The sequence below is a fragment of the Kitasatospora arboriphila genome, from assembly GCF_039528095.1.
Taxonomy (GTDB): Bacteria; Actinomycetota; Actinomycetes; order Streptomycetales; family Streptomycetaceae; genus Kitasatospora; species Kitasatospora arboriphila.
Genome location: NZ_BAAALD010000009.1, coordinates 1 through 56,919, shown reverse-complemented (window position 1 = coordinate 56,919; position 56,919 = coordinate 1). Strand labels below are relative to the sequence as shown.

Below are 56,919 nucleotides of genomic sequence, written 5' to 3'. Positions count from 1 at the left end.
GCGGTCGGCACCGGTACCGCCGGCGTCTTCTTCCAGACCGCGTACACCGCCTACCTGCCCGGCCTGCTCGACCCGGCGGACCAGGCCGAGGGCAACGCCAAACTGCACGGCAGCGCCTCCGCCGCCGGCATCGCCGGACTCGGCTCGGGCGGCCTGATCTCCCAACTCGCCGGACCGGTCGGCGGCCTGGTCGCCAACGCCGCCACCTTCGTCCTCTCGCTGTGGTGCACCGCCCGGATCCGTCACCGGGAGGTCCTGCCACCGGCCCGCGAGCGCTCGCTGCGCCGCGAGGTCCGCGACGGACTCGGCCTGGTCTTCGGCGACGTCTGGTTCCGGACCCTGGCCCTGTGGGGCGCCGCGGGCAACCTCGCCCTCACCGGCTTCCAGTCGATCCTGGTGGTCTTCCTCGTCCGCGAGGTGCACCTGCCGCCCGGCGCCGTCGGCAGCCTGGTCGCGGTCGGCTCGGTGGGCGGGATCGCCGGCGCGGCCGTCGCCCGGCGGGTGGCCGCCGCGATCGGCACCGCCCGGGCCATGCTGGTGTTCGAGATCGGCCTGCCGCTGCTCACCCTGCTCGTGCCGCTCACCACGCCCGGCGCCGGGCTGGCGTTCTACCTGGTCGGCGCGTTCGCGGTGTCCGCCGGAGTCGTCGCCGGAAATGTCGTCAAGTCGACCTTCCAGCAGCAGTACTGCCCGCCGGAGCTGCTCGGGCGGCTCAGCGCGAGCAGCTCGGTGCTCAACTTCGGCGCGATCCCGGTCGGCGCGGTGCTCGCCGGCCTGCTCGGCACCGAGATCGGTCTGCGGCCCGCGATGTGGGTGCTGACCGCGGGGGTGCCGCTGGCCGGACTGATCCTCTGGTGGTCGCCGGTGCGGCGCTGCCGGGACCTGCCGGTGCGGGTGCGGGGTGCGGTGGCGGCGGGCAGCCCGGGGCAGGAGCGGTGCGCGGCCCGCTGACGCGGGGAGGGCCCGCCGCACCGGGCCGGAGGCCGCGGGTGGTGGGGGTCGGAGCCGGGCGGACTGCGCCGGGGTGGCTGGTCGCGCAGTTCCCCGCGCCCCTGGCGCGGCGCCCTATCGGTCGGGAGGGACGGCGGGGTGGTGAGGGTGAGAGATGACGGTTCGCCTCGCGGGTGGTCGGTCGCGCGGTTCCCGGCGCCCCTGGCGCGGCGCCCGATCAGGCGGCAAGGGTGGAAGGTGACTGGTTGCCTCGCGGGTGGGCAACCGCGCAGTTTCCCGGGCCCCCGGTGGGTGGCCCTTGCAGGCGGGGGCTCCGGTCAGGCGGCGGTGGGGAGCAGGGCGGGGACGCCGGCGCGGTAGCGGTCCAGGACGAGGCGGACCACGGCGTCGTGGGCGCCCAGCGGGGCGGCGGCGAGGGGGGCGCCGGCGGCGGCCGCGAGGCGGGCGAAGTCGCCCGGGGCGGTGAAGTAGCCGGCCACGGCGGGGCGGCGGCCCTCGGCGGCGAGGCGGGCGACGGTCTCGGCGACGCTGGGGCCGCCGGCGGCGACGTAGCCGGGGTGGACGGGCACGCCCAGGCGCAGTGCCAGGAGCCGGGCCTGTTCGGTGGTGTCGAGGGCGGCGGCCGGGTCGCGGGAGCCGGAGGCGGCGAGCACCACGGCGTCCCGGCTGTCGGCGCCGCGGCGCCAGCCGGCCTCGGCGAGCCGGGCGGCGAGTGCCTCGGCGAGCAGCGGGTGCGGGCCGAGCGGGGCGGCGACCGTGCCGGTGACCTGCGGGGCTGCGGCGAGCGCGGCGGGGATGTCGACCCTGGCGTGGTAGCCGCGGCTGAGCAGCAGCGGGACGAGGACGGCCGGGCCGCTCAGGCCGTCGAGGACCTCGGGGAGCAGCGGCGCGTTGAGGCCGAGGTGGCCGAGCCGGACGTCGAGTTCGGGTCTGGCGGCGCGCAGCCGGTCCACCAGGCGGGCGATCTCCGCTCCGGCGGCGGGATCCCGGGAGCCGTGCGCGACCAGCACCAGGGCCGGGCGGCGGGCCGCGTGCAGGACCCGTACCGGCCGCGGCGGGGCGGTGGCCCCGGCGGCCGTGACGGTGGTGACGGTGGTGGTGGCGGCGGCGGCGGTGGGGGCGGCGGCGAGCGTGGGGATCGGCGTCATGCCGTCCAGCGTCGTCCACCGCTGTTTCCCCGCCGTTGCCCGGTGGTCACGACTGGTTTCCCTGGCCTCACAGCCGCCGCGGGCCCTGGTGAGGGCGGTGTGCGGGGGCCGTAACCTGCGGGCCGCGGCGGCGAAACAGCGCGGTAGCACCGTGGGGGCATGAACGATGCCGCGACCGACACCCACTGCCCGTACTGCGCGCTGCAGTGCGGGATGGGGCTGCGCCGCACGGACGGGCCCGTCCCGGTCGCCGTGGTGGAGCGGCCCGGCTTCCCGGTGAACCGGGGGGCGCTCTGCGGCAAGGGCGCGAACGCCGCCGCGGTGCTCGCCCCCGGCGCCCGGCTGACCACCCCGCTGGTGCGCACCGGCGGGGAGCTGCGCCCGGCCTCCTGGGACGAGGCGCTGGACCGGATCGCGGGGGCGGTGACGGCCACCGCCGCCGCGCACGGCCGGGACGCCGTCGGGGTGTTCGGCGGCGGCGGGCTGACCAACGAGAAGGCGTACCTGCTGGGCAAGTTCGCGCGGGTGGTGCTGGGCACCTCGGCGATCGACTACAACGGCCGGTTCTGCATGTCCTCCGCGGCGGCCGGCGGCATCCGGGCGTTCGGGCTGGACCGGGGGCTGCCGTTCCCGGTCGAGGACATCCCGCGGGCGGGCTGCGTGATCCTGGTCGGCGGCAACCCGGCGGAGACCATGCCGCCGTTCGTCCGCTACCTGCGCGAGCTGCAGGAGAACGGCGGCAAGCTGGTCGTCGTCGACCCGCGGCGCACCCGGACGGCCGAACTCGCCGACCTGCACCTCGCCCCGCGGCCCGGCACCGACCTGGCGCTGGCGCTCGGCATGCTGCACCTGGTGGTCGCCGAGGGCCGCACCGACGAGGCGTTCATCGCCGGGCGGACCACCGGCTGGGCGGAGACCCGCGCGGCCGCGATGGCGCACTGGCCCGAGCACGTCGAGTCGGTGACGGGGGTGCCGCTGCCGCACCTGCGCGAGGCGGTGCGGCTGTTCTGCGAGGCGGGGACGGGCATGGTGCTGACCGCCCGCGGCCCCGAGCAGCAGGCCAAGGGCACCGACACGGTGAGCGCCTGGATCAACCTCTGCCTGGCCACCGGCAACGCCGGCCGGCTCCACGCCGGGTACGGCTGCCTCACCGGGCAGGGCAACGGCCAGGGCGGCCGCGAGCACGGCCAGAAGGCCGACCAGCTGCCCGGCTACCGCAAGCTGGACGACCCGGCGGCACGCGCCCACGTCGCCGCGGTGTGGGGCGTCGACCCTGACGCGCTGCCGGCTCCGGGGCGCAGCGCGTACGAGCTGCTGGACTCGCTCGGCACGGACGTGCGGACGCTGCTGCTGGCGGGCTCCAACCCGGTGGTGTCGGCGCCGCGTTCGGCGCACGTGACGGAGCGGCTGCGGTCGCTGGACTTCCTGGCCGTCAGCGACGTGGTGCTCTCCGAGACGGCGGCGCTCGCGGACGTGGTGCTGCCGGTCACCCAGTGGGCGGAGGAGACCGGCACCATGACCAACCTGGAGGGCCGGGTGATCCTGCGCCGCAAGGCGGCCGAGGCCCCCGCGGGGGTGCGCAGCGACCTGGAGGTGCTGCACGCGCTGGCCGGGCGGCTCGGCCACGGCGAGGGCTTCCCGACCGAGCCGGAGAAGGCGTTCGACGAGCTGCGCCGGGCGTCGGCGGGCGGTGCCGCGGACTACGCGGGGATCAGCTACGAGCGGATCGAGGCCGAGGAGGGGGTGTTCTGGCCGTGCCCGTCGGCGGACCACCCGGGCACCCCGCGGCTGTTCCTCGACCGGTTCGCGACGCCGGACGGGCGGGCCAGGTTCACCGCGGTGCACCACCGTCCGGCGGGTGAGGAGCCGGACGAGGAGTACCCGGTGCGCCTGACCACCGGCCGGGTGCTGGCGCAGTACCAGTCCGGTGCGCAGACCCGCCGGGTGGCCGAGCTGAACGCGGCCGCGCCCGGTGCGTTCGTCGAACTGCACCCGAGGCTCGCCGAGCGGCTCGGGGTGCGCGACGGCGAGCAGGTGGCCGTGGTGAGCCGGCGCGGACGGACCGTCACCCCCGCGCGGCTCACCACGGCGATCCGGCCGGACACGGTGTTCATGCCGTTCCACTGGCCGGGCGCGGCCAACGCGAACGTGCACACCAACCCGGCACTCGACCCGGTGTCCCGGATGCCGGAGTTCAAGGCGTGCGCGGTGCGGCTGGAGCGGTGCGAGGGCGGCGGCTGACCGCCGGCTGTCCGGTTCCGGCCAGCCGCAGTGCGGCACCGGGCTGCCAGGATGGTGCCGCCCCCGCACCGAACTCCTCCCCCAGGAACCGTCCATGGCGCTGCCCCAGGGACCGCTCAGCCACCGCTACCGGGGCGAGCACCCCGTCCGCACCCTCCTCTACCTCTTCCGGCCCGACCGGGGGCGCGTCGCCCTGGCCGTCGCCGTGTTCCTCGCCAAGCACGCCCCGGTCTGGCTGCTGCCGCTGATCACCGCGAACATCGTGGACGTGGTCGTCCGGCACCGGCCGGTCTCCGTGCTGTGGTGGAACTCCGCGGTGCTGCTGGTGATCCTGCTGCTCAACCTGCCGCTGCACCTGCTGTACGTGCACTGGATGCACGGCTCGATCCGGCGGATGGGCACCCGGCTGCGCTCGGCGCTCTGCCACCGGATGCAGCAGCTGTCCATCGGCTACCACTCGCGGGTCAGCGCCGGCGTGCTGCAGGCCAAGGTGATCCGCGACGTCGAGGGCATCGAGAACGCCTCGCAGCAGACCGCCGACAACGGCCTCGCCGCGATCGCCACCCTCAGCGGCGGCCTGGTCGTCATCGGGGTGCAGACCCCGGCCTTCCTGCCGGTGTTCGTGGTGGTCGTGCCGGCCGCGGCACTGCTGGTCGTCCGGCTGCGGGAGCGGCTGCGCAGCCAGAACGAGTCCTTCCGGCAGGAGGTCGAGCAACTGTCGTCGCGGGTCGGCGAGATGACCACGCTGATCCCGATCACCCGGGCGCACGGCCTGGAGCGGACCGCGCTGCGCCGGATGGACCGCACCCTCGGCCGGGTGCTGGACGCCGGGCTCCGCCTCGACCTGCTCAACGGCCGGTTCGGCTCGCTCGCCTGGATCCTGCTCAACGCGATCGGGGTGGGCTGCCTGGCCGGCTCGGCGCTGGTCGCCTACTACGGCTGGCTGGACGTCACCCCGGGCGCGGTGGTGATGCTCAGCGCGTACTTCTCCAGCCTGACCGGCTCGGTCACCACCCTGCTGACGCTGACCCCGCAGCTCGGCAGGGGGCTGGAGTCCGTCCGCTCGGTCGGCGAGGTGCTGCAGGCCCCCGACCTGGAGGAGAACTCCGGCAAGGCGGAGGTCGCGCAGGTCACCGGCCGGATCGAGTTCCGCGGCGTCGGGCACACCTACCCGGGCGGCGAGGAGCCCTCGGTGAGCGGCTTCGACCTGACCGTGCGGCCGGGCGAGACGATCGCGCTGGTCGGCGGCTCCGGCGCGGGCAAGTCGACGGTGCTCAACCTGCTGATCGGCTTCCTGCGGCCGGGCGAGGGCCGGATCCTGCTCGACGGCACCGACATGGAGCAGCTCGACCTGCGCAGCTACCGCAAGTTCCTGTCCGTGGTGCCGCAGGAGTCCATCCTGTTCGAGGGCAGCGTCCGGGAGAACGTCACCTACGGCCTGAAGGACGTGCCGGAGGAGACCGTGCGGGCCGCGCTGCGGGACGCCAACGCACTGGAGTTCATCGACCGGCTGCCGCAGGGCCTGGACACCGTCGTCGGCGAGCGCGGCGCCCGGCTGTCCGGCGGGCAGAAGCAGCGCCTGGCGATCGCCCGGGCGCTGATCCGCGACCCTCGGGTGCTGATCCTCGACGAGGCGACCTCCGCCCTGGACTCCCGCTCCGAGGCGCTGGTGCAACAGGCGCTCGCCCGGCTGGTCGAGGGCCGGACGGTGTTCGTGGTCGCCCACCGGCTCTCCACGATCAGGAACGCCGACCGGATCGTGGTGATGGACCGCGGCCGGATCGCCGAGATCGGCTCGCACGCCGAACTCCTGCGCAGCGGCGGGGCGTACGCCGGACTGCAGGCCGCCCAGCTCGCCTGACCCGGGGGCTCACAGCGCGCCCCGCGCGCCGCTGAGGTCGACTTTCCGCTCGCGAAACAGAGCGGCCCCGGCCGGGAAACGTCCGGCAACCATGCTCAAGGGCATGACAGCGACGGACAGCACAGCGGAGCCGCGGATCGTGGTGATCGGCGGCGGCATGGCCGGCCACCGGCTCGCCCAGCAGCTCACCGCCCACGGCGCCGGCCGGGTGACGCTGCTCGCCGAGGAGGAGCACGCCCCCTACAACCGGGTCCTGCTCGCCGACGTGCTGGCCGGCCGCTACGCGCCGGACACCGCGGCCCTGGCGGCGCTCCCCCCGCAGGTGGAGTGCCGCCGGGCCCGGGCCGTCCGGATCGACCGCGAGCACCGCCTGGTGCAGTGCGACGACGGCGCCGCCGTCGCGTACGACCACCTGGTCCTCGCCACCGGTTCCAACCCCGTCCTGCCGCCGCTGCGCGGCCTGTTCGACGACGCGCTGACCGGCCGCGAGCGGCACGAGCTGCCCACCGGGGTGTTCGCCTTCCGCACCATGGCCGACTGCGAGCTGATCGACCGGCACCTGCCGGGCGTCCGGCAGGCCGTGGTGGTCGGCGGCGGACTCCTCGGGGTGAGCGCCGCCCGGGCGCTCGCCGCCCGCGGCGTCCAGGTGGTGCTGGCCCACCAGGGCGAGCACCTGATGGAGCGCCACCTCGACGAGGAGGCCGCCGGGCTGCTCCGCGCCCACCTCGCCGAACTCGGCGTCGAGGTGCACACCGAGTGCCGGGTGCGCTCCGCGCTCACCGAGGACCGCCGGATCACCGGCGTCGAACTCGCCGACGGCTTCCGGCTGGACGCCGAACTCCTCGTCATCGCCACCGGCGTTCGGCCGCGCACCGGCCTCGCCGCCGCGGCCGGACTGGAGGTGCGGCGCGGCATCGTCGTCGACGACCGGCTGCGCACCTCCGACCCGGCGGTCCACGCCGTCGGCGACTGCGCCGAACACCGCGGCACCGTCTACGGCCTGGCCGGGCCCGCCCTCGCGCAGGCCGACCGGCTGGCCCGGCTGCTGTGCGGCCAGGACGCCCCGTACCGGGGCAGCCGGCTGCTCACCCGGCTCACCCTGGCCGGCCCCGACTCGGCGCCGCTGGACCTCGCCGCCTTCGGCGAGACCTCGCCCGCCGGCCCCGGCGACCGGGTCGTCCGGCTCGCCGACGCCAGCCGCGGCACCTACCGCAAGGTCATCGTCCGCCGCGACGACCTGGGCGGCGACCGCCTGGTCGGCGGCGTCCTGCTCGGCGACCTCGGCACCGTCGGCGACCTCGCCGGCACCTGGGAGGGCGACGAGGCCCTGTCAGCACACCCGCTGCACCTGCTCACCACCCAGAGCACGACCCCCGGAGGGCCCTCGCGATGACCACCAGCCCGATGACCACCAGCAAGCCGACCGTCGTCCTGGTCGGGTACGGCATGGTCGGCCACCGCTTCCTGGAAGCCCTGGCCGACACCGGCGCCGCCGACCGCTACCGGGTCGTCGTCCTCGCCGAGGAGCCCCGGCACGCCTACGACCGCGTCGCCCTCACCTCGTACTTCTCCGGCAAGTCCGCCGACGACCTGCTGCTCGCCGAGGAGGGCTTCGCCGACAAGCACGGCTTCGAGGTGCACCTCTCCTCCCCCGTCGCCTCGATCGACCGGACGGCGAAGACCGTCACCACCGCGGCCGGGAACACGATCGGCTACGACACCCTGGTGCTGGCCACCGGCTCCTACCCGTTCGTCCCGCCGGTCAACGGCAAGGACGCCGAGGGCTGCTTCGTCTACCGGACCATCGAGGACCTGGAGGCCATCGAGGCGTACGCGGCGACCGCCAACGTCGGTGCGGTGGTCGGCGGCGGCCTGCTCGGCCTGGAGGCGGCCGGCGCGCTCAAGGGCCTCGGCCTGGAGACCCACGTGGTCGAGTTCGCGCCGCGGCTGATGCCCGTCCAGGTGGACGAGGGCGGCGGCGAGGCGCTGCGCCGCACCATCGAGGAGATGGGCGTCGTCGTGCACACCGGGGTCGGCACCAAGACCGTGGTGGTCGAGAACGGCAGGGCCCGCGGCATGACCTTCACCGACGGCTCCGACCTGGAGACCGACCTGGTGATCTTCTCGGCCGGCGTCCGCCCCCGCGACCAGCTGGCCCGCGACTGCGGCCTGGACGTCGGCGAGCGCGGCGGCATCGCCGTCGACGACTTCTGCAAGACCTCCGACGAGAACGTCTTCGCCATCGGCGAGTGCGCCCTCGCCGTCGACGGCCGGGTCTACGGCCTGGTCGCCCCCGGCTACGAGATGGCCCAGGCCGTCGCCCAGCAGCTCGCCGGCGAGGCCTGCAAGCCGTTCACCGGCGCCGACCTCTCCACCAAGCTCAAGCTCCTCGGCGTCGACGTCGCCAGCTTCGGCGACGCCTTCGGCACCACCGAGGGCTCGCTGGACGTCGTCTACTCCGACTCCCGCTCCGGCATCTACAAGAAGCTCGTCGTCACCGCCGACGGCGCGCTGCTCGGCGGCATCCTGGTCGGCGACGCCGAGGCGTACTCCTCGCTGCGGCCGCTGGCCGGGACGGGCAACCCGCTGCCCGTGCCCGCCGAGTCCCTCGTCCTCCCGGCCGGCTCCGGCGCCCCCGTCTCGCTCGGCAGCTCCGCACTGCCGGACGACGCGGTGGTCTGCAACTGCCACAACGTCACCAAGGGCCAGGTCCGCTCGGCCGTCACCGAGCACTCCTGCACCACCGTGCCCGAGGTCAAGAAGTGCACCAAGGCGGGCACCGGCTGCGGCTCCTGCATCAAGCTGCTCTCCACCATCGTCACCGACGAGCTGGAGGCCTCCGGCGTCGAGGTCGACAAGGGCCTGTGCCCCTGCTTCGCGCACACCCGCGCCGAGCTGTACGAGATCGTCCGGGTCAAGCGGATCGCCACCCACCGGCAGCTGCTCGCCGAGCACGGCCGCGCCCCCGAGGGCGCCGAGGGCTGCGAGGTCTGCAAGCCGACCGTCGGCTCGATCATCGCCTCGCTCGCCCCCGAGCTGGAGGCCTCCGGGCACATCCTGGACGGCGAGCAGGCCGCCCTGCAGGACACCAACGACCACTTCCTGGCCAACCTGCAGAAGAACGGCTCCTACTCGGTCGTGCCGCGGATCCCCGGCGGCGAGATCACCCCGGACAAGCTCATCGTGATCGGCGAGGTCGCCCGCGACTTCGGCCTCTACACCAAGATCACCGGTGGTCAGCGGATCGACCTCTTCGGCGCCAGCGTCGACCAGCTCCCGCAGATCTGGTCCCGCCTGGTCGCGGCCGGCTTCGAGTCCGGCCACGCCTACGGCAAGTCGCTGCGCACCGTGAAGTCCTGCGTCGGCTCGACCTGGTGCCGCTACGGCGTCCAGGACTCGGTCGGCATGGCGATCCAGCTGGAGCTGCGCTACCGCGGCCTGCGCAGCCCGCACAAGCTCAAGTCGGCGGTCTCCGGCTGCGCCCGCGAGTGCGCCGAGGCCCGCGGCAAGGACTTCGGCATCATCGCCACCTCCAACGGCTGGAACCTCTACGTCGGCGGCAACGGCGGCGCGACCCCGCGCCACGCGGACCTGCTCGCCCAGGACCTCGACGACGAGCAGCTGATCCGGCTGATCGACCGGTTCCTGATGTTCTACATCCGCACCGCCGACCGGCTGGAGCGCACCTCCACCTGGCTGGAGCGCATCGAGGGCGGCCTCGACCACGTCCGCGACGTGGTGGTGGACGACTCGCTCGGCATCTGCGCCGACCTGGAAGCCATGATGGCCAACCACGTCGCCGACTACCAGGACGAGTGGGCCGCCACCCTGGCCGACCCGGACCGGATGCGCCGCTTCGTCTCCTTCGTCAACGCCCCGGGCGTGCCGGACCCGAGCATCCGGTTCACCCCCGAGCGCGACCAGATCAAGCCCGACCTGGTGCTCCTCGCCACCGAGGAGGAGCTGCTCGCCGCCCTCGACCCCGACAACGCGCTCCTGGAGACCCGATGACCACCGTCGCCACCACTTCCCGCGTCGAGCTGCTGACCAGCGGGTCCTGGACCTCCGTCTGCGACTGGGAGCAGCTCACCCCCGGCCGCGGCGTCGCCGTCCTGCTGCCGGACGGCACCCAGGCCGCCGTCTTCCGCGACCACGCCGACCGCCTCTACGCGGTGGCCAACCGCGACCCGTTCACCGGGGCGTACGTGCTCTCCCGCGGGCTGGTCGGCTCCAGTGCGGACGGCCGGGTGTACGTCGCCTCGCCGCTCCTCAAGCAGCGCTTCGACCTGGCGACCGGCGAGTGCCTGGACGACGAGACCGTCCGCATCCCGGTGCACGCCGCCCGGCTCGGCGAGGTCTGACCCCTTCGGCGGGCCCGTCGGCCCTGACGCCCGCCACCGCCCCTGATCGGCCCGGCCGTCCGCAGTCCCTGCCCTGACCCGCGGACGGCCGGTGCTCCTTCGGGGGCGTCCTGCGTTGCGGAACGGGCCTCCTACGTGGCGGACCAGGTGTCCTGCGCTGCGGAACCGGCGGAACGGCGCCCGGCTCAGCCGCGGACGGCCGCCAGGACGGCCTCGGCCATGCCGCGCTCGCCCCGGGCGTTCGGGTGCAGCGGCGCGCCGCCCGCGGCCGGCAGCGCCGGCTCGATCCAGCGCTCGCCCTCCCCCGCGCACATGTCGTGGCCCGCCGACACGGCGGCGGTGTCCACGAAGACCGCCCCGGCCGCGGCGGCCCGCTCCCGCAGCATCCCGTTCAGCTGCTGCTGTTTCTCGGTGAGGAAGGCCAGGTCGGCGGCGGCGAAGCCGTCCCCGAGGGTCGCCCGGCAGGCCGCCGGATCGGCCGGCAGCAGCGCCGGGTACCCGACCACGTACACCCGCGCCGAGGGCGCCCGGCGGTGGATCTCCGCGAGGACGGCACCGACCTTCCCGCCCGCCGCGGCGACCTTCTGCTGCACCTCGTCCGGCCCGCCGCCGGCCGCGGCGTAGACCGCCCGGCAGGCCGAGGCCGCGCCGCCGGTGCCACCGCCGGCCGCGGCGGTGGCGCCGCCCGCGGCCAGGGTGGAGCGCAGGCTCTCCTGCGCGCACCGGGTGACGACGTCCATGAAGCCGGCGTCGTTGCCGCCGATCCCGACCGTCACCAGCCGGGTGGTGCCGGCGAGGGCGTCCAGCTGGGGCGGGTTGGTGCCGTCCGCGGTCCGCTGCGGGGCCGTCAGGTCGCCGGTGCGGGCGCCGCTGCAGCTGACGTCCCGGAACCCGGTGCCGGTCAGGCCGAGGCCCGCGGCGACCAGCGCCGGGTAGTTCACCCCGGAACGGGCGCAGCCCGCCGGTGTGCCGGTCTGCGGCGGCACCTTCAGGCCGGAGGTGTAGGAGTCGCCGAGGGCGACGTACGGACCGGCCGGCGACGGGGAGGCCTGCGCGGCCGACCGCCCCGGGGACTGCTGCTGCGCCCCGTCCGACGGCGGGGCGGGCGGCACCGCCCGCGAGCCCCCGTCCGCGCCGCAGCCGGCCGCGGCCAGCAGCACCGGCAGCAGGACCGCCACCAGGGCCGTCCCCCCGCCGTCGCGCCGTCGTGCCATGAGTCCCCCCGGGTCCGTTCCTGGTCGTCCCAACGTACGGGACGCCCGCGGAAGCTCCCGGACCCCGGGGTGGCCGTGTCGCACGGGCGGTCCGGTGCGCCGCCGTCGTGCGGGCCCGGTCCGGCCGGTCAGGGCCGCGGTGGCGGGGCCGCCGCGGCGCGCCCGGGCGTCACTCCGTGTCGCGCTCGTGCTCCGCGAGGAACTCCTCGAAGCGGCGGCCCAGCTCGTCCGCGGAGGGGAGGTCGGTCGCCTGGGCGAGCAGGCTCTCACGGCCGTCCGCGCCGGCGACCGCGTCGTACTGGCCCTCCATGCCCCGGATGGCGGAGCGCAGCTCGCCGTCGCCCTGCTCCAACTGCTCCTCGATCTCGGCGTACACCTCGTCCACCCGCAGCTTCAGCTCCGTACCGGGCAGCACCAGGCCCGTCGCGGACTGCACCGCCTCCAGGATCTGCACCGCGGCGGCCGGGTAGGCGGAGCGCGCGATGTAGTGCGGGACGTGGACGGCGAACCCCAGCACGTCGTGACCGGCCTCGGCGAGCCGGAACTCCAGCAGCGCCTGGGCGCTGCCCGGCACCTGCGCTTGGTCGAACCAGCGCGGGTAGCCGGGCGCCAGGTCCATCCGGGTGCCGTGCGGCGTCAGACCGACCGGACGGGTGTGCGGGACACCCATCGGGATGCCGTGGAAGTCCACCGCCAGGCGGACGTCGAACCGCTCGATCAGGCCGCGCACCGCGGCGGCGAACAGCTCCCACTCGGTGTCCGGCTCCGGGCCGGAGAGCACCAGGAAGGGCGCGCCGACCGAGTCGTGCACCAGCTGGAGGAGGATCTCCGGCGGGTCGTAGTCCGTCCAGCACTCGCGGTCGAACACCATCGCGGGGCGCCGGGCCCGGTAGTCCACCAGGCGGTCGTGGTCGAAGCGGGCGACGACCTGCGGCGCACCGTGCTCCAACAGGTGCGAGACGACCTGGGAGCCGGCCTCGCCGGCGTCCATGAACCCCTCGAAGTGGTACAGCAGCACCAGCCCGCCGTCGGCCTCGGCCGCGGCCTCCTGCGCCGCGGCGACCGCCTCGACACCGGTCGGCTCCAGCGCGTACAGCTCCTTGGGATCACGCACGGCGCACCCAACCCCGTTCCGTCTCGTCACGTCGATCGTTCGGGGCCGCCCGTTCGTCGGCACCGCCCCGGCAGGCGTCACGCGGACACCCGTCGATCACTCCAGCGTGCCCGGGGCCGCGGGAATTCCCGCGGCCGCCGCGTGTCTCCACCCCGCTTGCAGAATATTCTCACTTCGGACCGAAACGGCTGGTCGAAGGCGTCCGGACGGCTTTTCGGGGGCCGCCGGACCCCTTCCACGGCGTACCTCCGACACGCGCACGCCCCCGATCTCGCGCCGCGAAGTGACGCACCGCCTTCTTGCGGGTATCGTCCTCTCGCTGCCTCGCACCGTCGCGTCGTCGCCGCGCCGTCCGTGACGTCGCCGGCCACGCCCCGAACAGGTGTGTTGCCAGCCACCTTCTGCGCACCTTGCCTTCACTTGGCCGCCTGCTTCCCTTCGTGCTCTCGTCTCTCTCTCGGCCATCTCGCGGACGCACACTGTCCCCTCGCCCATCCCGCCGGTCCGGGTCGTCGATCCGTACCCGTTCCGGCACCGCGCTGCCCGTTTCCGGGCCGTCGCTCCCCGCCGCCCGACCGGCCCTGCCGGCGTGCGCCGACGGTGCGGCGGAGGCCCCGGAGCGGGGCGAAGACCAGACCCTCGACGCCGTGACCCCGGACCGAGGGACCCTCCGACCGCCGAAGGACCGAAGGATTCCGTGCCCGTTCCCGTCACCCTCATCGGCCGCACCGTGCGGCTGGAGCCTCTCGCAGAGCACCACGCGGAGGCACTGGCCGAGGCAGGTGCAGCGGACCGTACGACCTACGCCTTCACCCCCGTCCCGCACGGCCTCGAAGCGGCCAGGGAGTACATCGGGCGTGCCCTCGCCGACCAGGCCGCGGGCCGGTCGCTGCCGTTCGCGACCGTGAGCACCGCCGACAACCGGGTGGTCGGCTCCACCCGGTTCCTGGAGCTCGACTACTGGCAGGGCCCGCTGGTGTGGCCGCCGGTTCCGGGCGTGCCGTTCGGCGATCCCCGCGAGGCGGTGCCGGACGCCGCCGAGATCGGCAACACCTGGCTCGCCCCCTGGGCCCAGGGCACCGGCATCAACACCGAGGCGAAGCTGCTGATGCTGCGCCACGCCTTCGAGGCGTGGCGGGTGCAGCGGATCTCGCTCCGCGCCGACGCCCGCAACCTGCGCTCGCGCGCCGCCATCGAGCGGCTCGGCGCCACCTGCGAAGGGGTCCGCCGGGCCCACTCGCGCGGCCTGGACGGGGTGGTCCGCTCGACCGCCTTCTACTCGATCCTCGACGAGGAGTGGCCGGCCGTCCGCGACATCATCGAGCTGCGGATCGCCGCCGCCACCTCGCCGAGCGCCCCGGACCCGGCCATCAACCAGGAGTGTCTTAGACACGGCGGTCCGCTGATCCCCGCCTGACGGTCCGGTCGGCCGGGCCGGGCCGTCCGACGACCCCGTCCGACGGCCCGGCCCGGGCGCCGCGTGCGCCGGGGCCGGGCCGGCCGGGTCGGGCGGTTCGGGTGTGTACGGCTACGGCGTGCGTACGGCTGCAGCGTGCGTACGGCTGCGGGGCGGCGGGCTACGGCGCGTCCGGCCCGGGGGCGTAGGGCGGGCGGTCGGTGCGGCGGCGGGCCAGCTCCCGGACGTCCTCCGGCAGCTCGGCGACGTCCACCAGCAGCGGCAGCAGCGAGGCGTCGCCGGTGAGGGCGCGGAAGCAGTCCGCGACCGTGACGCCGTGCCCCGGCCGGTGCTCCACCGTGACCGGATCGCCGGCCCCGATCAGGCCCGGCTCGACCACCCGCAGGTAGGCGCCCGGCAGCGCCGCCTCGGTGAACCGGCGCAACCAGCGGCGCTCGTCCAGCCAGTACGCGAAGGTCGTACAGGGGATCCGCGGCACGGCGACCTCCAGCAGCACCTGCGGACCGATCCGCCAGCGCTCCCCGATCAGCGCGCCGTCGACGTCCAGCCCGGCGGTGGTGAGGTTCTCGCCGAAACTGCCGTTCGGCAGCTCCTTGCCGAGCTCCGCCGCCCACCGGTCGAGGACCTCCCGGGCGTAGGCGTACACCGCCTGGTCGTCGCCGCCGTGGTTGCGGGTGTCGAAGATCCGGTCGCCGACCAGGCCGCTGTGCAGCCCGGTGTGCTTGGGCCCCGGGGCGCGCACCTCCACCGGGTGGTCGACCGGGCGCTTGTCGATCCCGGTGCCCCCGGTCCCCGGCTTGGCCGGGTTGGGACGCGGACGGGCCAGATTGACGGTGAGCAGTGTCGGCATGCCGGGCAGCGTAGGCGCGGCCGCCCGCACCCGCAGCCCGATTACCGGCCGTCTCCCTGCTGACGGGGCGACACGAGCCGCTGACTCGACCGCTCCTCACGGGCCGTCGGGCCGGGCCCCGTGCGGGCGCCTCCCGGCCGGACCCCTTACCCTCGTGGGTCGGGTGGAACGGACGAGGGGGACCGGATGGGCTACCACCGCAACAACTGGCGCCAGGTGGCGGGGGCCGCCGCGCCGTTCGTCCCGGGCGGCCGGGCGATCCTGGGCACGGTCGACGCGGCCAACCGGCTGATCGACAAGGCGGACCGGCGCACCATCCCGTACGTGCGCGGCGGCCGCCCGCTGGTGGAGCTGCCGTGGCAGCCGCCCGGGCCGCCGCCGGACCCGCACCGCGCCGACGCCGTCGGCCGCCAGGTCTGGGACCTGCTCTTCTCCGGCGAACAGCACTACGGCGCCCGTGCCCTGCTCGACCACATCGGCAACCTGCTGATGCCGCTGCCGCCCGCCGAACTCGACCTGGTCGTGCGCCGCTTCGGCCAGCAGGGCCTGGACCGCTGGGACGCCCTCACCCACGTCAAGGACGCCGACGGCCGCTCCGCCTACGACTGGCGCCGCCAGCAGGAGCTGTTCGGCTGGCTGCTGCGCTCGGTCAGCCCGTGCGCCGCGATGCTGATCGGCACCGCGATGCCGTGCAGCCAGCCCGACTACGAGCCCGACTGCACCTGCGGGGAGCACGGCTGGGTCCTGCCGCAGGGGCCGTTCGCGCAGGTGGACGGCGCGTACTTCACCGAGCGGTGGCAGCGGGTCTCCGGCTCGACCGAGGCGATGAGCTGGCAGGACGTGGACCAGGGCAGGTTCGGCACCTGCTGGCTGCTGACCAGCGTCCAGGCGGTGATCCAGGCCAACCCGCACCACGCCCCGCGCCACCTCCGCCAGGAGGCCAACGGCACCGTCACCTGCACCCTCTACGACCAGGGCCGGCCGGTCGACATCACCGTGGTGCCCGACCTGCCCTACGGGCACGGCGTGCTGTGGGGCGCCAAGGGCCACAGCGACGACTCCCGGTACGCCGAGACCTGGCCCGGCTACTACGAGAAGGCCGCCGCCCGGTTCTACGGCGGCTATTCGGGCATCGCCGACGGCGGACACCCCAGCGACGCGCTGAGCCTGCTCACCGGCCGCCCCTCCCGCGAGGGCGAGATCGACCTCGCCAACCCCTGGCTCTGCCACGAACTCGCCGACCGGCGGGCCCGCGGCCAGGCCCTCACCGCCAGCACCCACGGCCGCGGCGACGACCGCGAGCGGCTGCACGGCGGCCGGCTGGCCGCGAGCCACGCGTACTTCATCAAGGACGTGGACGTGGCCGGCGGCCGGATCTGCCTCGGCAATCCCTGGGGCGACGGCGCCGATCGCCGGATGTGGGAGTGCTGGCTGACGCTCCAGGAGGTCCCGTCCTGCCTGCGGCGGATGAACGCCGTCGACACCTGGTAGCCGCGGTCGGCCGACGGCCGGGAGGCGGCCGGGAGGTCGAGAGGCGGCCGGGAGGTCGGGAGGCGGCCGGGAGGTCGGCGGTCAGAGGAGTGCGAGTGCCGCCAGCAGGTCGGCCGGGTCGTGGGGCGAGCGGGCCGGGTGGGCCTCGACCCGGGCCGCCACCGGGCGCCAGCCGGTCCGCGGCAGCGCCGCCACGTCGACGTCCAGCACCCCGCGGCCGGTACGGCCGTCCCGCAGGTGGAGCACGCCCTCGGCGGTGTGCATCAGCAGCGCACCCGTCCGGTCGTGGCGGGAGGTCCTGATGCGCTGCCAGTCCTGGTCCGTCCACCGCAGCTCGGGGAGCTCGACCGGCCGCGGCAGCACGATCCGGGTGCCGTCGGCCGGTCCCGGCCCGCCGTCCACCGCGCTGCCGGCCGTGCCGCTCCTCGTGCCGTCGCCCACGCTGCCCGCCTCCGGGGTCGCCCATCCCGGCAGCGCTTCCCTGGCCGCCAGCCAGGCCGCCGGGATGCCCGCCGTGCCGGTGTGCGCAGCGACCACCCCGCCGACCACGGCGGCCGTGGTGTCGACGTCGCCGCCGGCGGTGACGGTGTCCCAGATCGCGGCCGGATAGTCGTCCAGGTGCCGCGCGGCCGCCCAGAGCGCGAACGGCACGGTGTCCGCCGCACTGACGCGGCTGCCGTTGCCCAGGACCCGGGCGGCGGTGTGCGGGTCCGCGACCCCGGCCAGTCCGATCGCCTCGCCCAGCCCGTCACGGACCGCGCCACGCGGGGTGAGCCGCCGGACCTCGGCCAGGAAGTCCTCCGCCGCCGGCCGCTCGGCCCGCAGCCGGGCCCGGACGGCCAGCGCCGCGGCCACCGCGACGGCGATCGCACCGTCCACCGCCTGGGGATGGGTGTGGGTGATCACGGCGGTGTCCGCCGCCGGGCGGACCACCGCGGCGGGATCGTCGGCGTGCGCGGCGCCGAGCGGCGCGACCCGCATGGCCGCACCGTTCCCGTACGAGCCCTGCCCGTCGAAGAGCTCGGCGGCCAGTCCGCGGGCGTCGCCGCCCTCGCGGACCAGCCGGAGCATCCGGTTCGCGGCCGGCCCGTAGCCGCGGTCGAAGTCGTGCCGGCGGGCGAAGGCGTGGGTGAGGTCGAAGCCGTCGATCCGGCCGCGCTCGGCGAACCCGGCATGCACCGAGCAGGCCATCTCGGTGTCGTCCGTCCACGGCCACCTGCCCGGCGGAGCCTGTCGCCGGTCCAGGTACGGCCGGTTGGCGGGGACGAAGAACTGGGCACCGAGCGCGTCGCCGACGGAGAGGCCCTGCAACGCGTCGAGCGCTGCGGCGAGCCGGGGGTCGCCGGCCGGCCCGGAGGTCGGAGGGGCGGTGCGGCCCGTGGTCCGGGTGCGCTCCGTGGTCGGCTTGTGGTTGGTGGTCGGCTTGCGGTCGTCGGGCTCGCTCGGGCGGATGGGCTCGGTCATCACGGCCATGGTGGCAGACGGGTCGGACGGCCGACCAGGGCGTTTCCGGTCGTGCCGGTCCTTCGCCGCCGTCGGCTGCGGGCCGGGGCCGGGGCGGGGATCGGCAGCGGGCTCGGCGACGGGGGCTGGGCAACAGGGCTGGGCAACAGGGCTGGGCAACGGGGCTGGCCAACGGGGCTGGCCAACGGGCCTCAGCAGCGGGGGTCGATCTCGCGGAAGCTCGCGTAGTGGTCGGACGTCCAGTACTGCTCGCCGGCCGTCCCGGTGACGATGCGCCGGGTACCGCGGTCGTCGGAGTCCGGGGTGACGACGGTGTACTCGTGGTAGTAGCCGCTGGTGTGCCGCGGCAGCAGGCCCTCCCGGTTCTCGAACACGACCCCGTCCGAGCGGTACGGGTACGGGCCTCCCCGGGCGATCACGACGAGGGTGTCGTCGGCCTGGGCCGGGAGCCGGGTGCGGCAGACGTCGGCGATCGCCGGATCGCTCGGCAGCCAGACCGGGCTCGCGCCGCCCGTCGTGGGCCGGGGCGTGGACGTACGGGGGACGGTGCCGGAGACCGGAGCGGACGGTGTCCGGCCGGTCGGCGACGAGCCGGCGGCGGTGCCGCCCGGCGTGGGACCGGTGGTGGGATTCCTCGTCGAACCGGTGCGGTCGCCCAGGGCGTAGGCGGCCGCCGCAACGATCGCGAACACCAGCAGGACGGCGACGACGATCACGTGGTTTCGGCTGGTCATGGCCGACAGCTTGCCCGGTCGGCCGAGCGTGCCGGGCCGCGCTTCGCGCCGCTCTCACCCGTTCGGCCGCAGACGGAGTACCGGCCGCTACGAAGCGCTCCAGCTGCCGACCGCCGCCGGAGACCCGGTTGCGGGCACCCGCGCTGTGCGTGGCATGCCGTGGGTTGCGGTGGCATGCCGTGGGCTGCCGTGGCTCACCATGGGCGGATGCGGGCGGCGCCGGTCGTGGGGACGTCCGGGCTCGGAAAGGCCAGGGCTCGGAAAGGCCGCCGGGGCGGGAACGGACCCCATTGTCCGTTCCCGCCCCGGTTGCTACGTCCGACGGCTCTCCTGCGCCGAGCTCCGTCGAACGCCCCTCCCCTGCGGAGGGGGTGTGCGGTCAGCGATGGGACCGCGCTGCTTCGTGTCAGCGCGAATCGCTGCCCGCCGTCTCGATGGCGGCGCGGCCGGCCTCCAGGCGCGCCACCGGGATGCGGAAGGGAGAGCAGGACACGTAGTCCAGCCCCACCTCGTGGAAGAAGTGCACCGAGTCCGGGTCACCGCCGTGCTCGCCGCAGACGCCGAGCTTGAGGTCGGGCCGGGTGGCCCGGCCGGCCTCGGCGGCGTGCTTGACCAGCGAGCCCACGCCGTCCCGGTCGATGGTCTCGAACGGGCTGACGCCGAAGATGCCCTTCTCCAGGTAGGCGGTGAAGAAGCTGGCCTCGACGTCGTCGCGCGAGAAGCCCCACACCGTCTGGGTCAGGTCGTTGGTGCCGAAGGAGAAGAACTCGGCGGCCTCGGCGATCTGACCGGCGGTCACCGCGGCGCGCGGCAGCTCGATCATGGTACCGAGCTTGATGTCCAGCTTCACGCCGGTGGACTGCGCGACCTCGGCGAGCACCCGCTCGCACTCGTCGCGCACCAGCTCCAGCTCCTGGACGGTGCCGACCAGCGGGATCATCACCTCGGGACGCGGGTCGCCGCCGGCCAGCTTGCGCTCGGCCGCGGCCTCCGCGATCGCCCGGACCTGCATGCCGAACAGGCCGGGGATGACCAGGCCGAGGCGGACGCCGCGCAGGCCGAGCATCGGGTTCTGCTCGTGCAGCTTGTGCACCGCCTGCAGCAGGCGCAGGTCGTTCTCGTTCGGGTCCTTGCGGGCCTCGGCGAGGGCGACGCGCACCGACAGCTCGGTGATGTCGGGCAGGAACTCGTGCAGCGGCGGGTCGAGCAGGCGGACGGTGACGGGCAGGCCGTCCATCGACTGGAAGAGCTCCAGGAAGTCGCCCTTCTGCAGCGGCAGCAGGGAGGACAGGGCGAGCTCGCGGTCCTTGTCGTTGTCCGCCAGGATCAGGTGCTCGACCTCCTTGCGGCGCTCCTCGCCGAGGAACATGTGCTCGGTGCGGCACAGGCCGATGCCCTGGGCGCCGTACCGGCGGGCGCGGTTCGCGTCCTCGGCGTTGTCGGCGTTGGCGCGGACGGCGAGCCGGCGGCGGACGTCGGCGTGCGCCATCAGCCGGTGCACGGCCTGGACGAGCCCGCCCTGGACGTCGGCGCCGGCGTGCAGGGTGCCCTCGAAGTACTCGACGACCGGGGACGGCAGCACCGGGACCTCGCCCAGGTACACCTTGCCGTTGGCACCGTCGATGGAGACGACGTCGCCCTCGTGGACGACCTGGCCGCCGGAGGTGGTGAACTTGCGGTTCTTGGTGTCGACCTCCAGCTCCTCGGCGCCGCAGACACAGGTCTTGCCCATGCCGCGGGCGACGACGGCCGCGTGCGAGGTCTTGCCGCCGCGCGAGGTCAGGATGCCCTCGGCGGCGATCATGCCCTCGAGGTCGTCCGGGTTGGTCTCGCGGCGGACGAGGATGACCTTCTCGCCGGAGCGGGACCACTTGACGGCGGTGTAGGAGTCGAAGACCACCCGGCCGACCGCGGCGCCGGGCGAGGCCGCGATGCCGAAGGCGACCGGCTTGGTCTCGGAGGTCGGGGCGAAGCGCGGGAACATCAGCTGGGCCAGCTGGCCGCCGGTGACCCGGTGCAGCGCCTCGTCCAGGTCGATCAGGCCCTGGTCGACGAGCTGGACGGCGATGCGGAAGGCGGCCGCCGCGGTGCGCTTGCCGACGCGGGTCTGCAGCATCCAGAGCTTGCCGCGCTCGATGGTGAACTCGATGTCGCAGAGGTCGCGGTAGTGCGTCTCGAGCGTCTGCATGATGGTCATCAGCTCGTCGTACGACTTCTTGTCGAGCTGCTCGAGGTCGGCCAGCTGCAGGGTGTTGCGGATGCCGGCGACGACGTCCTCGCCCTGCGCGTTCTGCAGGTAGTCGCCGTAGACGCCCTGGGTGCCCGTGGAGGGGTCACGGGTGAAGGCGACGCCGGTGCCGGAGTCCTCGCCGAGGTTGCCGAAGACCATGGTGCAGACGTTGACCGCGGTGCCGAGGTCGTTCGGGATGCGCTCCTGGCGGCGGTACAGCCGGGCGCGGTCGCCGTTCCAGGAGTGGAAGACGGCGTAGATCGCGAGGTCGAGCTGCTCGCGCGGCTCCTGCGGGAACTCCCGGCCGGTCTCGCGCTTGACGATGCCCTTGAAGGTCGCGACCAGGCCCTTGAGGTCCTCGGCGGTCAGGTCGAGGTCGTTCTCGGTGCCCTTGGCCTGCTTGGCCTCGTCCAGGGCCTCCTCGAACAGCTCGCCGTCCACGCCCAGCACGGTCTTGCCGAACATCTGGACCAGGCGGCGGTAGGAGTCCCAGGCGAAACGCTCGTTGCCGGACTGGGCGGCGAGGCCGGCCACCGAAGCGTCGGACAGACCGATGTTCAGGACGGTGTCCATCATGCCGGGCATGGAGAACTTGGCACCCGAACGGACCGACACCAGCAGCGGGTTGTCGTGCTGCCCGAGCGTCTTGCCCATCTCGGCCTCGAGGGCCGTCAGGTGCTTGCTGATCTCCTCGTGCAGGGAGGCCGGCTCACTGCCGGTCTCCAGGAAGACCTTGCAGGCCTCGGTCGTGATGGTGAACCCCGGAGGGACGGGGAGACCCAGATTGGTCATCTCGGCCAGGTTCGCACCCTTGCCGCCAAGAAGATCCTTGAGGTCCTTGTTTCCTTCGGTGAAGGAGTAAACAAACTTCTGCTTCGCCGCCACGGGTCGGTCTCCTCGCACACGGTTGCCCTGACGCCGGAGAACATACCCATTTCAAAGGCGCTTTCGTGCCGCCAATAGGCCGTACGCGCTTGAGAACCACTCGGCACCCAGCAGATCGAATGCCCGAGTAGGCATTCACCTGTGTTGATGAAATCGTCCGGTTGACGCTAGCTACCGTTCAAGTAGTGAAGGCATCGAAACACGAAGATCATACGAACCGGACAGAGAGTGATGGCCGAACGTCGAGTCTGTTGCCCCGGTTTGATTTCCTGCAGCCAGCCGCACCGATCGGACCGACGACCCCTTCGGGAAGCGATTCACGTTGTCGAGGCCTTCCGGCAACCTGACCGGCCGTCAACCACTCAGACTATGTGGCAAGCGTCACGAGCGCATCTCAGCCTTCGAGCGCCCATGATCGCGCGCGTCGTGACTGCGAGTGTCCAGAGTAGTCGCTTTGTGTAGCGGAAATCTGCCAGAAAGGAGCCCCCTTGGCCAGATCGGACAAGAGGGCTGGTCCGGAGCGGCAGATGGCCGGTCGAGGCTAATTTCGACCAGCCGTACAGATCATCCGCCAGATGTGTCCGATTCGGCGTCAACGGAGGGCACCGCGCAGTCGTACGGATCGTCCAACCAGCCCTCCGGCAGTACCACCCGGTTGTTGCCGCTGGTCCGACCGCGCGGACCGTCCGCCCCGGCCGGCCACACCTGGGCCTGGTCGATCTGCTGCAGCAGCTCGGCCATCTCGGCGAGGGAGGACGCGTTCGCCAGTCGGACCCGGAGTTCGGACCCGACCGAGAAACCCTTCGTGTACCAGGCCACGTGCTTACGGAAATCGATCACACCGCGGGCCTCGTCACCGAGCCACTCGCCGAGCAGTTGGGCGTGGCGCACCATGGCACGGGCGACCTCGCCGAAGGTCGGGCGGGCGTAGTCGACATCGCCCTCGAAGACCGACACCAGGTCCTTGAAGAGCCAGGGCCGGCCGAGGCAGCCGCGACCGACCACCACGCCGTCGCACCCCGTCTCGCGCATCATCCGCAGCGCGTCGTCGGCCGACCAGATGTCGCCGTTGCCTAGCACCGGGATGTGAGCCGGGACCGACTCCCGCAGCCGGGCGATCGCCGACCAGTCGGCGGTGCCGCCGTAGTGCTGGGCCGCCGTGCGCCCGTGCAGGGCGATGGCCGAGACACCCTCCTCGGCGCCGATCCGGCCCGCGTCCAGGAAGGTGATGTGGTCGTCGTCGATGCCCTTGCGCATCTTCATCGTCACCGGCAGGTCGCCCGCATTGGCGACGGCCTCCCGGAGGATGTCCCGCAGCAGGTTGCGCTTGTACGGCAGCGCCGAGCCGCCGCCCTTGCGGGTGACCTTCGGGACGGGGCAGCCGAAGTTCAGGTCGATGTGATCGGCGAGCCCCTCGTCCGCGATCATGCGGGCCGCCTTGCCGACGGTGACCGGGTCGACGCCGTACAGCTGGATCGACCTGGGCTTCTCGCTCGGGTCGAACTTGATCAACTGCATGGTCTTGGCGTTGCGCTCGACCAGCGCCCGCGTGGTGATCATCTCGGAGACGTACAGCCCCTTTCCGCCGCTCTGCTCCCGGCACAGCGTCCGGAAGGGAGCGTTGGTGATCCCTGCCATGGGTGCCAGCACGACCGGCGGCCACACCTGCATCGGGCCGATGTTCAGCGGGGCGAACTCGGCTCCTGCGGCGGACGCGGGCTGGGTGGGCTCACCGGTGGCTTCGGCGGACCCGACGGTGTCGGCTGTGCTGGGCGTGGTGGTCATGCGCGGCAGAGTCCTCGGCTGATGGGATTCGGGACTCTCCATTGTCCCCCACCTGAAAGGCGGCCTGGCCGGGGTCGGGAGGGTGGGGTGGGTGAGGGGTGGGGTGGGTGAGGGGTGGGGTGGGGTGGGGTGGGGTGGGGTGGGGTGGGGTGGGTGGTGGGTGGGGTGGGGTGGGTGGTGGGTGGGCTTGGACGGGTGAGCGGGCGGGCTTGTGTGGGTGGGGTAGCTGGGCTGGCCGGGCTTGTGCGGCCGGGCGGTGGCTGAGCGGGTGGGGCAGCTGGGCGGGTGGGCTGACTTGGCCGCGGCGGCTACGGGGTGGCTTTCGCCACGCTGATCTGGCCGGAGCTGGTGGCGATGTCGAGGTGGCGGGTGGAGGTGTCGGATCTCAGGGCCGGGTTGATGTCCACTGCACCTGAACTGGTGTTGTGGTCGATGCGGTACCCGGCAGGGTCGGCCGGGAGTTCGAGGTCGACCTGGCCGGAGGTGGCTGTGACGGTGACCTCCTCGGGTGGGCGGGCGAACATGAGCAGCAGTTGCCCGGAGGTCAGGACGGCCCGAACGCGGGTGGAGGTCAAGGTCTCGCCGGTGATCTGTCCCGAGGACGCCTTCGCCCAGACCGGGCCGCTCACAGCATCGAGCCGGATCGCCCCCGAGGTGGTCTCGATCCGGAGCTCCCCGGACAGCCCTCGCGCGGTGAATCCACCGGACGTGGCCCGGGCATGGACCGGCACTCCGGCCGGAATCCGGATGTCGAGCAGGAGCCCGCACCCGAAGGGCTCGGCGTCCAGCGGCCCGACGATGGTGCCGCAGCGGACGGTTATTCGGAGAGTTCCGTTCTCCAGGCTCTCCTCGACCGCGGGTGGCCGCAGCGCCCAGTCAGCCCGCTGGTCCACCGTGACGCGGTCGGGCGCACCGGCCTCGACCCGCACCTGAGCGGCCTCGGCATTGAGTTCCACTGCGGTGACCGGACCGAGGAAGGTCCGCGTGGTCGTGGTCGTCCGGTACGCCATGACGCCCCAGGCCATGCCAGCTCCGGCAAGGACGCTGAGGGTCAGCACGATGATCGCGACGGCGCGCCAGGCCTTGCGCTCACGCTCTCCTGCTGAGGTGTCTGCTGTGCCCGCGGTGCCACTCATGCCATCTGCCATGTCTGCGGTGGCTGCGCTGCCTCGCCGGCTGTGGCGGGCTGCGGCGGCGGCGTTGACCGGGCGGATCGCCACCTCAGCCCACCTCGAGGAACCGGAGGACTGCGAGGACCCTGCGGTGGTCGGCGTCCGTCTGCGGGAGGTCGAGCTTCATCAGGATGGCGTTGATGTGCTTCGCGACAGCGCTGTCGCTCACCACCAGGATGGCGGCGATGCCAGCGTTGGACCGGCCTTCCGCCATGAGGGCGAGGACGTCGCGCTCGCGTGGAGTCAGTTTGCGGAGCGGATCGCGATCCTTGCGGACGAGGAGTTGGGCGACCACCTCGGGGTCGAGCGCCGTACCGCCGTCGGCAACTCGCTGGAGCGCCTCCAGGAAGTCGTCGACATTGGCGACACGCTGCTTGAGCAGGTACCCGACGCCACTGGTGTTCGCCGAGAGCAGGTCGGCGGCGTAGCGCTCCTCCACATACTGCGAGAGCAGCAGGACGGCCACATCGGGCCACTGCCTGCGGATCAGCAGCGCAGCCTTGACGCCCTCGTCCGCGAAGTCCGGTGGCATTCGCACATCAATGATCGCAATGTCAGGTTTGTGTTCCTCGACTGCGGCCAGCAGGGATTCTGCGTCTCCGACCGCAGCCGGGATCTCGTAGCCGACGGATTCCAGCACCTTGATCAGGCCGACCCGTAGGAGGACGGAGTCTTCGGCAATCACAGCTCGCACGGCAGCTCCACGGTGAGAGTGGTGGGGCCCCCGAGGGGGCTGATGACAGTGAGCGTGCCGTCGACCGAGGCCGCTCGTTTCCGCAGGCCCGTCAGGCCGCTTCCCCTGGACGGATCGGCCCCGCCGATGCCGTCGTCGCCGATGACTATCCGGAGCCGGTCTCCGGATCGACGGACGGAGAGGTCGACGCGGGACGCCCGGGCGTGCTTGGCCGCGTTCGCCAGTGCCTCGGAGACTGTGAAGTAGGCGACCGCTTCGACCGCTGGTGCCACACGTCCGTCGAGGTCGACGTCCATGCGCACCGGCACCGGACTCCGAGCGGCGATGCCGGACAGTGCTGCGTCCAACCCGCGGTCCTCCAGGACGACCGGGTGCAGGCCGCGGACGAGGTCGCGCAGCTCCTCGATGGCTGCCTGGGCCTCCTCGTGCGCCTCGACGATGACCTGCATGGCCTCCGTCGGAATGTCGGTCAGCGTCCGGCGGGCCAGTCCGAGGTTCATGGCGAGGGAGACGAGACGCTGCTGGGCACCGTCGTGGAGGTCCCGCTCGATCCGGCGGCGCTCGGCGTCTGCGGCGTCCACTACCCCGGCACGGCTGACCGCGAGTCGCTCCACCCGTTCTTCCAGCACCTCGGCCCGGTTGCGACCGATCAGGGCGCGGGTGGTCCGCTCGTCGGTGCGGGCGATCCAGGCGAACGCCCAGGGCCCGAGGAGGAGCAGCGCCACACCGGCGGCAGTGACCAATCCGCCGTCGGTCGTCCACCCGGATCCGGGCCGCATTGGGCCGTCGGGCGGCAGCGCCCAGATCCAGACGAAGAACGTCGCCATGACGAGACCGGCTCCCCAGACCGCCATGACCAGGAGGCCTGCGGTCGCGAACAGTGGGGCCATGACGACGTGATGGAGCGTCTGGCGCCAGGTCATGCCGGCGCGCAGTCTCCTCGCCCACCCCGCATCGGGCGGCAGCCGGCTCGGCACGTCCACGCCGCGCAGGACGAGGAGGCGACTTCGCTGTGCCGTCGTCAGGAGGTCGAAGCAGAAGGGAAGTACGAACACCAGGACGGCGGCGGACTTGGCGTCGAGGAGGAGGACGACGGCCGGCATCCCCAGGGGGACACCTGCCGCGACGAAGAGGGTGTCCCGCCTGGCAGCCGCCGCCCACGGAACGCGCCGGAGAAGTGGCGCGAGCGGGTTGCGGAGAGCGGAATCGGACATGGCGGAAAGAGTAGTTGGCGCGCGATCAGCTCCACCATGAAGTGCTCTTCACTGTTGATGGTGTAGCTGGCTTCACCATGAAAAGTGAAGTGTGCGCCAACGACAGGGGCATCCGCAGGTCGCGAATGTTGTCGGCATGACGAACAGCCTGACGAACAGCACGGGAAACAGCACGGCGAACGGCACGGCGAACAGCACGGCGAACGACCGGACGAGCAACACGGTGTACGGCCGGGCGAACCCGACGGTGCGCGAGGCGGACGGCGCTGCCCGGGACACCGGAACGGGCGGTGTCGGCCCGTCGACCGCTGCGGGACCGCTGGCGGGTGCCCGTGCCCGAGGGCTCGCTGCGGACCGCGTCGGCGAGACGGTCCGCGGTCGCGGCGCAGTACCTCCGGGGCGGAGTCGGGTGCCACCGCCCAGCGTCCGCCGTACTTTGGCCCTGCCTGTGCTGGGGCCGTGGTCCGTCCGCGGTTCGGCGGGGCGCGGGCGCCGGGCCGCGTTGGAGGTCTACGAGCACGGCGAGTTGCTCGATGTGGTGGTGACGTCGTCCTTGGCGGGTGGCGTGCTCCGTGGCGTACGGCGACGGCCGGGCACCGGCCATCCCGGGGCCTTCGCCTGGGGGCGGCTGTGCGCGGACGGCTCACCGCCCGCGGTGGTGTTCACCCGTGGCCGACGGGCCAGTCAGCGGGTTCCCGCCGGGTTGACCACGGTGATGGGTGCGTTCTGGCTGGCTTGGTGCGCCACACCTGCAACAGGTGTCCTGGTGAGCGGGCCGGGCTGCCCACCGGTCCGGCTGCGGGCGGGGGTTGCTGCGTGAACCACCACCGGCTGCTGGCCGCCTGCGGACTCGCGCTGATCCCCTGGGCGGTGGCCCTGGCCTGGGCACATCTCGTCGGCTGGGCCCTGCTCGACGCGGCCGAGGCCGCAGCGCTGCTCACTGCAGGCCTGTGGCCGGACGGCCGCGGCGCGGCACCCCGCTCGGCCGCGTGCCTCGCCGGTCTGCTGCTCGGGCTGGACGCCCTGGTCGATGTCTCGACAGCTGCCACCGGGCCCGAGCTGGCGACCGCACTCACCATGGCACTTGCCGCCGAGGTGCCGATCGCGCTGGTGTGCCTGCTGCTCGCAGCCGACCGCGCTGCCTTCGACCACGCGGCGAGCCGTGCGTGCCGGACGCCCCGGGTGCCGCGCTTCACCATCGGTGCCTCGCTGCCGCGACGCACGGGCTCGCCGGTTCGCCGCGGCGCACCGGCGATCCCCGCCCTGCTCCGCGCGTCGACGCACTCAGGAACGGGCCGCGAGAGCCTCCAACTTGCTCCGCGTCTCCTCGTCCTGGGGCGTGTAGGCGACAAGTCTCGGGCCGGGCCGCGGGCCGAGCCAGAGATTGGTGTACTCGAAGCGCATCAAGCCGACGTCCGGCACCAGGAAGCGCTTCAGGCCGTTGCCGAGGCCGGCGACCTCGTGCTGCTGCCACATCTCCTCGAACTCGGGCGAGGCCTTGCGCAGTCGGTTCAGCAACGTCTTCCACGCAGGCTCGGCCCCGTGATCGGCCATGGCGGTACGGAACTTGGCCACCATGGCGGGGCGCGCCTCCCCGATGTCGAGGAGGCTCCTCTGGAACTCGGAGTCGGTGAAGGCCAGCCACATCAGATTGCGGTCCTCGAACGGGAGGGCGTCGAGGTCGCCTGCGATCCAGGTGTAGGCGCGGTTGTAGGCGAGAACGTCGTAGCGGCTGTTCAGCACGGCGGCCGGCATCGGCTCCAGCTGAGTGAGGAGCATCCGCGCGGCCGGCGTGACGGTGGCGCATTCGACGATCGGGGCAGGGTCCTCGGCACCGGCCAGGACGAACAGGTGGGCACGTTCCGTCGGGTCGAGCATGAGCGCCCGTGCCACCGACTGCAGCACCTGGGCGGAGACCTGGATGTCCCGCCCCTGCTCCAGCCAGGTGTACCAGGTGACTCCCACCGTGGCGAGGTGCGCCACTTCTTCCCGGCGAAGGCCCGGTGTGCGGCGGCGCCCGGTCTCGGGCAACCCCACCTGCTCGGGCGAGATGCGCTCCCGGCGGCTACGGAGGAAGGCGGCGAGCTCCTGTCGCCGGGCAGCGGCCGGAGCGAGTTCGGCCCCGGCGCCGGCTCCCGGCCTGGTAGCCGTGGACCCCGTGGCCGTGGACCCCGTAGCCGTGAAGCCCGCCGCCGTCGGGCTTGTGGCCGTGGACCCGCCGGCCCTGGTGGCAGGGCCGGGCCGGGAGGCAGACTCCGTAGGGCGGCCTGTGGAGGCGATGCGTGTAGCCATGCCTACCAGGATGCTCCCGCGCGCATCCTGTTGCCAGGTACTCGTTATACCTGGATAAACGATGTCTGGTACCAGGGTGCGGCGAGGCGGATCGTAGGTGCCGTGACTCAGCAACTGACGCTTCCACGGACCACCTCCACCGCCGGTCGTGCCACGGACGCCCCCACCCTGGGTGTCGCGGGCCTCGTCACCGTCCTGCTCGGCGCCTTCCTGCCGATGCTCGACTTCTTCATCGTCAACGTCGCGCTGCCCACCATCGACCACGACCTCGCTGCGGGCCCCGCGGTTCTGGAGCTCGTCGCCGCCGGTTACGGCATCGCCTTCGCGGTCCTGCTGGTCCTGGGCGGCCGGCTCGGCGACGCACTCGGTCGGCGCCGTCTGTTCGTCGCCGGTGCCGCGCTCTTCGCGGTGACGTCCCTGGCCTGCGGTCTCGCGCCGACGGCGTGGACGCTGGTGGCGGCACGCGTGGCGCAGGGCGCCTCCGCTGCGCTGCTGCTGCCCCAGGTCCTGGCGACCATCACCGCTGCCAGCAGCGGGGCCCAGCGTGCCCGGGCACTCGGCATCTACGGCGCGGTCGGCGGCATCTCCGTCGTCATCGGCCAGGTCCTCGGCGGCATGATGGTCGCGGCGGACCTGTTCGGGAGCGGCTGGCGCGCCGTGTTCCTGCTCAACGTCCCGTTCGCCCTGCTGACCGCGGTGCTCGCCGTCCGGTTCGTGCCCGAGACGCGGGCCAGCCGTGCCGCGGGAGTGGACGTGCCCGGCACGGTGCTGCTGACCGCCTCGCTGCTCTCCCTCTTCGTCCCGCTGATGGAGGGCCGGGCCGTCGGTTGGCCGCTGTGGACCTGGCTGCTGCTCGGCCTGTTCCCGCTGCTCGCCGCCGCCTTCCTGACCGTGGAGCGCCGGGCCGAGCGGATGGGCCGGACACCGCTGGTGCCGCTCTCACTGCTGCACATTCCCGAGATGCGCCGAGGACTCGGCATCGCGCTGCCCTACTTCACCGGCTTCGGCGGCTTCATGTTCGTGGTGGCGATCCTGCTCCAGCACGGTCTCCGGCTCGGGCCGGTCGCCGCCGGCTGGGCGCTGGTGCCGATGGCCGCAGGGTACTTCGCGGCCTCGCTCTCCGGCCCGCGTCTGGTGGGACGGTTCGGCAGCCGGGTGATCACGGCCGGCGCAGTGGTCCAGGGGATCGGCCTGGTCACCCTGCTGGCCACCGTCCTGGCGGACTGGACTCACTTCTCGCCGCTGCGGATGCTGCCCGGCGTCGCCCTGGCGGGCATCGGCCAGGGCCTGGTGGGCACTCCACTGTTCCGCGTGGTGCTGTCCAAGGTCCCTGCCGAGCGGGCAGGCGTCGGGAGCGGCGTCCTGGCGACCACCCAGCAGTCCAGCCTCGCGCTCGGCGTCGCCACCCTCGGCACGCTCTTCCTCGCGGTGTCCCCCACCATGGGCTTCGCGCACGCACTGGCGCTCGTGCTGGCCCTCCAGTTCGGCGGCTCGGTGATCATCGCCGTCCTCAGCCTGCGGCTCCCGCGCTCGGTTGCCTGACCTGCGGGGCAGCGTACGAGGTGGTGTTCCAAGGGTGCGAAAAACCGGAAGCAGAGTGTCGGCGACGGATGGGAGCATGACGTCATGACGACCACTGACCCCACCACACCGGCCGACACCCGCACCCGTGAGCAGTTGGTCGCCCTGGTCGAGGCGGGCACTCGGCCCAAGTACCTGCTCTTCTGGGGCCACCGGCCGGAGCCCGACGGCCGGATCGGTCCGGGGTCGCTCAGCCAGTGGTGGCCCGGGGAGTTCACCGTGGACGGTGTCACCTACCGCTCCGCGGAGCACTGGATGATGGCCGGGAAGGCCCGCCTGTTCCAGGACGAGCAGACGCTGGCCCGCATCCTGGCCGCACCCACCCCGGGCGAGGCCAAGAAGCTGGGTCGCCAGGTCCGGGGCTTCGACGAGGAGCGGTGGGTCGCCGAACGGTTCGAGCTCGTGGTCGCCGGCAACGTGGCCAAGTTCGGGCAGGACGACGCGCTGCGGAACTACCTGCTGGGCACCGCCCAGCGCGTCCTGGTGGAGGCCAGCCCGCTCGACCGGCTCTGGGGCATCGGCCTGGCGGCTGACAACGAGCGGGCCACCCGACCGCAGGAGTGGCGCGGCCTCAACCTGCTCGGCTTCGCCCTGATGGAGGCCCGGGCCCGGCTCATCGCCTGACCCTGGCCCTGAACCCTGGCCTCGGCCCTGAACCTGGCTCCGGACCCCGGCCCCGGCCGTGACCCTGGCCGCGGGTCCCGGACTGCCCCTGACGCCGATGCAGGGCTGCGCCCCGGGCAACCACCCGACACTCGCGCCCTCGGAACGCCACCACTTCTTCCGGCGACTTCAACCCCCGCCACCTGCAACGTCATTCGCCGAAAATCGGCGGACTCACGCCTGTAACACCGACGCCGTATGGCTTGGCGAGGATGGCCCGAGGTAGGGCCAGGGGGCCGGCTGGGCGGCCCCGAGGTGGAGAGGCTGGTCGGACGAGGGATGACAGTGCAGGAGCTGGGGCCCACAGCAGCGGACATCCACATGCTGCGGACGGAGTTGGACGAACTACTCCGGGCGCGGCAGTACGCAGCACAGCGCGAACGACGGCTCGCCGAGGCGGTGCAGGCGGCGAGCCAACCGGACCGGGCGCACGGCTACGCCCAACCACACCAACAGCCGGACCCGGAACTCCTACGGCGCCTCGCACAGGCCCGGTCCCTGCGGGAAGGACTGGGCACTCGCTGCCTCGACTTGAGCGAACGCCTCTTGGCACTGGAGGATCTCGCCCGGCAGAACGGCGGCTTTCCCCAACGCAGTTACCGCGATCCGTCCGGCCCCGGCGGCACCGGCAGCGCCGGGCAGCAGGACGCGGTACCGCGTCAGCAGACTGCGGGCACCCGGCCGTCACCCTTCGGCGCCGGCCCTCACACAGCTAGCCCCCACACCACCGGCGACCGCAGCACCGGCCACCCCAACACCTACTCCCCGCAAGCCGGTTCACTGCCTCCGGGTTCGCCGTTCCAGGGAGCCGCTGCTACCACCCCCACCGCACCGGCCACCCCCACCGCCGGTGCAGCGGCCGCACCCCAGTACCGGCCGATCCCCGAACCCCCGGCACCACCAGTCCCACCGACTCACACCATCGCGCGGACGCCCGAGCCGGCAACGAAACCGGCGGTCGGGCCTGCGGCCATGACTGCGGCCGAACCGAAGCCCGCGAAGCGCAGGCGTCCCACCGGGGCCCGGTTCGGCGGCGCGTTCGTGGAGGAACAGGAGCCGGAGCCGGTCCGGGCCACCGCGGCCGAGCAGGCTGCGGCCGAAGCCGCAGGGATGGCCCCACCGTCCGCTCCAACGGTGGCCCCGGTCCGCGGGGCCCGCTTCGGCGGTGTCCGGGGTGCGGCATCAGGCGACACCGAATACCGATCGGCGCCGGCCGACAGCGAACCGCCCACACCCTCCACCTCCGCACCCACCGCTCCAGCCGCTCCCGTCACTCCCGCTCCTGCTCCCGCTCCGCCGCCGCGCAGTGCCGAGGAGCTGGCCGCCCTCGCCGTCCGCGTCGGCGAGTTGCACGGCCGCGGTTCGGCGCACGAGTCGGCAGCCGTCGTGGCGCAGGCCGCGGTGACCCTCGCGCCGCAGGACGTGGCCCGTCTCGCCGCTCTGCTGCGATCGCAGGGGCCGTACGGTGCGGCGGGCTACCTCGTCCGCGCGACGGCGCACGGTTCGCCGGACCAAGCGGCCGGCACCTTGGCCGAGCTCCGCCGAGTGGGGCTGGCGGACGAGGCGAACGAACTGTTCCATGCCCTGTGGGGCGTACCGGGTTCGGCGCTGCCGGCGCTGATCGCGGCCCTGGAACGGGCGGGCCAGGCCGCCGACGGCCAGACCCTGCTGTGGGAGTGGGCCTCCGCCCCGCCGGCCGAACTGGCTGCACTGACCGCCGGTCTGGCCGCGGCCGGGCGCACTGGTGACGTCCGGCACCTGCTGCGGCAGGTTGCGGGCCGGCCGATCGCCGATGTGGCCGCCACCGTCGAGCAGTTGGCGTTCCCAGATGCTACGGCGGCACCGCCGGGCACGGGATCCGTCCCGCATCCGGCCGCCCCACATCCGGCCGCGCAGCAGGCCACCGCGCAACAGGCCACCGCGCAACAGGCGGCCACGCAGCGATTCGCCGCCGCACTGGTGCGTGAGACCGCGGGGCTGCGCTCGCCCGGTGACCTCGCCGAACTGGGGCGCGCTCTGCTCCCGCACCGCGAGCTGTACCAGGTGCTGCTGGGTGCGGCGGCCGCACTGGAGGAGAGCCGTTCGCGAGGGGTGCTGGCCGCCCTCCGGTCGGCGGGGCTCCCGACGGCACCGCCCGCACCCCGCCCCCGCGGTCGCCGCTGACGTCTGCCGTCGATCCGGCACGGGGAACGACTCGGCCCCCTCTGCCGCAGAATCTGCAGCGGAGGGGGCCGGGTCGGCGGACCGAAGAGCGTCGTACCGAGGTCAGCAGCCGATCAGGCGGGCGGCCAGGTAGGACTTCACCTGGTCGAGGGAGACGCGCTCCTGCGCCATGGTGTCGCGCTCGCGCACGGTCACCGCGTCGTCCTCGAGGGTGTCGAAGTCGACGGTGACGCAGAACGGCGTGCCGATCTCGTCCTGGCGGCGGTAGCGCTTGCCGATGGCGCCGGCGTCGTCGAAGTCGACGTTCCACGCGGTGCGCAGGTCGGCGGCGAGGCCGCGGGCCTTCGGCGAGAGGTCGGCGTTGCGGGAGAGCGGGAGCACCGCGACCTTGACGGGGGCGAGGCGCGGGTCGAGCCGCATGCCGACGCGCTTCTCCATCTGGCCCTTGGCGTTGGGGGCCTCGTCCTCGAAGTAGGCGTCGATCAGGAAGGCGAGCATGGCGCGGTTGAGGCCGGCTGCCGGCTCGATGACGTACGGGAAGTAGCGCTCGCCGGACTCCTGGTCGAAGTACTTGAGGTCCTGGCCGGAGTGCTCGCTGTGCACGGCGAGGTCGTAGTCCGTGCGGTTGGCGATGCCCTCGAGCTCGGAGAACTCGGTGCCGCCGAAGTTGAAGCGGTACTCGATGTCGACCGTGCGCTTGGCGTAGTGGGAGAGCTTCTCCTTCGGGTGCTCGAAGAAGCGCATGTTCTCCTCGCGCAGGCCGAGGTCGCGGTACCAGTTCCAGCGCTGCTCGAGCCAGTACTCGTGCCACTTCTCGTCCTCGCCCGGCTTGACGAAGAACTCCATCTCCATCTGCTCGAACTCGCGGGTGCGGAAGATGAAGTTGCCGGGCGTGATCTCGTTGCGGAAGCTCTTGCCGACCTGGGCGATGCCGAACGGCGGCTTCTTGCGCGAGGTGGTCTGAACGGCCTTGAAGTTGGTGAAGATGCCCTGCGCGGTCTCCGGGCGGAGGTACGCGAGGCCGGAGCCGTCCTCGACCGGGCCGAGGTGCGTCTTCAGCATGCCCGAGAACTCCTTGGGCTCCGTGAAGGAGCCCTTGTTCCCGCAGTTCGGGCAGTTGATGTCGGCGAGGCCGTTGGCGGGCAGCTTGCCGTGCTTGGCCTCGTACGCCTCTTCCAGGTGGTCGGCGCGGAAGCGCTTGTGACAGGAGAGGCACTCGGTGAGCGGGTCGTTGAAGGTGGCGACGTGGCCGGAGGCCTCCCAGACCTCCTTGGCGAGGATCACCGAGGAGTCGATTCCGACGACGTCCTCACGAGCGGTGACCATCGCCCGCCACCACAGGCGCTTGATGTTCTCCTTGAGCTCGACACCCAGCGGACCGTAGTCCCAGGCGGCGCGGGTACCGCCGTAGATCTCGCTGCAGGGGTAGACGAAGCCACGGCGCTTGCTCAGGCTGACGATCGTGTCGATCTTGTCGGCGGCCACAGTGCTCTCTTCAGTACGACGGCACGGTCTGGGCACGGCTGGTTGCACGCACCCGAATACCTCAGGTTACCGGGCTCGGGGGTGGTGCAGTCACATCAGTATCGGCCGCACCGCATGTTCCCGCGGCGTTCGGACGGCACTTTCCCGCCCGGCTCCAGGGCCTCCCGCCCGCACGCCACCTCCCCGACCCCCGCGCGCCCACCCGTTCACCGCCCTCCTGAGCCCACCCGTTCACCGCCCTCCTGAGCCCACCCGCTCGCCGGCCTTCCCACACCCGTCCGGGCCGCCGGCCACCCCGCCGGCCCACCGCGGTCCACCCGCGCAGCGGACGCGCCTCACCCAATCGGGTGAGTTGACAATCATTTCCACATAAGATGAGAATGGTTGTCATGACGCTCCCCCGACCCTCCGGCGGCACCCGCCGCCGCCCTGCCAAGGCCGTCGCCCTCACTGCCACCGCCCTCGCCGCCGCCCTCGCGCTGACGGCCTGCGGCGGCACCAGCAGTGCGCAGGACGCCGGCGGCAGACTGTCGGTGGTCGCGTCCTTCTACCCGATGGAGTTCCTCGCCTCGCAGATCGGCGGCGAGCACGTGAAGGTGACCGATCTGACGGCCGCCGGCGTGGAGCCGCACGACCTCGAACTCACCGCCAGGCAGGTCGGCGCCGTCCAGAAGGCCGGGGCGGTCCTCTACCTGAAGGGCCTGCAGCCGACGGTCGACAAGGCGGTCGAGCAATCACACTCCAAGCACGTCGTCGACGCCACCGCGGCCTCCCCGCTGGTCGACCACCACCTCGACGAGGGCGGCGAGGAGGCCGACGGCCACGGTCACGAGCACGGCGGCCCGGCCGGCGACCCGCACATCTGGCTCGACCCGACCCGGTACGCGGCGGTCGCCAAGGCGGTCGGTGCGGCGTTCGCCGACGCCGACCCGGCGCACGCCGCCGACTACGAGAAGAACACCGCCGACCTGGTCACCCGACTCACCGCGCTGGACACGGAGTTCCGGGACGGCCTGAAGGGCTCGGGGACGAAGGCCTTCGTCACCAGCCACGCCGCCTTCGGCTACCTCGCCGACCACTACGGTCTGGAGCAGATCGCGATCAACGGGGTCGACCCGGAGGCCGAGCCCAGCCCGGCCCGGCTCGCCACGATCCAGCAGGCGGCCCGGGAGCACGGCGTCACCACCATCTTCTTCGAGAGCCTGGTGAGCCCCGCGCTCGCCACCAGCGTCGCCAAGGACCTGAAGCTGCGGACCGCCGTGCTCGACCCCATCGAGGGCATCAAGAACGGCAAGGGCGACTACTTCTCCGTGATGCGGCAGAACCTGACCAACCTCCGGGCGGCGCTCGGCGCCACCAGCTGACGGGACACCACGCCATGAGCCCAGTCCTCCCCGAGCGCACCACCGCGCCCGAAGCCCCCACCGCGCCCGAAACCACCACGCCCGACGCAGCCCCCGACGCGTCCGAAAGCACAACACCCGAGGCAGCACCCGAGGCGGCACCCGACACAGCCCCCGACGGCCAGCCGCCGGCCGTCCGTCTCCGCGAGGCGGTCGCCTCGGTCGGCGGCCGCCCGGTGCTGCGCGGTGTGGACCTCACCGTCCGCCCCGGCGAGGTGGTGGCCCTGCTCGGCGCCAACGGTTCGGGCAAGTCGACCACCGTCAAGGCGGTGGTCGGCGGCGTCCCGCTGGACCGCGGGCATCTGGAGCTGTTCGGCACCCCGTACCGCTCGTTCCGCGCCTGGCGCCGGATCGGGTACGTGCCGCAGCGCACCACCGCCGCCGGCGGCGTCCCGGCGACCGTCCGCGAGGTGGTCTCCACCGGACGGCTGCCGCAGCACCGGCTGCTGCCGTTCCGCCGGCGCGACCGGGCCGCGGTCGACCGGGCGCTGGCCGCGGTCGGCATGCTGGACCGAGCCGAGGACGGCGTGACCGGGCTCTCCGGCGGCCAGCACCAGCGGGTGCTGATCGCCCGCGCCCTGGTCGGCGAACCGGACCTGCTGATCATGGACGAGCCGATGGCCGGCGTCGACGTCGCCAGCCAGCAGGTGCTCGCCGACATCCTGGGCCGGGAGGCCGACCGCGGCTGCGCCGTCCTGCTCGTCCTGCACGAGCTCGGCCCGCTGGAGCCGCTCATCGACCGGGCCGTGGTGCTGCGGGACGGCTGCGTGGCGCACGACGGCCCGCCGCCCCAGGGGGTCGGACAGCACGCCCTGCCCGGCCACGACCACGTCCACCCGCACGCCGACGACCACACCCACCCCCGAGGACTGCTCGCATGATCGAGATGCTGCAATTCGACTTCATGCAGCGGGCGCTGGTCGCCGCCGTGCTGGTCGGGATCACCGCGCCGGCCGTCGGCGTCTACCTGGTGCAGCGGCGCCAGGCGCTGATGGGCGACGGCATCGGGCACGTCGCCCTCACCGGCGTCGGCCTCGGTTTCCTGTTCCAGACCAGCCCGGTCTGGATGGCCGTCCTGGTCTGCGTGCTGGGCGCGGTCGTGATGGAGCTCGTCCGCTCGCGCGGCAACCAGCGCGGCGACATCGCCCTCGCGATGCTCTTCTACGGGGGCATGGCCTGCGGCAAGCTGCTGGTCAGCGTGAGCGCCCAGGCCGGCAGCGGCAACCTGGAGAGCTACCTGTGGGGGTCCATCCTCACCGTGGGCCCCGGGGACCTCGCCACCATCGCCGTACTGGCCGCGGTGGTCGTGGCCGTCACCTTCGGGCTGCGCCGCCAGCTGTTCGCGATCTGCCAGGACGAGGAGTTCGCCCGGGTCACCGGGATCCCCGTCCGGGTGCTGAACCTGCTGCTGGCCGTGATGGCCGCGGTCACCGTGACGGTGGCGATGCGGGTCGTCGGACTGCTGCTGGTCAGTGCGCTGATGGTCGTCCCGGTGGCGGCCGCGCAGCAGGTGACGCGTTCCTTCCGGGCGACCCAGGCGGCGGCGGTCGGCCTCGGGATCACCGTGGCGGTGCTCGGGGTGGCCGGCTCGTACCAGGCCGACGTGCCGTCCGGCCCCGCGATCGTGCTGCTCGCGATCGCCGCCTTCGCCCTGCTGGGCGCGGTGGCGGGCCCGCTGGCCCGGCGGCGGCACCGGGCCGCGCCGGACTCCGGTCCGGAGGTCTGCGACGTGGTGCTGCCCGCCCAGTCGGCGGGCCGGGAGGCGGGCCGGACGGCGGAGGCTCCGGATCGGGAGGGGGCGTCCACGGGGCGGAACGGACGGCGCGAGAGCGAGCCGTCCGCGGGCCGGGGGCTGGCACAATGAGGTGCGACAGCATCCCACCCCCAGGAGGACCCACGGTGACCACCGCAGGCCCGACGCCGCGAGCCCGATCCACTCGGCAGCGAGCCGCCGTCTCGGCGGTGCTGGACGAGATCGAGGACTTCCGCAGCGCGCAGGAGCTGCACGACATGCTCAAGCACCGGGGCGACTCGGTGGGTCTGACCACGGTCTACCGTACGCTGCAGTCCCTCGCCGAGGCCGGTGAGGTGGACGTGCTGCGGACGTCCGAGGGCGAGGCGGTCTACCGGCGGTGCAGCAGCGGGCACCACCACCACCTGGTGTGCCGCACCTGCGGCGCGACGGTCGAGGTGGAGGGTCCGGCGGTGGAGCACTGGGCGAACGCGGTCGCCGCCGAGCACGGCTTCAGCGACATCGCGCACACCCTGGAGATCTTCGGCACCTGCGGGAACTGCGCGCAGAAGGCCTGACCGCGCGGGCAGACACCCGCACGCACGGCGCCGGAACACGCGGGGCCGGACCACAGGCACCGGAACACACGGCACCCGAACATGCGGAGCCGGAGCACACGGCGCCGGAACAGCACCGCACCTGAACACGCGAGAGGCCCGGGCCGGTCGGCCCGGGCCTCTCGCGTGCACGCGGAAGGCGGGTACGACCCGTCAGCGCTGGGCCGGGAGCTCCGCGGCGGCGGCCTCGGCGGCGGCCTCCACCTCGTTGGGGATCGCCCCGCCGAAGCGGCGGTCGCGCCGCGCGTACTGCTCACAGGCGCGCCACAGGTCGCGGCGGTCGAAGTCCGGCCAGAGCACGTCCTGGAAGACGAACTCGGCGTAGGCGGACTGCCAGGCGAGGAAGTTGGAGGTGCGCTGCTCGCCGCTGGGGCGCAGGAACAGGTCGACGTCCGGCATGTCGGGGTAGTACAGGTACTTGGCGAAGGTCTTCTCGTTGACCTTCTTGGGGTCGAGCCGGCCGGCGGCGACGTCGCGGGCGATGGCCTGGGCGGCGTCGGCGATCTCGGCGCGGCCGCCGTAGTTGACGCAGAAGTACAGCGTCATGGCGGTGTTGTCCTTGGTCTGCTCCTGGGCGACCTGGAGCTCCTGGACGACGCTCTTCCACATCTTCGGCATGCGGCCGGCCCAGCGGATGCGGATGCCCATGGCGTCCATCTCGTCGCGGCGGCGGCGGATGACGTCCCGGTTGAAGTTCATCAGGAACTTCACCTCCTCCGGGGACCGCTTCCAGTTCTCGGTGGAGAAGGCGTAGAGCGAGAGGTTCTTGACGCCGATCTCCAGGCAGCCGCGGAGCACGTCGAGGACGACGGCCTCGCCGACCTTGTGGCCCTCGGTGCGGGGCAGGCCGCGCTCCTTGGCCCAGCGGCCGTTGCCGTCCATCACGCAGGCCACGTGGTTGGGCACCAGCTCGCCGGGGATCTTCGGCGGGCGGGCGCCGCTCGGGTGCGGCGCCGGGGTCTCGTACACCCGCTGCTTGCTGCCGAAGAGCCGTCGTGCTGCCATGCTCACTTCTCCACGTATCTCATCGAGCGGATGCCCCGCTCCAGGTGCCACTGCAGATAGGCGGCCACCAGCCCGCTGCCCTCGCGCCAGTAGCGCGGCTCGCAGGCGTCCGCCGTCTGCCAGTCCCCCGACAGCAGTGCGCCGAGCAGGACCAGTGTCTCAGGGGAGGGTACGGCACTTCCAGGGACCCGACAGTCGGCGCAGAGCACGCCGCCCCCCTGGAGCGAGAAGAACCGGTTGGGTCCGGGCAGGCCGCACTTGGCGCACGCGCCGAAACTCGCGCCGTAGCCGTTGACCGCGAGCGAGCGCAGCAGGAAGGCGTCGAGCACCAGGTGCGACTCGTGCTCCCCCGCGGCGAGCGTGCGCAGGCCGCCGACCAGGAGCAGGTACTGCTGGACGGCGGGCTCGCCCTCGTTCTCGGCGAAGCGCTCGGCCGTCTCCAGCATGGCGGTGCCGGCGGTGTAGCGGGCGTAGTCACCGACGATCCGGCCGCCGTACGGGGCGATGGTCTCGACCTGGGTGCACAGCGGCAGGGAGCGGCCGACCAGGTCGCTGCCCCGGCTGAAGAACTGCACGTCGACGTGGGAGAACGGCTCCAGCCGGGCGCCGAACTTCGACTTGGTGCGGCGCACGCCGCGGGCGACGGCCCGGACCCGGCCGTGCTGGCGGGTGAGCAGGGTGATGATCCGGTCGGCCTCGCCGAGCTTCTGGGTGCGCAGCACCACGCCGTCGTCGCGGAACAGGCTCATGCGGCGGCACTCCGGGCGACGGCGGTGGGCAGTATCGGCATCCCCCCATTCTCGCGCACGCCGACCGGGTCCCCGGGCGGACCCGCACGACCCGACCCGACGCTCATGGACCGACCCGCGCGGCGGTCCGCACGGCCGTCCGCGGGCAGCCGTGAGCCCCGCACCGGGGCCGGGGGGTTGCCCTGTCGGTGCGGGTCACGGCGGGCCCGGGAGGGGGGAGTCGGGCCCGGTCGGGGGCGCGGCCCGGGAAACGGGCCGCGTGGGAAGGGACGGGAAGGTGTGGGAAGGGGACGGGAAGGTGTGGGAAGGGACGGCAGGGCGTGGGAAGGCGCGGGCGAGCGGGGGCGGCGGCGTCAGCGCGGGGCGCGGGTCGCGTCCTCCAGCAGGTCCTCGACCCGCGGGGGTCCGATCCGCAGACAGCGCCCGACGGCGGCGAGGGCGGCGCGCTCCTGCGGCAGGTAGCCGCCGTCGGCAAGGGCGATCCAGGCGCCCTGCAGGACGAGCCGTTCGCGGCCGGCCGGTGCCAGGTGCGGGGCGAGCGGTTCGAGGGCGGCGTGGAGTTCGATGGCGAGGCCGCCGGCGCCGCTCGCGGCGGTGTCGTCGACGTCCTGGGGTTCGCCGCCGCTGCGGCCGGTGAGGGCGGCGAGGGAGGCGAGGACCTGGGCCTCGCCGCAGTCGTCGAAGCCGGCCTCGCGGATCAGGGCGCAGGCGGCGTCACGGCCGGCCCGGCTGCCGGATCCGCCGGCGGCGAGGACGGCGAGGGCGACGGTGTACTGGGCGTCGCGGAGCATCGCGGCGAGCCGGACGGAGGTGAGCTGCTCCAGTGCCTCGACGCCGTAGCGGCCGTGGCAGCTGGTGCACTGCACGCTGCCGATGACCGGGCCGAGCGGCAGGACCGGGGTGCCGAGCAACCGCAGCCACCGCCGGCCGTGCTGTCGGCGGTAGTTGCGGTCGCCGCCGCAGCCCGGGCAGAAGAAGTCACCGAGGACGTCAGTCCGCCAGCGAGGACGGACACCCCACAACCCTGTCACGGCGCCACTCCCCAGACATGGCAGGCGGCCTGCACGTCTGCGGGCAGGTCACGCGACCGGACTCCGCTGGCCGTCCCACCGACCCCGGTTCCGGTGCGTCGATGTTGCCACGGTTACGGGCACGTGTCAGCACCCCGAACGGGTGCCGGGGCGAAAAAATGTGGCGCAGGACACACGGGGTGGCGGGAGGGGCCGGACGGCCCGGAAACGCGGCGAGGGGCCGCCCCACGGGCGGCCCCTCGTACACGTCGCTTCGGCGTGTCAGCTGCGCTGCGCGCGGTTGACGGCGCTCACCAGGGCCTTCAGCGAGGCCAGCACGGTGTTGCCGTCGATGCCGACGCCCCACAGCACCTTGCCGTCGACGGCGCACTCGACGTAGGCGGCGGCCTGGGCGTCGCCGCCCTCGCTCAGCGCGTGCTCGGCGTAGTCCAGGACGCGGACGTCCAGGCCGATGCCGGCCAGCGCGTCGACGAAGGCGGAGACCGGGCCGTTGCCGGAGCCGGTCAGCGCGGTGCGCTCGCCGTCCACCACGGCCTCGGCGTGCAGCACGTCGCGGCCGTTCTCGGTGGTCAGGCTGCGCGGGCCGTCCAGCGAGATGCGGCCCCACGCGTTGTCCGGGGTCGGCAGGTACTCGTCCTGGAAGACCGCCCAGATCTCGGCCGGGGTGACCTCGCCGCCCTCGGCGTCGGTCTTCGACTGGATGTTCTTCGAGAACTCGATCTGCATCCGGCGCGGCAGGTCCAGCTTGTGGTCGTTCTTCAGGACGTACGCGATGCCGCCCTTGCCGGACTGGCTGTTGACCCGGATCACGGCCTCGTACGAGCGGCCGACGTCCTTGGGGTCGATCGGCAGGTACGGGACGCCCCAGGTGAAGTCGGCGACCGGGACGCCGGCGGCGGCCGCGTCGGCCTCCAGGGCGTCGAAGCCCTTCTTGATGGCGTCCTGGTGGGAGCCGGAGAAGGAGGTGTAGACCAGGTCGCCGGCGTAGGGGTGGCGCTCGGCGACGCCCATCTGGTTGCAGTACTCGGCGGTGCGACGGATCTCGTCGATGTCCGAGAAGTCGATCATCGGGTCGACGCCCTGCGAGAACAGGTTCATGCCGACGTTGACCAGGTCCAGGTTGCCGGTGCGCTCGCCCTGGCCGAACAGGCAGCCCTCGACGCGGTCGGCGCCGGCCATCACGGCCAGCTCGGCGGAGGCGACGCCGGTGCCGCGGTCGTTGTGCGGGTGGGTGGACAGGCAGACGAACTCGCGGCGGGACAGGTTCCGCGACATCCACTCGATCTTGTCGGCGTAGACGTTCGGGGTGGACCGCTCGACGGTGGTCGGCAGGTTCAGGATGATCTCGCGGCCCTCGCCCGGCTGCCAGACGTCCATGACCGCCTCGCAGACCTCCAGGGCGAAGTCCAGCTCGGTGTCGATGAAGATCTCCGGCGAGTACTCGTAGCCCAGGACGGTCTCGTCGCCCAGGATCTTCTCCGCGTACTCCATCACCAGGCGGGTGCCGTCCACGGCGATCGCCTTGATGTCGTCCTTGCTGCCCTTGAAGACCACCCGGCGGAACAGCGGCGAGGTGGCGTTGTACAGGTGGACGGTGGCCCGGGCGGCGCCCTTCAGGGACTCCACGGTGCGCTCGATCAGGTCCTCGCGGGCCTGGGTCAGCACCGAGATCGTGACGTCCTCGGGGATCGCGTCCTCCTCGATCAGGGAGCGCACGAAGGCGAAGTCGGTGGCGCCGGAGGACGGGAAGCCGACCTCGATCTCCTTGTAGCCCATGCGCACCAGCAGGTCGAACATCTTGCGCTTGCGGGCCGGGGACATCGGGTCGATCAGGGCCTGGTTGCCGTCCCGCAGGTCGGTGGACAGCCAGCGCGGGGCCTGCGTGATCACCTTGCTCGGCCAGGTGCGGTCGGGCAGGTCGACGGTGCCGAAGGGTACGTAGCGGTGGAACGGCATGCCCGAGGGCTTCTGCTGGACCGTGTGTGCCGTGATCGGGGTGGGGCGGTCGATGAACGCGCGGGCGACGGACGACTGCTCGGTCATGGGGTGACTCTCGGCTTCCATGTCGATTGCGGGCTGATCGGGGCTTGGACACCCGAACTCGGCCGACTGGTGTGCCGCATCCAGAAAAGGGCGCAACACGACTCCCCGCGGCGAGGGAGCCGGCCTCCGATGGACTACAGGCCCTCGCCGCGGCAGCTAAGAAGAAGCAGCCCGTAACGCATGATGCTCCCCAGCGTAACCCAGCTCCCCGGGCACACGAAGTGAAGCCCACCACGATTCCACCCACTGAGACGGTTCGCTTCCTGCAGGGGTCGTGACATCTCGTCATGAATGCGTCACCCTGGGCGACATGGCTGCGACTCCCGCGTACCCGTGCTGCGCCATCGTCCCGCCCCACATCCTCGACCGACTGGCCGATCTGGGCCACGCGCCGGCCCGGCGCTCGGTGGCCGTCGACACCGCCCTGCGCGAGCAGCGGCTGCTCGCCGTCCCCTCCGCCGCGGCCGCGCCCCACCGGCTGACCCGCACCGTCGCCGACGCCGGCCACACCGAGACGCTGCCCGGCCGCACCGTCCGCACCGAGGGCGGTGGGCCGGTCGCCGACGACTCCGCCGACCGCGCCTACGACGGCCTGGGCGCCACCTTCGAGCTCTACCGCGAGGTGTACGGCCGGGCCTCGATCGACGACGCCTGGCTGCCGCTGGACGCCACCGTCCACTACGGCGACCGCTACGACAACGCCTTCTGGAACGGCAGCCGGATGGTCTTCGGCGACGGGGACGGCGAGATCTTCGTCGACTTCACCGTCTGCCTGGACGTCATCGGCCACGAACTCACGCACGGCGTCACGCAGTTCACCGCCGACCTGGAGTACCGGGACCAGCCGGGCGCGCTCAACGAGTCGCTCTCCGACGTCTTCGGCTCCCTGGTCAAGCAGTACGCGCTCGGCCAGCGGGCCGAGGAGGCGGACTGGCTGATCGGCGCCGGCCTGCTCGCCCCCGGGGTGCGCGGGGTCGCCCTGCGCTCGATGAAGGCCCCCGGCACCGCCTACGACGACGACCGGCTCGGCACCGACCCGCAGCCCGCGCACATGGACGGCTACGTCCGCACCCGGAGCGACTCCGGCGGGGTGCACATCAACTCCGGCATCCCCAACCGCGCCTTCTACCTCGCGGCGGTCGCGATCGGCGGCCACGCCTGGGAGGGCGCCGGCCGGATCTGGTACGACACCCTCACCAGCGGCCGGCTCTCCCCCACCACCGACTTCGCCGCCTTCGCCCGGGCGACGGTCGCCACCGCGAGCTCGCACAACCCCCGGGTGAGCGGCGTCGCGGACGCGGTGGCCGACGCGTGGTCACAGGTGGGAATCAGCACAACCTGAGGTACGGGTGGACTCTGTGAAAGACCTCGGCAAAGCCCACCCCTGCGTAGCACACTGACAACCATGCGTATCCAGGTCACCAGGACCGGCGGCTTCGCCGGCCACGCCAAGCACGCCGAGCTGGACACCGCCGCGCGCCCCGACGCACCGCACGTGCACGCACTGGCCCGCGAGGCGATGGCCGGCGGGCTGCGCGCCCCGTCGTACGGCGTGCCGGACGGCTTCCACTACGAGATCACGGTGGACGGCCGCACCGTCTACTGCGCCGACCCGAAGCTCACCGACTCCCAGCGCGAACTGGTCGGCCTGGTCATGCGCGAGGGCGCCTGAGGGTCGCGGGGCGCCCGAGCACCACGCCCGTCCGTCGGTCAGCGGCGACGCGCCTCGAAGCGGACGAAGTCCCGCCCGCGCGGCCCGGCCCGGTGGAACAGCGACTGTCCGACGGCGGTGTCCGAGGCGCCGACCACCGCGCACAGCCGTCGGAGCACCTCCTCGCCGCTCGGCCGGCTGCCGTCCGGCGCAGGGTCGTTGCGGACGGCGGCCAGCGCGGCGGGGTCGGGCAGTCCGGCCTTCTCGGCGGTCTTCGCGCAGTACGCGTCCCACTCCGCGCGGTGCGCGGCACGGGCCGCCGGGTCCGCGGGCGGCGTCCAGTCCGCGGCCCAGCTCAGTTCGCGGAAGCCGCCGCCGGCGAAGCAGGCCGTGGCGCCGGCGCACCGCCCGTCGTCCTCCAGCACCCAGACCGGGGCCTTGAGTTCGAACGCGAGGTCGAAGGCCGGGTCGAGCAGCCGGGAGCGGGAGATCCGGCCGAACCGCGGCTTCGGCGGGTCGAAGAGGACGGCCGTGCCGCCGGGCGTGCCCGGGTAGAGGTAGCCGCCGAGCCTGGACCGCCCGAGGGCGGCCCGGACCCGGTCGGTGTCGGCGGCGGTGACGGCGGCGAAGGTGGGCACGGCGGAACTCCGGTCGGCGGAACGGGCGCTGGGAACGCGCCGGGAAGACGAGGGGGGTGGGGGCTCAGTCCGCGGGGCGGAAGGCCGAGGCGGCGTACCGCAGGTGCTCGGGCACGGCGGCGTCCACGGCGTCGACGGCCGCGCCGATGCCGGCCCACAGCTCCGGCATCACCGGGATCACGCAGGCGTCGCGGCCGAAGACGACCCGGCCGGGGCCGCGCATCTCGACGCCCACCACCTCGGCGAACGGCACGTGGTGCACCCCGCCGTCGGGTTCGCGCGCCCACAGGCCCCGGTCGTCGACCGCGAGACGGGCCCGGCGGGCCTGCGAGGAGCGCAGCCGGGCGCTGAGCGGCGGACGGAACACCGCGGCGCCGGAGGGCAGGTCGCGCACGGTGGCGCAGGAGTACGCGGGCAGCGGGCGGCCGTCCGGCAGCACCGCCTCGACCTCCGCGTCGCAGGGCACCACGAGCAGCACGGTCTCCAGCGCGCGGGCGAACGCCTCCCGGGCCTGGTCCGGGGTGACCTTCGCGAGGGCGGCGAGGCGGGTCTGCGCGTCCTGGCACTCATCGCCGAAGAGCAGGGCGCCGGCGGCCTCGCCGAGCTCGTGGGTGACCGAGCGAGGGTCCTCGAAGAGCTCGCGGAGACCGGTGACCTCCTCGGCGAGTTCGGCATCGGTGGGGCCCTCGGCGGCGAGGCGGAGCGCGCCCGCCCAGAGGAGTTCGGCGACCCGCGCCTCCTGGCCCTCGCGGGCGTCCAGGCAGACGGTGCGCTCGCCCCGGCCGGGGCCGGCGTGGACGGTGTCGCCGCCGACGTCGTAGGAGAGGCCGTGCTCGTGGCGGACGGTGGCGCGCAGGCGCTCGGAGAGGACCTTGCAGGCGAGCAGCAGCGCCGGATCGTCGAGGTCGCCGCGCAGGGCGATGCCGGGGCCGGGCACGTCCTCGTGGCGCCAGGACGGGCCGGTGTGCAGGACCGGCCGGGGGGTGCTGCGGTCGGGCCGCTCGCCGTCGGGCAGCGGCAGGCGCAGCCCCTCCGGGGGCGGGCCGGTCAGCAGGAGGACGGCGTTGTTGCGGTGGAAGTACCGTTCGACGGTCCCGCGGACGGCCTCGACGGGGATGCGGTCCGCGCCGGGGCCCCGGAAGGCGGCGAGGCCGAGGCCCTGGGCGCCGTAACGGTGGGAGAGGAGCTCGCCGGTCATCGGGTCGGCGACCCTGCCGTCCTCGGCCGCGAGGACGCCGGCCTCCTGCTCGATGCGGTCCAGCGGCAGCGCGGTGAGCGCCCCGCAGACCGCGGCGAGGAAGGCGGTGACCTGCTCGGGGCGGCCGGTGCAGGTGAACTGGGTGGTCAGCAGGTCGACCGAGGCGTTGTGGTCGTGGTGCAGCCGCGGCAGGGTGCTCATCGCCAGGTGCTCGATCATGTGGGTGGTGCCCAGGGTGCGCAGCGTCTCGTCCTGCGCGCCGCACCCGAACATGAGGACCGCTTCGAGCGGTCCGGGCGCTTCCGCCCACAGGACGGGGATTCCGTCGACGACCTCGTGGTTCACCGGGCGATCATAAGGGGAATCCATCGACCCGCTTGTGACGATTTGATGACGGAGCGCATGACCGCGGCCGCGCCGCGCACGCCCCTTGCCCGCGGCCGACATCGGCACGGTTCCCGGAACGGCGACGGCCCGCCGGCGGGGTGCCGGCGGGCCGTGCGGTGCTGCGGTGTTGCAGTGCTGCAGTGCTGCGGGGTGGCTGCTCAGAAGCCCAGCTTGCGCAGCTGCTTCGGGTCGCGCTGCCAGTCCTTGGCGACCTTGACGTGCAGGTCGAGGTAGACGGGCGTGCCGAGCAGCGCCTCGATGTGCTTGCGGGCGGTGGTGCCGACGTGCTTGAGCCGGGAGCCCTTGGCGCCGATGACGATCGCCTTCTGGCTCTGCCGCTCGATGTACACGTTGGCGTGGATGTCGAGCAGCGGACGGTCGGCCGGCCGGCCCTCGCGCGGGAGCATCTCCTCGACCACCACGGCGAGCGAGTGCGGCAGCTCGTCGCGGACGCCCTCCAGGGCGGCCTCGCGGATCAGCTCGGCGACCATGATCTGCTCGGGCTCGTCGGTCAGGTCGCCGTCCGGGTAGAGCGGCTGGCCCTCGGGGAGCAGCTTGGTGATCAGGTCACCCACCAGCGAGACCTGCTTGTCGCCGACGGCGGAGACCGGGATGATCTCGGCCCACTCGATGCCGAGCTCCGCACCGAGCTGGTGGATGGCGATCAGCTGCTCGGCCAGCCGCTTGGAGTCGACCAGGTCGGTCTTGGTGACGATCGCGACCTTGGGGGTCTTGCGGACCTCGGCGAGCTCCTTGGCGATGAACCGGTCACCGGGGCCGAGCTTCTGGTCGGCGGGCAGGCAGAAGCCGATCACGTCGACCTCCGCCCAGGTGGTGCGGACGAGGTCGTTGAGCCGCTCGCCGAGCAGGGTGCGCGGCTTGTGCAGGCCCGGGGTGTCGACCAGGACGAGCTGCGCGTCCGGGCGGTGCACGATGCCGCGCACGGTGTGCCGGGTGGTCTGCGGTCGGTCGGAGGTGATCGCGACCTTCGTCCCGACCAGGGCGTTGGTCAGGGTCGACTTGCCCGCGTTGGGACGGCCGACGAAGCACGCGAACCCGGAGCGGTACGGGGAGGAAGGGGCATTCATGGGCACCATTCTCCCTGATCACCGGCGGCCGGACGGACGCGTGCCGCGGCGGGCGGCTCAGCCGGTCTTCTTGCCTCCGGTCAGTGCGCCGACCAGGACGAGGACCAGCAGGACGAGCGAGCCGATCAGCCAGTACGGCGAGCCGGTCTCCCGCCAGCGGCCGAAGCCCATGACGGTGAGCAGCAGCCCCGCGAAGAACGCCAGTACGCCCATGTCCCCTCCCCTGCGCCGTTCCCCGGCACTGCTCCCGTGCGCCACTCCCGTGCACCGGGACGGTGCCGTCCGCGCGGCCCCGCCCCCCGCCGGGCCGGTCATCAGACTATCGGGCGGGACCGGCTCGGCGGGCGGGTCTCAGCGCGCCTCGGTACGGCTCCGCAGGGCGCCGTCGGGGCCCGCCAGCAGCAGCGGGGTGCCGGCGCCGCCGAGGTCGCGCACGGCGGCGAGGTCGGCCTCGGCCGGGGTCTCGGCCTCGGTGACCACGGCGGCGGCCTCCAGGCCCTTGGCGCCGCTGGCGACGGCCATGGCCACCGCGGTCTGCAGTGCGCTGAGCCGCAGCGACTCCAGCGAGACGCTGCCGGCCGTGTAGGTGCGGCCGGTCTCGTCGCGCACCGCGGCCCCCTCCGCCACGCCGTTGCGGGCGCGGACGGAGCGGGCCAGGGTGATGATCTTCTTGTCCTCGGGATCCAGTTCGGTGATCTCGCTCATGAGCCCTGAGCATAGGCGGGCGCCGCCGCGCCGTCCGCGCCGGACCGCGGGGCGGACACCCGCCGGCCCGGTCAGCCGTCGGCCTCCGCCAGCAGGGCGCCCCGGCCGGCCGGGGCGAACAGGGCGAGGGCCTCGTCGATGCGGTGCAGCACGGCGGCGTCCAGGGTCACTCCGGCCGCGGCGGTGTTCTCGGCGATGTGGGCGGGGGTCCGGCTGCCGGGGATCGGCACCACGTGCTCGTCCTGGTGCAGCAGCCAGGCCAGCGCCAGCTGCCCGGGGGTCAGGCCGAGGTCGGCGGCGATGCCGCGCAGCGGGGCGTAGCGGTCGTTGTTGGTCTGCAGGTTGGCCCCGTCGAAGCGGGGGATGTGCCGGCGGAAGTCGTCCTCGCCGAGCTGCTGGACGGTGCCGGTGAGGAAGCCGCCGCCGAGCGGGCTCCAGGCGACCAGGCCGACGCCGAGTTCGCGGGCGGCGGCGAGCAGCTCCGGGTCGACGGGCTGCCACATCGACCACTGGGTCTGGACGGCGGCCACCGGGTGGACGGCGTGCGCGGCGCGCAGCTGCCCGGCGGTCACGTTGGAGAGGCCGAGGTGGCGGACCAGGCCGGCGGCGACGAGGTCGGCGACGGCGCCGACGGTGTCCTCGAAGGGCACCTGCGGGTCGGGGAAGTGCGGGTAGTACAGGTCGATGACGTCGGTGCCGAGGTTGCGCAGCGACTGCTCGGCGTAGCCGCGCACGTACTTCGGCTCGGCGTTGACGGCCAGCTCGCCGAAGGAGTAGCCGACCGGGAAGCTGTGCGCTTCGGCGCCCTCCGGGATGCGGAAGCCGAACTTGGTGGCGATCACCACCTCGTCGCGGCCGCCGGCCCCCGCCCGGCCGACGAGGGCCTCGTTGTGGCCGTCGGCGCCGTAGCCGTCGGCGGTGTCGATCATCGTGGCGCCGGCGTCCAGCGCGGCGTGCAGGGCGGCGACGCCCCGGTCGTCGTCGGTCCGCCCGTACATGCCGGGCGAGAGCACCATGGCTCCGAAGCCGACGGGTGCGGTCTGCAGTCCTCCGAGCGAGCGCTCGCTCATCCGTCCCCCTCCGTGGGTGGTGTGCGGTCGGCGCCCACCCTCCCCCGGAATCCGACGGTCCGTCAAAGTACTTCGCCGGGCGTACCGGAGGCCGGGACGGCGGGCGTCCCGGCCTCCTGGTTCCCGCGGCCGTCGGGGTGCGGTTCAGTGGCCGATCGGGTTGGGCGGCCCCGGCTTGAGCACCTTGACGAGGGTCTGCGGACCGTTGGGCGCGGTCTCCGGGCCGCTGTGGCGCTGGCGCCAGTAGGGGTTGTCCTGCGGCAGGTGGCTGCTCACTCTGCCGTACATGCCGAAGGTCACCACCGCGAAGCCGAAGGCGAAGCTGAACACCACGTTGGGGATCTGGAAGGCCAGCCGGTTGGCGCTGCTGTCGAGCACCATGAGGCCCACGAAGCCGGCGAGGATGAACAGCACGCCGACGATCATGTTCAGGGTGGACGCGAAGTTGCCGCCGATCACCGCGCCGATCATGAGGATCCCGCCGACCACGATGGACAGCACGCTGAGGGCGCCGTTGCTGGACAGGCCCAGGGTCTCCTTACCGTCGGTGTCGAAGAAGCCGACCTGGTCGACGAGGCCGAGGATGCCGAAGACCACCAGGAACACTCCGCCGAGGCCCGCGGTCCAGCGGTAGATCTGGCCGAGCCGGTGGTCCACGGGAAGTTCGTCTTGCAGTTTCATCTGCTGCCTCCGCCGTACGTCAGCCGTGGCCGTGGTAGTCGCGGTGGTAGGGGATCTCGTGGAGGTAGAGCGAACCGCACTGCTGGCAGGTCCGCAGCCCCGTCCCCCAGTCCGTCTCCGGCCTGGTCTCGGCATCGGGTTCGATCGTGGCGCCGCACATGCCCTCGGCGGGGTTGGCGGTCCGGACGATGTGCCACCTGCTCACCTCGCCGGACCGGCCCGCCGGGCCGTACTCCGCGCGCAGTTGGTGCGTCATACCCTCCATGGTGCAAACGCCCGGGCCCCGGCGGCAAACGCGGGCGGGGTCCGTCGCCACACGAACGGCCGGTCCCCCGGGTGCGGGGGACCGGCCGTGGCGCGGTGGCGGGGGTCAGCTCTGCTGGTCGGCGAGCTCGTCCTCCGGGTCCTCGACGGCCCGGACGGGCGCGGCGACGACGGTGTCGATGCGGTTGCGGCGGCCGGCCGAGCTCTCGGCGCTCAGCCGGATCGCCACCAGGTCGGTGGCCGTCTCGTCCGGGACGGGGATGTCGCAGGACGAGCCGGGGATCGGCACCCGGCCGAGGTGCTTGGCGAGCAGGCCGCCGACGGTCTCGACGTCCTCGTCCTCCAGCTCCAGGCCGAACAGCTCGCCGAGGTCCTCGACCAGCAGCCGCGCGGTGATCCGGTACGAGCCGTCGCCGAGGTCCTCGACCGGGGCGATCTCCCGGTCGTACTCGTCGGTGATCTCGCCGACGATCTCCTCCAGGATGTCCTCGATGGTGACCAGGCCGGCCGTGCCGCCGTACTCGTCGATCACGATCGCCACGTGCGAGCGCATCTGCTGCATCTCGCGCAGCAGGTCGGCGGCCGGCTTGGAGTCCGGGACGAAGACGGCGGGCCGCATGACCGTGCCGACCTGCTCGGACTCGGCGTCCCGGTTGACGTGGGTGCGCCGGATCAGGTCCTTGAGGTAGACGATGCCGACCACGTCGTCCTCGTTGTCGCCGACCACCGGGATCCGCGAGAAGCCGGAGCGCAGCGCCAGGGTCAGCGCCTGCCGGATGCTCTTGTGCCGCTCGATCATCACCAGGTCGGTGCGCGGCACCATCACCTCGCGGACGATGGTGTCGCCGAGCTCGAAGACGGAGTGCACCATGCGGCGCTCCTCGTCCTCGATCAGGTCGTCCTTCTCGGCGAGGTCGACCAGGGCCCGCAGCTCGGCCTCGGAGGCGAACGGACCCTCCTTGTAGCCCTTGCCCGGGGTCAGCGCGTTGCCGACCAGGATCAGCAGCCGCGGGATCGGCCCGAGGATGCGGGCCAGCGGCAGCAGCACGAAGGAGGCGGCGGTCGAGGTGGTCAGCGGGTGCTGGCGGCCGATGGTGCGCGGCGAGACGCCCACCGCGACGAAGGAGACCAGCACCATCACCGCGATCGCGGAGAGCACCGCCTGCCAGGTCTTGTCGACGTTCCGCACGAAGACCACGGTGACCAGGACGGCCGCCGCCATCTCGCAGGCCACCCTGATCAGGGTGGCCAGGTTGAGGTAGCGGATCGGGTCGGTGGCCACCGTCAGCAGCCGGGCCGATCCCTTGCGGCCCGCCCGGACGGCCTCCTCGGCACGGAACCGGGAGACCCGGGAGATGCCGGCCTCGGCGCACGCGGCGAGCCAGCCGACCACGACCAGCAGCAGAGCCCCGACGAGGAAGCTCGTACTATCACCACTCACAAGCGGCCGGCCCTCAGTGGACGGTCGGCGCCGGGGAGATCCCGGACAGGCCGCGGCCGGAGCGCCAGTCGTCCAGGATGCGCTTCTGCAGCCCGAACATCTCCTTCTCCTCGTCCGGCTCCTCGTGGTCGTAGCCGAGCACGTGGAGCACCCCGTGGACGGTGAGCAGCTGCAGCTCCTCGTCCATCGAGTGCTGCGAGGGGGCGGCCTTGCCCTGCTGCTGGGCGACCTCGGGGCAGAGCACGATGTCGCCGAGGAGGCCCTGCGGCAGCTCCTGGCCCTCCTTGCCGGGACGCAGCTCGTCCATCGGGAAGGACATCACGTCGGTGGGCCCGGGCAGGTCCATCCACTGGACGTGCAGCTCCGCCATCGCGTCGCTGTCGACCAGGATCACGGAGAGCTCGGACTGCGGGTGGATCCGCATCTTGTCGAGGGCGAAGCGGGCGACGTCGAGGATGGCTTCCTCGTCGACGTCCCACCCGGACTCGTTGGCGATGTCGATCGACATGGAGGGCTTGTGACTCAGCTTTCGGTGCGGTGGGACTGGCGTTGGGACTGACGCGGGGCGCGGGCGCCCCGGCGCTGGACGGGCTTGCGGTCGGTGGCGGCCTGGTCGGCCTCCTGCTGGGCGTCCCAGCGCTCGTAGGCGTCCACGATCCGGCCGACCAGCTTGTGCCGCACCACGTCGGTGCTGGTCAGCACCGAGAAGTGGATGTCCGGCACGTCGGCGAGGATCTCCTGGACGACCTTGAGGCCGCTGCGGGTGCCGCCCGGCAGGTCGATCTGGCTGGTGTCGCCGGTGACCACCACGCGCGAGTTGAAGCCGAGCCGGGTCAGGAACATCTTCATCTGCTCGGGCGAGGTGTTCTGGGCCTCGTCGAGGATGATGAAGGCGTCGTTGAGGGTGCGGCCTCGCATGTAGGCGAGCGGGGCGACCTCGATGGTGCCCGCGGCCATCAGCCGGGGGATCGAGTCCGGGTCCATCATGTCGTGCAGCGCGTCGTAGAGCGGGCGCAGGTACGGGTCGATCTTCTCGTAGAGGGTGCCGGGCAGGAAGCCCAGCCGCTCCCCCGCCTCGACGGCCGGCCGGGTCAGGATGATCCGGTTGACCTCCTTGGCCTGGAGGGCCTGCACGGCCTTGGCCATGGCCAGGTAGGTCTTGCCGGTGCCGGCGGGGCCGAGGCCGAAGACGATCGTGTGCTTGTCGATCGCGTCGACGTAGCGCTGCTGGTTGAGCGTCTTGGGGCGGATCGTGCGGCCCCGGTTGGACAGGATGTTCGCCGTGAACACCTCGGAGGGCGCCGGGTGGTCCGGGTTGTCGGCGGCGCTCCTGAGCATCGCGATGGAACGCTCCACGGCGTCCTCCGTCAGGGGTTGGCCGGTGCGGAGCACCAGCATCATCTCGTTGAAGAGCTGCTCGACCAACCTGATCTCGGAGCGGTCGCCGGTGGCTGTCACCTCGTTGCCGCGCACGTGGATGTCGGTCTGCGGGAACCCCTGCTCGATCACTCGCAGGAGCGAGTCGGCCGCACCCAGCAGCGTCACCATGGGGTGCTTCTCGGGGATCACGATCCGGGTGCTGGCCTGCGCCTCACGGCGCGGCTGTCCGTTGGTACGGGTCTGCGGTGTGTCACTCATGGGTCGGCGCTGCGGCCTGCCTCATCCCAATCCGTCGTCTCGGGGTGCAGCTCGGGGTGTCCGAGGTCACCAGGGTACGCCGCACGGGCCCTCTCCCGGAGGGCAGGGGCGGCGCGGCTCCGCCCGCGGCGGCCGGATTCGATGGTGGGCCACCCGCCCCGACCGCGCGAGTGGTTTTCCGCCCCGGCCGCACCAGGAGCCGTCCCCGGGGCCGCGCGGGAGACCGCCCCAGGAGCGCGTGGAAGCATCCGTACGCCCTTGCGGTGCGCGCACGTCCTAGGCCCGGCGGCGGGGCACCGGGACGCGGGCGAGGTCCTCGGCGATCACGATCTCGCCGTCGAAGTGCTTGCGGGCCTCGGCGAGGTGCTGGTCGAGGACGGGGTAGCGCTGCGAGAAGTGCGTGAGGACGAGGGTCCGCACCCCGGCCGCGGCCGCGACCCGGGCGGCCTGCGCCGCGGTGAGGTGGCCGTGCTCGGACGCCAGGTGCTCGTCCGCGTCCACGAAGGTGGCCTCGATGACCAGCATGTCGGCGCCCTCGGCGAGCTCGTCGACGCCGTCGCACAGCCGGGTGTCCATCACGAAGGCGAAGCGCTGGCCGGGCCGCACCTCGCTGACCTCGTCCAGGGTGACGGTGCGGCCGTCCACCTCGACCCGGCCGTGCTGCTGGAGGGCTCCGACCGCGGGCCCGCGCAGGCCCAGGGCGGCGAGCCGCTCGGGCAGCATCCGGCGGCTGTCCGGCTCGGCGAGCCGGTAGCCGAAGGACTCCACCGGGTGCGACAGCCGGGCCGCGGACAGCTCGAACGGCGCGCCGGGGGCCTCCAGCGGGCCGGGGTCGAGGATCGGCCGCTGCCGCAGCTCGGCGGTCTCGTGGAAGGCGGAGGCGTACCGCAGCCGGTCGAAGAAGACCTGGCCGGAGGCCGGGTAGTAGGCGTCCACCGGGTGCGGGACCCGGTCCAGGTTGATCCGCTGGACGACGCCGGCCAGCCCCAGGCAGTGGTCGCCGTGGAAGTGGGTGACGGCGATCCGGGTGATCTGGGTGGCGGAGACGCCGGCGTGCAGCATCTGCCGCTGGGTTCCCTCGCCGGGGTCGAAGAGCAGGCCCTCGCCGTCCCAGCGCAGGAGGTAGCCGTTGTGGTTGCGGTGCCGGGTGGGCACCTGGCTGGCGGTGCCGAGGACGACGAGTTCGCGCTGGGACACCTCAGACCAGGCCCTCGCGCAGCTGCACCCCGCCGAGCACGTGGAGGTGGGCGTGGAAGACGGTCTGGCCGGCGCCGGCACCGGTGTTGAAGATCATCCGGTAGCCGTGGCCGTCGATCTTCTCGTCCTCGGCGACCCGGGCGGCCTCGATGAGCAGCTGGGCGGTGATCTCCGGCTCGGCGGCGGCGAGCGCGGCCGCGTTCGGGTAGTGCACCTTCGGGATCACCAGGACGTGCGTCGGCGCCTGCGGGTTGATGTCCCGGAAGGCGACGGTGCGCTGGGTCTCCCGGACGACGGTCGCCGGGATCTCCCCCGCCACGATCTTGCAGAACAGGCAGTCGGGCTGGGCCTCGCCGGCCATGGCGGTCTCCTTGCGGGTGCACGTTCCTGACGGTCCGCAGCCTAGCCGAGCTGCGCACTCCCCCGCGGCGGGCACGGGACCGGCGCGGGGGCGGACGGCCGCTGCCGCCCGCCCCCGGGCCCGTTCGCGCCCGGACGGGCCCTACAGCTCGGGCAGCGGCGGCGGGGTCTTCGCCGGCCGCTCGGCGAGCGCCTCCAGCGCGAGGCGGACGCCCTCGGCGAGCTGGGGGTCGCGGCCGGCCGCCCAGTCCTGCGGCGGGCAGTCGACGACCACGTCCGGGTCGACGCCGTGGTTCTCCACGCCCCAGCCGTAGCCCTCCAGCCAGAACGCATACTTGGGCTGGGTGATCGAGGTGCCGTCGACCAGCGCGTACTTGCTGTCGATGCCGATCACGCCGCCCCAGGTGCGGGTGCCGACCACCGGGCCGATGCCGAGCGCCTGGATCGCGGCGTTGACGATGTCGCCGTCGGAGCCGGAGAACTCGTTGGCGAGCGCCACCACCGGGCCGCGCGGGGCGTCCCCGGGGTACGGCTCGGGGTTGGCGAGGTCGCGGCCGCGGTCCCAGCCGACGATCCGCCGGTTCAGCTTCTCGACGATCAGCTGGGAGGTGTGGCCGCCGCGGTTCTCCCGGAGGTCGACGACCACGCCCTCGCGGGCGAGCTCGACCCGCAGGTCGCGGTGGAGCTGCGCCCAGCCGGAGCTGACCATGTCGGGCACGTGCAGGTAGCCGAGCCGGCCGCCGGACCGCTCGCGGACCTCCGCACGGCGGCCGGCCACCCAGTCGTGGTAGCGCAGCGCCTCCTCGTCGGCGAGCGGCACGACCACCGGGTGCCGCGGGACGCCGTCCTTGCCGGCCACGGTCAGTTCGACCGGCTGGCCGGCGGTGCCCGCCAGCAGCGGGGCCGGGCCGGCGACCGGGTCGACCGGGCGGCCGTCGACGGCGAGCACGGCGTCGCCGGGCCGGACGGCGACGCCGAGGGGGGGCAGCGGCGACCGGGCCCCCGGGGGGG

The 56,919-nt window shown here is 73.2% G+C and carries 47 protein-coding genes and 1 pseudogene (1 of these 48 only partly in view); 17 read left to right on the top strand and 31 right to left on the bottom strand.

Features of this window, described 5'->3' with window-relative positions; genetic code table 11:
- Positions 1-951, top strand: partial view of an MFS transporter gene (locus ABD353_RS07335; protein WP_344622659.1) — the 3' portion only. It extends 351 nt beyond the left edge of the window; only the last 951 of its 1,302 coding nucleotides appear in the window; its start codon lies beyond the left edge, outside the window; its stop codon occupies positions 949-951.
- Positions 952-1,268: 317 nt separating this feature from the next.
- On the opposite strand, the gene ABD353_RS07330 is transcribed toward ABD353_RS07335, so the two are convergent.
- Positions 1,269-2,099 carry a sirohydrochlorin chelatase gene (locus tag ABD353_RS07330; protein ID WP_344622658.1) on the bottom strand — a complete coding sequence of 277 codons (831 nt, stop codon included), beginning with the start codon at positions 2,097-2,099 and terminating at the stop codon, positions 1,269-1,271.
- Positions 2,100-2,258: 159 nt separating this feature from the next.
- Between ABD353_RS07330 and ABD353_RS07325 the strand changes: the two genes are divergently transcribed.
- The 5 genes from ABD353_RS07325 to nirD all read left to right on the top strand — a co-directional run bounded on the left by ABD353_RS07325 (position 2,259) and on the right by nirD (position 10,562).
- Positions 2,259-4,340 carry a molybdopterin oxidoreductase family protein gene (locus tag ABD353_RS07325; protein ID WP_344622657.1) on the top strand — a complete coding sequence of 694 codons (2,082 nt, stop codon included), beginning with the start codon at positions 2,259-2,261 and terminating at the stop codon, positions 4,338-4,340.
- Positions 4,341-4,434: 94 nt separating this feature from the next.
- On the top strand, positions 4,435-6,201 hold the full coding sequence (locus ABD353_RS07320; RefSeq protein ID WP_344622656.1) for an ABC transporter ATP-binding protein: 1,767 nt from the start codon (positions 4,435-4,437) through the stop codon (positions 6,199-6,201).
- Positions 6,202-6,304: 103 nt separating this feature from the next.
- A complete protein-coding gene (locus ABD353_RS07315; protein ID WP_344622655.1) occupies positions 6,305-7,594 on the top strand; it encodes an NAD(P)/FAD-dependent oxidoreductase in 1,290 nt (429 codons plus the stop codon).
- A complete protein-coding gene (gene nirB, locus ABD353_RS07310) occupies positions 7,591-10,212 on the top strand; it encodes a nitrite reductase large subunit NirB (RefSeq protein WP_344622654.1) in 2,622 nt (873 codons plus the stop codon). Before ABD353_RS07315 ends, nirB begins: the two co-directional genes overlap by 4 nt.
- Positions 10,209-10,562, top strand: a complete 354-nt coding sequence (gene nirD / locus ABD353_RS07305) for a nitrite reductase small subunit NirD (RefSeq protein ID WP_344622653.1) — start codon at positions 10,209-10,211, stop codon at positions 10,560-10,562. The genes nirB and nirD overlap by 4 nt, the downstream gene beginning before the upstream one ends.
- A 185-nt stretch (positions 10,563-10,747) precedes the next feature.
- Here nirD and ABD353_RS07300 read toward each other — a convergent pair whose 3' ends face one another.
- Together ABD353_RS07300 and ABD353_RS07295 are read right to left on the bottom strand one after the other, a co-directional pair.
- Positions 10,748-11,776 carry an SGNH/GDSL hydrolase family protein gene (locus ABD353_RS07300; protein ID WP_344622652.1) on the bottom strand — a complete coding sequence of 343 codons (1,029 nt, stop codon included), beginning with the start codon at positions 11,774-11,776 and terminating at the stop codon, positions 10,748-10,750.
- 169 nt (positions 11,777-11,945) lie between these two features.
- Positions 11,946-12,890 (bottom strand): PAC2 family protein, encoded by a 945-nt coding sequence (locus ABD353_RS07295; protein ID WP_344622651.1) that lies wholly within the window; start codon positions 12,888-12,890, stop codon positions 11,946-11,948.
- Positions 12,891-13,587: 697 nt separating this feature from the next.
- On the opposite strand from ABD353_RS07295, the gene ABD353_RS07290 reads away from it, so the two are divergent.
- Positions 13,588-14,307 (top strand): GNAT family N-acetyltransferase, encoded by a 720-nt coding sequence (locus ABD353_RS07290; protein WP_344622650.1) that lies wholly within the window; start codon positions 13,588-13,590, stop codon positions 14,305-14,307.
- Positions 14,308-14,467: 160 nt separating this feature from the next.
- Here the strand turns inward: ABD353_RS07290 and ABD353_RS07285 are convergent, their stop codons facing one another.
- Complete coding sequence (locus tag ABD353_RS07285) at positions 14,468-15,157, bottom strand: MOSC domain-containing protein (RefSeq protein WP_344622649.1); 690 nt, start codon at positions 15,155-15,157, stop codon at positions 14,468-14,470.
- Positions 15,158-15,343: 186 nt separating this feature from the next.
- Here ABD353_RS07285 and ABD353_RS07280 point away from each other — a divergent pair, with 186 nt between their 5' ends.
- Positions 15,344-16,648 (top strand): C2 family cysteine protease, encoded by a 1,305-nt coding sequence (locus tag ABD353_RS07280; RefSeq protein ID WP_344622648.1) that lies wholly within the window; start codon positions 15,344-15,346, stop codon positions 16,646-16,648.
- Positions 16,649-17,101: 453 nt separating this feature from the next.
- Here the strand turns inward: ABD353_RS07280 and ABD353_RS07275 are convergent.
- The 8 genes and pseudogenes from ABD353_RS07275 to ABD353_RS07240 form a co-directional block, all read right to left on the bottom strand.
- Positions 17,102-17,959 (bottom strand): annotated as a pseudogene (locus tag ABD353_RS07275) (ADP-ribosylglycohydrolase family protein); the annotation flags it as partial.
- Positions 17,960-18,303: 344 nt separating this feature from the next.
- Complete coding sequence (locus tag ABD353_RS07270; RefSeq protein WP_425555092.1) at positions 18,304-18,846, bottom strand: ribonuclease domain-containing protein; 543 nt, start codon at positions 18,844-18,846, stop codon at positions 18,304-18,306.
- Between the two features lie 406 nt (positions 18,847-19,252).
- On the bottom strand, positions 19,253-21,961 hold the full coding sequence (gene ppdK / locus ABD353_RS07265; protein ID WP_344622647.1) for a pyruvate, phosphate dikinase: 2,709 nt from the start codon (positions 21,959-21,961) through the stop codon (positions 19,253-19,255).
- 564 nt (positions 21,962-22,525) lie between these two features.
- On the bottom strand, positions 22,526-23,632 hold the full coding sequence (gene dusB / locus ABD353_RS07260) for a tRNA dihydrouridine synthase DusB (RefSeq protein ID WP_344622748.1): 1,107 nt from the start codon (positions 23,630-23,632) through the stop codon (positions 22,526-22,528).
- A gap of 422 nt (positions 23,633-24,054) precedes the next feature.
- Positions 24,055-24,882, bottom strand: a complete 828-nt coding sequence (locus ABD353_RS07255) for a DUF4097 family beta strand repeat-containing protein (RefSeq protein ID WP_344622646.1) — start codon at positions 24,880-24,882, stop codon at positions 24,055-24,057.
- Between the two features lie 85 nt (positions 24,883-24,967).
- The gene (locus ABD353_RS07250; protein ID WP_344622645.1) at positions 24,968-25,612 is read right to left on the bottom strand and encodes a response regulator; all 645 of its coding nucleotides are present in this window, start codon (positions 25,610-25,612) and stop codon (positions 24,968-24,970) included.
- Positions 25,600-26,826, bottom strand: a complete 1,227-nt coding sequence (locus ABD353_RS07245; RefSeq protein ID WP_344622644.1) for a sensor histidine kinase — start codon at positions 26,824-26,826, stop codon at positions 25,600-25,602. Before ABD353_RS07245 ends, ABD353_RS07250 begins: the two co-directional genes overlap by 13 nt.
- Before the next feature lie 1,284 nt (positions 26,827-28,110).
- Positions 28,111-29,118: a helix-turn-helix transcriptional regulator gene (locus tag ABD353_RS07240; RefSeq protein WP_359978354.1), complete on the bottom strand. Its 1,008-nt coding sequence runs from the start codon at positions 29,116-29,118 to the stop codon at positions 28,111-28,113.
- 216 nt (positions 29,119-29,334) lie between these two features.
- Between ABD353_RS07240 and ABD353_RS07235 the strand changes: the two genes are divergently transcribed.
- The 3 genes from ABD353_RS07235 (at position 29,335) to ABD353_RS07225 (ending at position 33,525) form a co-directional block, all read left to right on the top strand.
- Positions 29,335-30,660 carry an MFS transporter gene (locus tag ABD353_RS07235; RefSeq protein ID WP_425555096.1) on the top strand — a complete coding sequence of 442 codons (1,326 nt, stop codon included), beginning with the start codon at positions 29,335-29,337 and terminating at the stop codon, positions 30,658-30,660.
- A gap of 84 nt (positions 30,661-30,744) precedes the next feature.
- The gene (gene ybiA, locus ABD353_RS07230) at positions 30,745-31,323 is read left to right on the top strand and encodes a riboflavin biosynthesis intermediates N-glycosidase (RefSeq protein ID WP_344622642.1); all 579 of its coding nucleotides are present in this window, start codon (positions 30,745-30,747) and stop codon (positions 31,321-31,323) included.
- A gap of 1,011 nt (positions 31,324-32,334) precedes the next feature.
- Positions 32,335-33,525, top strand: a complete 1,191-nt coding sequence (locus tag ABD353_RS07225) for a hypothetical protein (RefSeq protein WP_344622641.1) — start codon at positions 32,335-32,337, stop codon at positions 33,523-33,525.
- A gap of 102 nt (positions 33,526-33,627) precedes the next feature.
- Here ABD353_RS07225 and ABD353_RS07220 read toward each other — a convergent pair whose 3' ends face one another.
- The gene (locus ABD353_RS07220; protein WP_344622640.1) at positions 33,628-35,010 is read right to left on the bottom strand and encodes a glycine--tRNA ligase; all 1,383 of its coding nucleotides are present in this window, start codon (positions 35,008-35,010) and stop codon (positions 33,628-33,630) included.
- Between the two features lie 389 nt (positions 35,011-35,399).
- Here ABD353_RS07220 and ABD353_RS07215 point away from each other — a divergent pair, with 389 nt between their 5' ends.
- From ABD353_RS07215 to ABD353_RS07200, 4 genes are read left to right on the top strand one after another with little or no spacing between them, the layout of a single operon-like run.
- Positions 35,400-36,374 carry a metal ABC transporter substrate-binding protein gene (locus ABD353_RS07215; RefSeq protein ID WP_344622639.1) on the top strand — a complete coding sequence of 325 codons (975 nt, stop codon included), beginning with the start codon at positions 35,400-35,402 and terminating at the stop codon, positions 36,372-36,374.
- A gap of 14 nt (positions 36,375-36,388) precedes the next feature.
- Positions 36,389-37,294, top strand: coding sequence for a metal ABC transporter ATP-binding protein (locus ABD353_RS07210; protein WP_344622638.1), 906 nt, complete (start codon positions 36,389-36,391; stop codon positions 37,292-37,294).
- Positions 37,294-38,277, top strand: a complete 984-nt coding sequence (locus tag ABD353_RS07205) for a metal ABC transporter permease (RefSeq protein ID WP_344622747.1) — start codon at positions 37,294-37,296, stop codon at positions 38,275-38,277. Before ABD353_RS07210 ends, ABD353_RS07205 begins: the two co-directional genes overlap by 1 nt.
- Positions 38,278-38,312: 35 nt before the next feature.
- The gene (locus ABD353_RS07200) at positions 38,313-38,723 is read left to right on the top strand and encodes a Fur family transcriptional regulator (protein WP_344622637.1); all 411 of its coding nucleotides are present in this window, start codon (positions 38,313-38,315) and stop codon (positions 38,721-38,723) included.
- A gap of 192 nt (positions 38,724-38,915) precedes the next feature.
- Here ABD353_RS07200 and ABD353_RS07195 read toward each other — a convergent pair whose 3' ends face one another.
- The 4 genes from ABD353_RS07195 to leuA all read right to left on the bottom strand — a co-directional run bounded on the left by ABD353_RS07195 (position 38,916) and on the right by leuA (position 43,590).
- Entirely contained in the window at positions 38,916-39,767 is an 852-nt protein-coding gene (locus ABD353_RS07195; RefSeq protein ID WP_344622636.1) for an isoprenyl transferase, read from the bottom strand.
- 2 nt (positions 39,768-39,769) lie between these two features.
- Positions 39,770-40,516: a DNA repair protein RecO gene (recO, locus tag ABD353_RS07190; RefSeq protein WP_344622635.1), complete on the bottom strand. Its 747-nt coding sequence runs from the start codon at positions 40,514-40,516 to the stop codon at positions 39,770-39,772.
- Between the two features lie 353 nt (positions 40,517-40,869).
- Complete coding sequence (locus ABD353_RS07185) at positions 40,870-41,547, bottom strand: TerB family tellurite resistance protein (RefSeq protein WP_344622634.1); 678 nt, start codon at positions 41,545-41,547, stop codon at positions 40,870-40,872.
- A gap of 261 nt (positions 41,548-41,808) precedes the next feature.
- Entirely contained in the window at positions 41,809-43,590 is a 1,782-nt protein-coding gene (leuA, locus tag ABD353_RS07180) for a 2-isopropylmalate synthase (RefSeq protein ID WP_344622633.1), read from the bottom strand.
- A gap of 310 nt (positions 43,591-43,900) precedes the next feature.
- Between leuA and ABD353_RS07175 the strand changes: the two genes are divergently transcribed.
- Together ABD353_RS07175 and ABD353_RS07170 are read left to right on the top strand one after the other, a co-directional pair.
- The gene (locus ABD353_RS07175) at positions 43,901-44,932 is read left to right on the top strand and encodes a M4 family metallopeptidase (protein WP_344622632.1); all 1,032 of its coding nucleotides are present in this window, start codon (positions 43,901-43,903) and stop codon (positions 44,930-44,932) included.
- Between the two features lie 63 nt (positions 44,933-44,995).
- Positions 44,996-45,262 carry a protealysin inhibitor emfourin gene (locus ABD353_RS07170; RefSeq protein ID WP_344622631.1) on the top strand — a complete coding sequence of 89 codons (267 nt, stop codon included), beginning with the start codon at positions 44,996-44,998 and terminating at the stop codon, positions 45,260-45,262.
- Positions 45,263-45,300: 38 nt separating this feature from the next.
- On the opposite strand, the gene ABD353_RS07165 is transcribed toward ABD353_RS07170, so the two are convergent.
- The 14 genes from ABD353_RS07165 to ABD353_RS07100 form a co-directional block, all read right to left on the bottom strand.
- Positions 45,301-45,879 (bottom strand): hypothetical protein, encoded by a 579-nt coding sequence (locus tag ABD353_RS07165; RefSeq protein ID WP_344622630.1) that lies wholly within the window; start codon positions 45,877-45,879, stop codon positions 45,301-45,303.
- Between the two features lie 64 nt (positions 45,880-45,943).
- Entirely contained in the window at positions 45,944-47,422 is a 1,479-nt protein-coding gene (locus ABD353_RS07160; RefSeq protein ID WP_344622629.1) for a M16 family metallopeptidase, read from the bottom strand.
- 200 nt (positions 47,423-47,622) lie between these two features.
- On the bottom strand, positions 47,623-48,552 hold the full coding sequence (era, locus tag ABD353_RS07155) for a GTPase Era (RefSeq protein WP_344622628.1): 930 nt from the start codon (positions 48,550-48,552) through the stop codon (positions 47,623-47,625).
- 57 nt (positions 48,553-48,609) lie between these two features.
- Complete coding sequence (locus tag ABD353_RS07150; RefSeq protein ID WP_159400980.1) at positions 48,610-48,765, bottom strand: hypothetical protein; 156 nt, start codon at positions 48,763-48,765, stop codon at positions 48,610-48,612.
- Between the two features lie 138 nt (positions 48,766-48,903).
- Entirely contained in the window at positions 48,904-49,257 is a 354-nt protein-coding gene (locus ABD353_RS07145) for a cytidine deaminase (protein WP_344622627.1), read from the bottom strand.
- A gap of 71 nt (positions 49,258-49,328) precedes the next feature.
- Complete coding sequence (locus tag ABD353_RS07140; RefSeq protein ID WP_344622626.1) at positions 49,329-50,327, bottom strand: aldo/keto reductase; 999 nt, start codon at positions 50,325-50,327, stop codon at positions 49,329-49,331.
- Positions 50,328-50,471: 144 nt separating this feature from the next.
- The gene (locus ABD353_RS07135; RefSeq protein WP_344622625.1) at positions 50,472-51,008 is read right to left on the bottom strand and encodes a DUF4383 domain-containing protein; all 537 of its coding nucleotides are present in this window, start codon (positions 51,006-51,008) and stop codon (positions 50,472-50,474) included.
- Between the two features lie 19 nt (positions 51,009-51,027).
- Entirely contained in the window at positions 51,028-51,264 is a 237-nt protein-coding gene (locus tag ABD353_RS07130; RefSeq protein WP_344622624.1) for a hypothetical protein, read from the bottom strand.
- A 114-nt stretch (positions 51,265-51,378) separates the two neighbouring features.
- Positions 51,379-52,713, bottom strand: coding sequence for a hemolysin family protein (locus tag ABD353_RS07125; protein WP_344622623.1), 1,335 nt, complete (start codon positions 52,711-52,713; stop codon positions 51,379-51,381).
- A 13-nt stretch (positions 52,714-52,726) separates the two neighbouring features.
- Entirely contained in the window at positions 52,727-53,221 is a 495-nt protein-coding gene (gene ybeY / locus ABD353_RS07120) for an rRNA maturation RNase YbeY (protein ID WP_263105453.1), read from the bottom strand.
- Between the two features lie 14 nt (positions 53,222-53,235).
- Positions 53,236-54,351 (bottom strand): PhoH family protein, encoded by a 1,116-nt coding sequence (locus ABD353_RS07115; RefSeq protein ID WP_425555091.1) that lies wholly within the window; start codon positions 54,349-54,351, stop codon positions 53,236-53,238.
- Positions 54,352-54,627: 276 nt separating this feature from the next.
- Positions 54,628-55,548, bottom strand: coding sequence for a ribonuclease Z (locus ABD353_RS07110; RefSeq protein WP_344622622.1), 921 nt, complete (start codon positions 55,546-55,548; stop codon positions 54,628-54,630).
- A 1-nt stretch (position 55,549) separates the two neighbouring features.
- Positions 55,550-55,909, bottom strand: coding sequence for a histidine triad nucleotide-binding protein (locus ABD353_RS07105; protein WP_344622621.1), 360 nt, complete (start codon positions 55,907-55,909; stop codon positions 55,550-55,552).
- Positions 55,910-56,050: 141 nt separating this feature from the next.
- Positions 56,051-56,919 (bottom strand): S41 family peptidase (locus tag ABD353_RS07100; protein ID WP_344622620.1); only part of this gene is annotated, 869 nt, incomplete at its 5' end.

What these genes read in the sequence shown, in the direction of transcription:
- ABD353_RS07330 (WP_344622658.1), bottom strand. Translation starts at nt 2,099, where the DNA reads ATGACGCCGATCCCCACGCTCGCCGCCGCCCCCACCGCCGCCGCCGCC.
- ABD353_RS07325 (WP_344622657.1), top strand. Translation starts at nt 2,259, where the DNA reads ATGAACGATGCCGCGACCGACACCCACTGCCCGTACTGCGCGCTGCAG.
- ABD353_RS07320 (WP_344622656.1), top strand. Translation starts at nt 4,435, where the DNA reads ATGGCGCTGCCCCAGGGACCGCTCAGCCACCGCTACCGGGGCGAGCAC.
- ABD353_RS07315 (WP_344622655.1), top strand. Translation starts at nt 6,305, where the DNA reads ATGACAGCGACGGACAGCACAGCGGAGCCGCGGATCGTGGTGATCGGC.
- nirB (WP_344622654.1), top strand. Translation starts at nt 7,591, where the DNA reads ATGACCACCAGCCCGATGACCACCAGCAAGCCGACCGTCGTCCTGGTC.
- nirD (WP_344622653.1), top strand. Translation starts at nt 10,209, where the DNA reads ATGACCACCGTCGCCACCACTTCCCGCGTCGAGCTGCTGACCAGCGGG.
- ABD353_RS07300 (WP_344622652.1), bottom strand. Translation starts at nt 11,776, where the DNA reads ATGGCACGACGGCGCGACGGCGGGGGGACGGCCCTGGTGGCGGTCCTG.
- ABD353_RS07285 (WP_344622649.1), bottom strand. Translation starts at nt 15,157, where the DNA reads ATGCCGACACTGCTCACCGTCAATCTGGCCCGTCCGCGTCCCAACCCG.
- ABD353_RS07280 (WP_344622648.1), top strand. Translation starts at nt 15,344, where the DNA reads ATGGGCTACCACCGCAACAACTGGCGCCAGGTGGCGGGGGCCGCCGCG.
- ABD353_RS07270 (WP_425555092.1), bottom strand. Translation starts at nt 18,846, where the DNA reads ATGACCAGCCGAAACCACGTGATCGTCGTCGCCGTCCTGCTGGTGTTC.
- dusB (WP_344622748.1), bottom strand. Translation starts at nt 23,632, where the DNA reads ATGCAGGTGTGGCCGCCGGTCGTGCTGGCACCCATGGCAGGGATCACC.
- ABD353_RS07255 (WP_344622646.1), bottom strand. Translation starts at nt 24,882, where the DNA reads ATGAGTGGCACCGCGGGCACAGCAGACACCTCAGCAGGAGAGCGTGAG.
- ABD353_RS07245 (WP_344622644.1), bottom strand. Translation starts at nt 26,826, where the DNA reads ATGTCCGATTCCGCTCTCCGCAACCCGCTCGCGCCACTTCTCCGGCGC.
- ABD353_RS07240 (WP_359978354.1), bottom strand. Translation starts at nt 29,118, where the DNA reads ATGGCTACACGCATCGCCTCCACAGGCCGCCCTACGGAGTCTGCCTCC.
- ABD353_RS07235 (WP_425555096.1), top strand. Translation starts at nt 29,335, where the DNA reads ATGCTCGACTTCTTCATCGTCAACGTCGCGCTGCCCACCATCGACCAC.
- ybiA (WP_344622642.1), top strand. Translation starts at nt 30,745, where the DNA reads ATGACGACCACTGACCCCACCACACCGGCCGACACCCGCACCCGTGAG.
- ABD353_RS07225 (WP_344622641.1), top strand. Translation starts at nt 32,335, where the DNA reads ATGACTGCGGCCGAACCGAAGCCCGCGAAGCGCAGGCGTCCCACCGGG.
- ABD353_RS07215 (WP_344622639.1), top strand. Translation starts at nt 35,400, where the DNA reads ATGACGCTCCCCCGACCCTCCGGCGGCACCCGCCGCCGCCCTGCCAAG.
- ABD353_RS07210 (WP_344622638.1), top strand. Translation starts at nt 36,389, where the DNA reads ATGAGCCCAGTCCTCCCCGAGCGCACCACCGCGCCCGAAGCCCCCACC.
- ABD353_RS07195 (WP_344622636.1), bottom strand. Translation starts at nt 39,767, where the DNA reads ATGGCAGCACGACGGCTCTTCGGCAGCAAGCAGCGGGTGTACGAGACC.
- recO (WP_344622635.1), bottom strand. Translation starts at nt 40,516, where the DNA reads ATGAGCCTGTTCCGCGACGACGGCGTGGTGCTGCGCACCCAGAAGCTC.
- leuA (WP_344622633.1), bottom strand. Translation starts at nt 43,590, where the DNA reads ATGACCGAGCAGTCGTCCGTCGCCCGCGCGTTCATCGACCGCCCCACC.
- ABD353_RS07175 (WP_344622632.1), top strand. Translation starts at nt 43,901, where the DNA reads ATGGCTGCGACTCCCGCGTACCCGTGCTGCGCCATCGTCCCGCCCCAC.
- ABD353_RS07170 (WP_344622631.1), top strand. Translation starts at nt 44,996, where the DNA reads ATGCGTATCCAGGTCACCAGGACCGGCGGCTTCGCCGGCCACGCCAAG.
- era (WP_344622628.1), bottom strand. Translation starts at nt 48,552, where the DNA reads ATGAATGCCCCTTCCTCCCCGTACCGCTCCGGGTTCGCGTGCTTCGTC.
- ABD353_RS07150 (WP_159400980.1), bottom strand. Translation starts at nt 48,765, where the DNA reads ATGGGCGTACTGGCGTTCTTCGCGGGGCTGCTGCTCACCGTCATGGGC.
- ABD353_RS07145 (WP_344622627.1), bottom strand. Translation starts at nt 49,257, where the DNA reads ATGAGCGAGATCACCGAACTGGATCCCGAGGACAAGAAGATCATCACC.
- ABD353_RS07140 (WP_344622626.1), bottom strand. Translation starts at nt 50,327, where the DNA reads ATGAGCGAGCGCTCGCTCGGAGGACTGCAGACCGCACCCGTCGGCTTC.
- ABD353_RS07135 (WP_344622625.1), bottom strand. Translation starts at nt 51,008, where the DNA reads ATGAAACTGCAAGACGAACTTCCCGTGGACCACCGGCTCGGCCAGATC.
- ABD353_RS07130 (WP_344622624.1), bottom strand. Translation starts at nt 51,264, where the DNA reads ATGACGCACCAACTGCGCGCGGAGTACGGCCCGGCGGGCCGGTCCGGC.
- ybeY (WP_263105453.1), bottom strand. Translation starts at nt 53,221, where the DNA reads ATGTCGATCGACATCGCCAACGAGTCCGGGTGGGACGTCGACGAGGAA.
- ABD353_RS07115 (WP_425555091.1), bottom strand. Translation starts at nt 54,351, where the DNA reads ATGAGTGACACACCGCAGACCCGTACCAACGGACAGCCGCGCCGTGAG.
- ABD353_RS07105 (WP_344622621.1), bottom strand. Translation starts at nt 55,909, where the DNA reads ATGGCCGGCGAGGCCCAGCCCGACTGCCTGTTCTGCAAGATCGTGGCG.